The sequence below is a fragment of the Paenibacillus sp. LjRoot153 genome (genome assembly GCF_964253085.1).
Taxonomy (GTDB): Bacteria; Bacillota; Bacilli; order Paenibacillales; family NBRC-103111; genus Paenibacillus_E.
In genome coordinates this window covers 6741424-6798257 of record NZ_CAXUQH020000001.1, presented here as the reverse complement: position 1 = coordinate 6798257, position 56834 = coordinate 6741424, and the positions used below count along the sequence as shown (strand labels likewise).

General features: G+C 46.3%; 59 protein-coding genes and 1 pseudogene (2 of these 60 only partly in view). 39 read left to right on the top strand and 21 right to left on the bottom strand.

The features are described from left to right. The 7 genes from ACSQ8P_RS29355 to ACSQ8P_RS29325 all read left to right on the top strand — a co-directional run. A protein-coding gene (locus ACSQ8P_RS29355) for an O-antigen ligase family protein (RefSeq protein ID WP_436238419.1) crosses the window boundary here: on the top strand, positions 1-1117 show its 3' portion. Its footprint begins 116 nt before the window's first position; the window shows 1117 of its 1233 coding nt (coding positions 117-1233); its start codon lies off the left edge, out of view; it ends in the stop codon at positions 1115-1117. A 78-nt stretch (positions 1118-1195) separates the two neighbouring features. Beyond that, on the top strand, positions 1196-2347 hold the full coding sequence (locus tag ACSQ8P_RS29350; RefSeq protein ID WP_436238418.1) for a glycosyltransferase: 1152 nt from the start codon (positions 1196-1198) through the stop codon (positions 2345-2347). A 16-nt stretch (positions 2348-2363) separates the two neighbouring features. After that, complete coding sequence (locus ACSQ8P_RS29345) at positions 2364-3590, top strand: glycosyltransferase (RefSeq protein WP_436238417.1); 1227 nt, start codon at positions 2364-2366, stop codon at positions 3588-3590. Further along, positions 3590-4669, top strand: a complete 1080-nt coding sequence (locus ACSQ8P_RS29340; RefSeq protein ID WP_436238416.1) for an NAD-dependent epimerase/dehydratase family protein — start codon at positions 3590-3592, stop codon at positions 4667-4669. The genes ACSQ8P_RS29345 and ACSQ8P_RS29340 overlap by 1 nt, the downstream gene beginning before the upstream one ends. Continuing rightward, positions 4666-5472, top strand: a complete 807-nt coding sequence (locus ACSQ8P_RS29335) for a WecB/TagA/CpsF family glycosyltransferase (RefSeq protein ID WP_436238415.1) — start codon at positions 4666-4668, stop codon at positions 5470-5472. The genes ACSQ8P_RS29340 and ACSQ8P_RS29335 overlap by 4 nt, the downstream gene beginning before the upstream one ends. 29 nt (positions 5473-5501) lie before the next feature. After that, on the top strand, positions 5502-6461 hold the full coding sequence (locus tag ACSQ8P_RS29330; protein ID WP_436238414.1) for a UDP-glucuronic acid decarboxylase family protein: 960 nt from the start codon (positions 5502-5504) through the stop codon (positions 6459-6461). Positions 6462-6500: 39 nt separating this feature from the next. Further along, entirely contained in the window at positions 6501-7910 is a 1410-nt protein-coding gene (locus tag ACSQ8P_RS29325) for a UDP-glucose dehydrogenase family protein (RefSeq protein ID WP_436238413.1), read from the top strand. Between the two features lie 129 nt (positions 7911-8039). Here the strand turns inward: ACSQ8P_RS29325 and ACSQ8P_RS29320 are convergent, their stop codons facing one another. Next, the gene (locus tag ACSQ8P_RS29320) at positions 8040-8468 is read right to left on the bottom strand and encodes a DUF2621 family protein (RefSeq protein ID WP_436238412.1); all 429 of its coding nucleotides are present in this window, start codon (positions 8466-8468) and stop codon (positions 8040-8042) included. Between the two features lie 124 nt (positions 8469-8592). On the opposite strand from ACSQ8P_RS29320, the gene ACSQ8P_RS29315 reads away from it, so the two are divergent. The 4 genes from ACSQ8P_RS29315 to ACSQ8P_RS29300 all read left to right on the top strand — a co-directional run bounded on the left by ACSQ8P_RS29315 (position 8593) and on the right by ACSQ8P_RS29300 (position 13261). Then, on the top strand, positions 8593-9720 hold the full coding sequence (locus ACSQ8P_RS29315; RefSeq protein WP_436238411.1) for a deoxyribonuclease IV: 1128 nt from the start codon (positions 8593-8595) through the stop codon (positions 9718-9720). A gap of 35 nt (positions 9721-9755) precedes the next feature. Beyond that, positions 9756-10655, top strand: a complete 900-nt coding sequence (gene purU / locus ACSQ8P_RS29310) for a formyltetrahydrofolate deformylase (RefSeq protein WP_436238410.1) — start codon at positions 9756-9758, stop codon at positions 10653-10655. A gap of 188 nt (positions 10656-10843) precedes the next feature. Next, a complete protein-coding gene (gene tkt / locus ACSQ8P_RS29305; RefSeq protein ID WP_436238409.1) occupies positions 10844-12865 on the top strand; it encodes a transketolase in 2022 nt (673 codons plus the stop codon). 78 nt (positions 12866-12943) lie between these two features. Next, a complete protein-coding gene (locus ACSQ8P_RS29300; protein WP_173113861.1) occupies positions 12944-13261 on the top strand; it encodes a pyrimidine/purine nucleoside phosphorylase in 318 nt (105 codons plus the stop codon). Between the two features lie 80 nt (positions 13262-13341). Here ACSQ8P_RS29300 and ACSQ8P_RS29295 read toward each other — a convergent pair whose 3' ends face one another. Genes ACSQ8P_RS29295 through ACSQ8P_RS29285 form a run of 3 tightly spaced genes read right to left on the bottom strand, consistent with a single transcriptional unit; the run spans position 13342 to position 14830 of the window. Further along, a complete protein-coding gene (locus tag ACSQ8P_RS29295) occupies positions 13342-13659 on the bottom strand; it encodes a hypothetical protein (RefSeq protein WP_436238408.1) in 318 nt (105 codons plus the stop codon). Positions 13660-13690: 31 nt separating this feature from the next. Further along, on the bottom strand, positions 13691-14398 hold the full coding sequence (locus tag ACSQ8P_RS29290; protein ID WP_436238407.1) for an ImmA/IrrE family metallo-endopeptidase: 708 nt from the start codon (positions 14396-14398) through the stop codon (positions 13691-13693). Positions 14399-14425: 27 nt separating this feature from the next. Next, the gene (locus tag ACSQ8P_RS29285; RefSeq protein ID WP_436238406.1) at positions 14426-14830 is read right to left on the bottom strand and encodes a helix-turn-helix domain-containing protein; all 405 of its coding nucleotides are present in this window, start codon (positions 14828-14830) and stop codon (positions 14426-14428) included. Positions 14831-14866: 36 nt separating this feature from the next. On the opposite strand from ACSQ8P_RS29285, the gene ACSQ8P_RS29280 reads away from it, so the two are divergent. The 10 genes and pseudogenes from ACSQ8P_RS29280 to ACSQ8P_RS29235 all read left to right on the top strand — a co-directional run bounded on the left by ACSQ8P_RS29280 (position 14867) and on the right by ACSQ8P_RS29235 (position 27033). Continuing rightward, positions 14867-15412: an ArpU family phage packaging/lysis transcriptional regulator gene (locus ACSQ8P_RS29280; protein ID WP_436238405.1), complete on the top strand. Its 546-nt coding sequence runs from the start codon at positions 14867-14869 to the stop codon at positions 15410-15412. A gap of 204 nt (positions 15413-15616) precedes the next feature. Next, the gene (locus tag ACSQ8P_RS29275) at positions 15617-16015 is read left to right on the top strand and encodes a phage holin family protein (protein WP_436238404.1); all 399 of its coding nucleotides are present in this window, start codon (positions 15617-15619) and stop codon (positions 16013-16015) included. Continuing rightward, complete coding sequence (locus tag ACSQ8P_RS29270; protein WP_436238403.1) at positions 16005-16145, top strand: N-acetylmuramoyl-L-alanine amidase; 141 nt, start codon at positions 16005-16007, stop codon at positions 16143-16145. The genes ACSQ8P_RS29275 and ACSQ8P_RS29270 overlap by 11 nt, the downstream gene beginning before the upstream one ends. A gap of 196 nt (positions 16146-16341) precedes the next feature. Next, positions 16342-17601: pseudogene (locus ACSQ8P_RS29265) on the top strand (glycoside hydrolase family 28 protein); the annotation flags it as partial. A gap of 129 nt (positions 17602-17730) precedes the next feature. Then, the gene (locus tag ACSQ8P_RS29260; RefSeq protein WP_436239629.1) at positions 17731-19287 is read left to right on the top strand and encodes a glycoside hydrolase family 43 protein; all 1557 of its coding nucleotides are present in this window, start codon (positions 17731-17733) and stop codon (positions 19285-19287) included. A 70-nt stretch (positions 19288-19357) separates the two neighbouring features. Then, positions 19358-21676 carry a helix-turn-helix domain-containing protein gene (locus ACSQ8P_RS29255; RefSeq protein WP_436238402.1) on the top strand — a complete coding sequence of 773 codons (2319 nt, stop codon included), beginning with the start codon at positions 19358-19360 and terminating at the stop codon, positions 21674-21676. A 266-nt stretch (positions 21677-21942) separates the two neighbouring features. Further along, the gene (locus tag ACSQ8P_RS29250; protein WP_436238401.1) at positions 21943-22908 is read left to right on the top strand and encodes an ABC transporter permease; all 966 of its coding nucleotides are present in this window, start codon (positions 21943-21945) and stop codon (positions 22906-22908) included. A 30-nt stretch (positions 22909-22938) separates the two neighbouring features. Next, positions 22939-23811, top strand: coding sequence for a carbohydrate ABC transporter permease (locus ACSQ8P_RS29245; protein WP_436238400.1), 873 nt, complete (start codon positions 22939-22941; stop codon positions 23809-23811). Between the two features lie 58 nt (positions 23812-23869). Next, on the top strand, positions 23870-25444 hold the full coding sequence (locus ACSQ8P_RS29240) for a glycoside hydrolase family 43 protein (RefSeq protein WP_436238399.1): 1575 nt from the start codon (positions 23870-23872) through the stop codon (positions 25442-25444). 68 nt (positions 25445-25512) lie between these two features. Next, on the top strand, positions 25513-27033 hold the full coding sequence (locus ACSQ8P_RS29235; RefSeq protein ID WP_436238398.1) for an extracellular solute-binding protein: 1521 nt from the start codon (positions 25513-25515) through the stop codon (positions 27031-27033). Between the two features lie 83 nt (positions 27034-27116). Here the strand turns inward: ACSQ8P_RS29235 and ACSQ8P_RS29230 are convergent, their stop codons facing one another. Beyond that, positions 27117-28400 (bottom strand): NAD(P)-binding domain-containing protein, encoded by a 1284-nt coding sequence (locus ACSQ8P_RS29230; RefSeq protein WP_436238397.1) that lies wholly within the window; start codon positions 28398-28400, stop codon positions 27117-27119. A gap of 124 nt (positions 28401-28524) precedes the next feature. On the opposite strand from ACSQ8P_RS29230, the gene ACSQ8P_RS29225 reads away from it, so the two are divergent. The 4 genes from ACSQ8P_RS29225 to ACSQ8P_RS29210 all read left to right on the top strand — a co-directional run bounded on the left by ACSQ8P_RS29225 (position 28525) and on the right by ACSQ8P_RS29210 (position 31752). After that, positions 28525-29880 carry a glucose-6-phosphate isomerase gene (locus ACSQ8P_RS29225; protein ID WP_436238396.1) on the top strand — a complete coding sequence of 452 codons (1356 nt, stop codon included), beginning with the start codon at positions 28525-28527 and terminating at the stop codon, positions 29878-29880. Positions 29881-30045: 165 nt separating this feature from the next. Beyond that, on the top strand, positions 30046-30687 hold the full coding sequence (locus tag ACSQ8P_RS29220; RefSeq protein ID WP_436238395.1) for a YigZ family protein: 642 nt from the start codon (positions 30046-30048) through the stop codon (positions 30685-30687). Between the two features lie 58 nt (positions 30688-30745). After that, positions 30746-31402, top strand: a complete 657-nt coding sequence (locus ACSQ8P_RS29215) for a TetR/AcrR family transcriptional regulator (protein ID WP_056609034.1) — start codon at positions 30746-30748, stop codon at positions 31400-31402. 116 nt (positions 31403-31518) lie between these two features. Then, on the top strand, positions 31519-31752 hold the full coding sequence (locus ACSQ8P_RS29210) for a DUF1128 domain-containing protein (RefSeq protein WP_420794129.1): 234 nt from the start codon (positions 31519-31521) through the stop codon (positions 31750-31752). A gap of 573 nt (positions 31753-32325) precedes the next feature. Here the strand turns inward: ACSQ8P_RS29210 and ACSQ8P_RS29205 are convergent. Beyond that, a complete protein-coding gene (locus ACSQ8P_RS29205; protein ID WP_436238394.1) occupies positions 32326-32850 on the bottom strand; it encodes a GNAT family N-acetyltransferase in 525 nt (174 codons plus the stop codon). A gap of 161 nt (positions 32851-33011) precedes the next feature. Between ACSQ8P_RS29205 and ACSQ8P_RS29200 the strand changes: the two genes are divergently transcribed. The 4 genes from ACSQ8P_RS29200 to ACSQ8P_RS29185 all read left to right on the top strand — a co-directional run bounded on the left by ACSQ8P_RS29200 (position 33012) and on the right by ACSQ8P_RS29185 (position 35700). Then, positions 33012-34559 carry an FAD-dependent oxidoreductase gene (locus ACSQ8P_RS29200; RefSeq protein WP_436238393.1) on the top strand — a complete coding sequence of 516 codons (1548 nt, stop codon included), beginning with the start codon at positions 33012-33014 and terminating at the stop codon, positions 34557-34559. A 124-nt stretch (positions 34560-34683) separates the two neighbouring features. Continuing rightward, positions 34684-34995, top strand: coding sequence for a hypothetical protein (locus tag ACSQ8P_RS29195; protein ID WP_436238392.1), 312 nt, complete (start codon positions 34684-34686; stop codon positions 34993-34995). Positions 34996-35177: 182 nt separating this feature from the next. Next, the gene (locus tag ACSQ8P_RS29190; RefSeq protein WP_436238391.1) at positions 35178-35420 is read left to right on the top strand and encodes a spore germination protein; all 243 of its coding nucleotides are present in this window, start codon (positions 35178-35180) and stop codon (positions 35418-35420) included. Between the two features lie 19 nt (positions 35421-35439). After that, the gene (locus ACSQ8P_RS29185) at positions 35440-35700 is read left to right on the top strand and encodes a hypothetical protein (RefSeq protein ID WP_436238390.1); all 261 of its coding nucleotides are present in this window, start codon (positions 35440-35442) and stop codon (positions 35698-35700) included. A 23-nt stretch (positions 35701-35723) separates the two neighbouring features. Here ACSQ8P_RS29185 and ACSQ8P_RS29180 read toward each other — a convergent pair whose 3' ends face one another. The 8 genes from ACSQ8P_RS29180 to ACSQ8P_RS29145 all read right to left on the bottom strand — a co-directional run bounded on the left by ACSQ8P_RS29180 (position 35724) and on the right by ACSQ8P_RS29145 (position 39535). Next, complete coding sequence (locus ACSQ8P_RS29180; RefSeq protein ID WP_436238389.1) at positions 35724-36071, bottom strand: hypothetical protein; 348 nt, start codon at positions 36069-36071, stop codon at positions 35724-35726. 29 nt (positions 36072-36100) lie between these two features. After that, entirely contained in the window at positions 36101-36595 is a 495-nt protein-coding gene (locus ACSQ8P_RS29175; RefSeq protein ID WP_436238388.1) for a hypothetical protein, read from the bottom strand. 8 nt (positions 36596-36603) lie between these two features. Beyond that, the gene (locus tag ACSQ8P_RS29170) at positions 36604-36822 is read right to left on the bottom strand and encodes a hypothetical protein (RefSeq protein WP_171631163.1); all 219 of its coding nucleotides are present in this window, start codon (positions 36820-36822) and stop codon (positions 36604-36606) included. A gap of 147 nt (positions 36823-36969) precedes the next feature. Then, the gene (locus ACSQ8P_RS29165) at positions 36970-37413 is read right to left on the bottom strand and encodes an Hsp20/alpha crystallin family protein (RefSeq protein ID WP_436238387.1); all 444 of its coding nucleotides are present in this window, start codon (positions 37411-37413) and stop codon (positions 36970-36972) included. Between the two features lie 109 nt (positions 37414-37522). Beyond that, on the bottom strand, positions 37523-37816 hold the full coding sequence (locus ACSQ8P_RS29160) for a small, acid-soluble spore protein, alpha/beta type (protein ID WP_436238386.1): 294 nt from the start codon (positions 37814-37816) through the stop codon (positions 37523-37525). Between the two features lie 20 nt (positions 37817-37836). Beyond that, complete coding sequence (locus ACSQ8P_RS29155; protein ID WP_436238385.1) at positions 37837-38289, bottom strand: GtrA family protein; 453 nt, start codon at positions 38287-38289, stop codon at positions 37837-37839. 4 nt (positions 38290-38293) lie between these two features. Then, on the bottom strand, positions 38294-39304 hold the full coding sequence (locus ACSQ8P_RS29150; protein ID WP_436238384.1) for a glycosyltransferase family 2 protein: 1011 nt from the start codon (positions 39302-39304) through the stop codon (positions 38294-38296). Between the two features lie 129 nt (positions 39305-39433). Beyond that, positions 39434-39535 (bottom strand): YjcZ family sporulation protein, encoded by a 102-nt coding sequence (locus ACSQ8P_RS29145; protein WP_436238383.1) that lies wholly within the window; start codon positions 39533-39535, stop codon positions 39434-39436. A 189-nt stretch (positions 39536-39724) separates the two neighbouring features. Between ACSQ8P_RS29145 and ACSQ8P_RS29140 the strand changes: the two genes are divergently transcribed. Next, positions 39725-40519 (top strand): AraC family transcriptional regulator, encoded by a 795-nt coding sequence (locus ACSQ8P_RS29140; protein ID WP_436238382.1) that lies wholly within the window; start codon positions 39725-39727, stop codon positions 40517-40519. 510 nt (positions 40520-41029) lie between these two features. On the opposite strand, the gene ACSQ8P_RS29135 is transcribed toward ACSQ8P_RS29140, so the two are convergent. Beyond that, positions 41030-41635 (bottom strand): metalloregulator ArsR/SmtB family transcription factor, encoded by a 606-nt coding sequence (locus ACSQ8P_RS29135; protein WP_436238381.1) that lies wholly within the window; start codon positions 41633-41635, stop codon positions 41030-41032. Positions 41636-41783: 148 nt separating this feature from the next. Here ACSQ8P_RS29135 and ACSQ8P_RS29130 point away from each other — a divergent pair, with 148 nt between their 5' ends. Next, positions 41784-42422, top strand: coding sequence for a futalosine hydrolase (locus ACSQ8P_RS29130; RefSeq protein ID WP_436238380.1), 639 nt, complete (start codon positions 41784-41786; stop codon positions 42420-42422). 1 nt (position 42423) lies between these two features. After that, on the top strand, positions 42424-43263 hold the full coding sequence (locus ACSQ8P_RS29125; protein ID WP_436238379.1) for a 1,4-dihydroxy-6-naphthoate synthase: 840 nt from the start codon (positions 42424-42426) through the stop codon (positions 43261-43263). A 131-nt stretch (positions 43264-43394) separates the two neighbouring features. On the opposite strand, the gene ACSQ8P_RS29120 is transcribed toward ACSQ8P_RS29125, so the two are convergent. Then, positions 43395-44351 carry a D-2-hydroxyacid dehydrogenase gene (locus ACSQ8P_RS29120; protein ID WP_436238378.1) on the bottom strand — a complete coding sequence of 319 codons (957 nt, stop codon included), beginning with the start codon at positions 44349-44351 and terminating at the stop codon, positions 43395-43397. A 13-nt stretch (positions 44352-44364) separates the two neighbouring features. Beyond that, the gene (locus ACSQ8P_RS29115; RefSeq protein WP_436238377.1) at positions 44365-45375 is read right to left on the bottom strand and encodes an RluA family pseudouridine synthase; all 1011 of its coding nucleotides are present in this window, start codon (positions 45373-45375) and stop codon (positions 44365-44367) included. 183 nt (positions 45376-45558) lie between these two features. Here ACSQ8P_RS29115 and ACSQ8P_RS29110 point away from each other — a divergent pair, with 183 nt between their 5' ends. Further along, positions 45559-46167 (top strand): hypothetical protein, encoded by a 609-nt coding sequence (locus tag ACSQ8P_RS29110; protein WP_436238376.1) that lies wholly within the window; start codon positions 45559-45561, stop codon positions 46165-46167. A gap of 12 nt (positions 46168-46179) precedes the next feature. On the opposite strand, the gene ACSQ8P_RS29105 is transcribed toward ACSQ8P_RS29110, so the two are convergent. Beyond that, a complete protein-coding gene (locus tag ACSQ8P_RS29105; RefSeq protein WP_436238375.1) occupies positions 46180-47211 on the bottom strand; it encodes a LacI family DNA-binding transcriptional regulator in 1032 nt (343 codons plus the stop codon). A 134-nt stretch (positions 47212-47345) separates the two neighbouring features. Here ACSQ8P_RS29105 and ACSQ8P_RS29100 point away from each other — a divergent pair, with 134 nt between their 5' ends. The 5 genes from ACSQ8P_RS29100 (at position 47346) to ACSQ8P_RS29080 (ending at position 53562) form a co-directional block, all read left to right on the top strand. After that, positions 47346-48713 carry an FAD-dependent oxidoreductase gene (locus ACSQ8P_RS29100; RefSeq protein WP_436239628.1) on the top strand — a complete coding sequence of 456 codons (1368 nt, stop codon included), beginning with the start codon at positions 47346-47348 and terminating at the stop codon, positions 48711-48713. 281 nt (positions 48714-48994) lie between these two features. Then, positions 48995-49219 (top strand): hypothetical protein, encoded by a 225-nt coding sequence (locus ACSQ8P_RS29095; protein ID WP_056609081.1) that lies wholly within the window; start codon positions 48995-48997, stop codon positions 49217-49219. Between the two features lie 375 nt (positions 49220-49594). Then, positions 49595-51358: a B12-binding domain-containing radical SAM protein gene (locus ACSQ8P_RS29090; protein WP_436238374.1), complete on the top strand. Its 1764-nt coding sequence runs from the start codon at positions 49595-49597 to the stop codon at positions 51356-51358. Positions 51359-51480: 122 nt separating this feature from the next. Then, complete coding sequence (locus ACSQ8P_RS29085) at positions 51481-51906, top strand: pyridoxamine 5'-phosphate oxidase family protein (RefSeq protein ID WP_436238373.1); 426 nt, start codon at positions 51481-51483, stop codon at positions 51904-51906. A 153-nt stretch (positions 51907-52059) separates the two neighbouring features. Next, the gene (locus ACSQ8P_RS29080; protein WP_436238372.1) at positions 52060-53562 is read left to right on the top strand and encodes an IMP dehydrogenase; all 1503 of its coding nucleotides are present in this window, start codon (positions 52060-52062) and stop codon (positions 53560-53562) included. Between the two features lie 83 nt (positions 53563-53645). Here ACSQ8P_RS29080 and ACSQ8P_RS29075 read toward each other — a convergent pair whose 3' ends face one another. The 3 genes from ACSQ8P_RS29075 to ACSQ8P_RS29065 all read right to left on the bottom strand — a co-directional run bounded on the left by ACSQ8P_RS29075 (position 53646) and on the right by ACSQ8P_RS29065 (position 56319). Beyond that, positions 53646-54611 (bottom strand): type I phosphomannose isomerase catalytic subunit, encoded by a 966-nt coding sequence (locus ACSQ8P_RS29075; protein WP_436239627.1) that lies wholly within the window; start codon positions 54609-54611, stop codon positions 53646-53648. A gap of 73 nt (positions 54612-54684) precedes the next feature. After that, the gene (locus ACSQ8P_RS29070) at positions 54685-55257 is read right to left on the bottom strand and encodes a class I SAM-dependent methyltransferase (RefSeq protein WP_436238371.1); all 573 of its coding nucleotides are present in this window, start codon (positions 55255-55257) and stop codon (positions 54685-54687) included. Between the two features lie 75 nt (positions 55258-55332). After that, the gene (locus ACSQ8P_RS29065) at positions 55333-56319 is read right to left on the bottom strand and encodes a TIGR01212 family radical SAM protein (RefSeq protein ID WP_436238370.1); all 987 of its coding nucleotides are present in this window, start codon (positions 56317-56319) and stop codon (positions 55333-55335) included. A gap of 264 nt (positions 56320-56583) precedes the next feature. Here ACSQ8P_RS29065 and ACSQ8P_RS29060 point away from each other — a divergent pair, with 264 nt between their 5' ends. Then, positions 56584-56834, top strand: partial view of a WGxxGxxG family protein gene (locus ACSQ8P_RS29060; RefSeq protein WP_436238369.1) — the 5' portion only. It continues 391 nt past the right edge of the window; 251 of the gene's 642 nt are visible here — the first part of the coding sequence; it begins with the start codon at positions 56584-56586; the stop codon falls past the right edge of the window.

Below are 56834 nucleotides of genomic sequence, written 5' to 3'. Positions count from 1 at the left end.
TTTATTATGGATAACATTTTATGTAATTGCACTCGTTTTGGTTATTAAAAAAACAGATGTATTTGAAACATTGATGAAAAATAAACTTATTCTTATTTTAATGCTTGAAATTAGCCTTTCATCGCTTTGGTCATCTGTACCAGAAACAAGTGTAGTTAAATCCTTGTTTCTTATTGGTACATTAATTGTAGGTTTATTCCTTGCAACATTTTCAAAAAAAGAAATTATTAATTTTTTAATATGGACTTCAAGTCTTTGTGTCATATTAAGCATTTTCTTTATTTTATTTTTTCCACAGTATGCAATTCAACCTGAGGAATTTCATAATAATGCTTGGCGAGGTATTTTTTCCCATAAAAATATTCTTGGGAGAGTTATGGTAATGTCGATTTTATCTTGGTCAGTGTATGGGTATCAGAATAAAAAAATCTTTATCCCATTCATTTTTATTGTATCTTCATTAGCTTTATTAATAAAATCACAGTCTCAGACATCCATATCATTACTGTTAATACTAGCTTTAGTATTTCCGCTGGTTACTTTGTTTAGGAAAGAGAGAATTTTGGCGATTTCAATATTGTTTTTTTTATTGTCCATCGTTACTGCTCTTACATTTTTGTTTTTGCAAAATGCTGGTAAAATAGCAGCCTTATTAGGAAGAGATTTAACATTAACAGGTAGGACTGATTTATGGATCATAATATGGGAAATGATTATGAAAAACCCTATTCTTGGGTATGGTTACTCAGGATTTTGGCAAGGAATGGAAGGCCCATCAAGTGTAGTGTGGGATCAAGTTACATGGCACCCTGTGTTCTCACACAACGGCTATTTAGAAGTACTTTTACAAACAGGTTTCGTTGGAATGTTAATCTTTACAATGTCTTTTCTTAAAAACATTGTTTTAGCTAGAAATGAGCGATTTTATTTTCTATTGCTTTTATTTATTCTTGTCTATAACTGCTTTGAAAGTACTTTGATTTTACCAAATATTTATTATTGGATTCTTTATCTTACAATTACGTACAAAATGAGTAGCCACAATAAAATAGAGGGAATAGCACAACGACGTTATACTTTGCACCCAAATTTAATACTGCAAAATTCAAAAAGATAACCGTGCTAAATAAGAAAATTATAAATTTTAAGGAGTTTAAGATCAAATGAAGCCATAATAAGATAAGGAGCAGAGGCCATGCATGGAAAGAAGAATGTCGTCATTTATAAAGATCATTTGTTATCACCTTCCGAAACCTTTGTTAGAGCACAAGCAGAGGCGTTGCAAAACTTTATTCCCTATTACGTAGGCTCGAGAAAAATAACAGGTATTCCTTTGCCAGATGATCGTGTGATCGTGATAAATGACGAGAGTGTTATCGGGTGGGGCAAAGAATCGATGTATAAACTATGGGGTAAATCTACCGATTTTGTTCATAAAATTGCCAGGATTCAGCCAGCGCTCATTCATGCTCACTTCGGCTTTGGAGGTGCACTTGCTTTACCGCTAGTGAAGTCATTGAATGTGCCCTTAATCGTCACTTTTCATGGGTTTGATGCTACGGTAAAGGATGAATATGCTGATTTTTATAGTCACAAGCTATACATTCGTAAACGCAAAGAATTGCAGCGCAAAGGCACGCTATTTATTGCGGTATCCGATTTTATTAAATGTAAAATGCTGGAGCAAGGTTATCCGGAGGAAAGGATCATAAGGCATTATATTGGTATTGATCTGCATGACTTTACCCCAGATGAGGGGGTAAATCGACGCCCAATTGTCTTATTTGTAGGCAGATTAGTAGAGAAGAAGGGAGCAGAATATTTAATAGAAGCGATGAGGATCGTGCAGGAAAGTTTACCTGATTGTGAGCTTGTCTGCATTGGAGATGGTCCACTGAGGCATCATTTAGAGGAAAAAGCTCGGCGAATACTAAAGAAATCTACCTTTCTTGGCGTACAACCACCTGAGGTCGTTCGAGAGTGGATGAATAAAGCAATGGTATTCTCAGTTCCAAGTGTGGTAGCGGATAATGGTGATGCGGAAGGCTTTGGTATGGTGTTTGCTGAGGCCAATGCGATGGGGCTTCCTGTTGTAAGCTTTGCGACGGGAGGAATTAAAGAAGCAGTTTCACATGGTGAAACAGGATTTCTAGCTTCAGAGAAAGACATCGGGTTGCTTGCTCATTATATCCAAACGCTATTAGCTGAGAAAAGCATTTGGGAACAATTTAGTAGACAGGGTAAGGATAGAGTACAACGATTATTTAATATTAAAAAGCAAAACACCGAGCTTGAAGCTTTATATGAGACTTGCATCGAAAATGATCAACCCATAAAAATTAGTTAGGAAGGGCTTGGTATCAATGAAAATAAAGATTGTCTATTTTCATGTTACTGGCGATTTGTATGGCTCCAGTAGGTCACTCATTTCTGTCATTAAGGGTCTTGAAATGGAAAAGTATGAGCCCATTGTTATTTTGCCTGAAGCAGGTGAACTTGTTAGCGAATTGGAAGGGCTTGGGGCTAAAGTGTTAATTAGGCATGATCTCTTGATATTAAGAAGGAAAACATTCGTGAATTTCGTAAGTTTGCTCATGTTTGTCAACCATTTCTTCCTATCGATACCAAAGTTATATGGGCTGTTAAAGCAAGAAAAAGTCAGTATTATTCATAGTAATTCCGCCATTATCATGTCAGGAGCGATCGTTGCCAAACTACTGAAAGTTCCTCATATCTGGCATATGCGTGAGGTGTTTGACGATTTTCCAAAGTTACTTTGGAACATGTATCGCTATCTCATTTTTCATTTATCTACAAAAATCATTTGCATCTCAACGGATGTTTGTAAGAGGTTTGAGAGTTATCTAGATCGAGAAAAATTCGTTACTATTTTCAACGGGATTGAAGAAGACTACATCTCTGAGTTGGATCAGAGAATGAGTAGGGAAGAAATGCGAGATCGACTACAAATTCCACGTGATGCTGTGGTTATAGGCAATGTCGCAAGAATTAGTAAATGGAAAGGTCAAGATTTGCTGATTAAATCGTTCGCAACTTGCAAGAAACCATTGAACACGTATTTAGTGTTGGCTGGCGATTGTTTCCCTGGTAATGAAAATGTGTTGGATGAACTCAAACTTCTAGTTAAAGACTTGCAACTGGAAGATAGGGTCATATTTGCTGGATTTATATCGGATAGTCGTAACGTATATGTGGCGATTGATGTGTTCGTTCTAGCTTCTACGACACCAGAACCCTTCGGCAGAGTCTTAATTGAGTCCATGTACTGTGGACTACCATCTATTGCTACCAATTGGGGAGGTCCGGTGGATATCATCACGCATGGTGAAGACGGCTTGCTAGTAGGTGCTAACGAGGCAGCGATGAGCGAATGCATAGAACGACTACTCGTTGATGACATCCAGATGAAACAATTAGGCAGGAGCGCAAAAGAAACGATAAGAACCAGGTTTCTAGTTCATACTACGGTTCACTCGATCAAGCAGGAGTATCAAAGTGTGTTAGGTGCTAAGGATGGTCATCAAGGTAAGCGGCAGATCTCAGCCAAATTGAAGGAGAGTGTTGACTAATGTCCATCGTATTGATCACAGGTTCCGCCGGTTTAATTGGTTCCGAGGCAACTGAGTTTTATGCCAGCTTAGGGTACAAGGTTATAGGGATCGATAATAATATGCGGGAACTTTTCTTCGGGCCAGAGGGGTCAACCATTTGGAATCGAAATCGCATGGAGGGAGCACTTGGGAAGAAATACGAGCATCATACGATTGATATTCGGAATGCGGAGCAACTCAATGAGTTATTTCGTCAATATGGCAATGAGATTTCATTAATTATTCATACAGCGGCACAGCCCTCGCATGATTGGGCAGTCAAAGACCCTTTCGTGGATTTCGGAGTAAATGCCAACGGTACCTTAAATCTGCTTGAGGCGATGAGACATCATTGTCCTGAAGCTGTTTTTATTTTTACATCCACGAATAAAGTGTACGGAGATCGCCCCAATACGCTGCCACTCGTTGAAATGGAAACCCGCTGGGAAATAGATCCTCAACATTCATTTGCGAATGGGATATCGGAAGAGATGAGCGTTGACCAAAGCATGCATTCCTTATTCGGAGCATCCAAGCTAGCGGCAGATGTGCTAGTCCAGGAATATGGCCGCTATTTTAACTTCAAAACGGTGTGTTTCCGGGGTGGTGTATTGAGTGGATCTAGGCAATCTGGTGTGCAGCTCCATGGGTTTATTAATTACTTAATGCGATGTGCGATAACGGGAACGCCGTATACGATTTTTGGTTATGGCGGCAAGCAGGTTAGGGATGTTATTCATGCTAGCGATGTTATAGCGGCTTTCCATGCCTTTTATACGAATCCAAGAAGAGGTGGCGAAGTCTATAACTTAGGGGGAGGGAGAGACTCCAATGTATCGATGCTCGAAGCCATTCAACTATCACAAGAGATTACGGGCAGAGAATTCGTTTATACGTATTCCGATGTAGCTCGGGCAGGAGATCATCAATGGTATGTGTCTGATTTAGCCAAGTTTAAGGCACACTTCCCCGAATGGAAGCAGGCGTACAATCATATTGAGCTCATTATGAAAGGCATTTATGAAGAAAATAAGGATCGATGGAGTGTGGCGATATGATGAATAAAGGCAAACACGCCATCTGTGGCGTCCATATTGCAGCTGTTGATTATGAAGCCGCCGTTCAGCAAATTACGAATGCCGCACACCATAACGAACCCTATGCGGTGTCGGCATTAGCCGTTCATGGCGTGATGACGGGGTACTTAGATATAGAGCATCGTCGCCGGTTAAATGGGTTGGATTTAGTTGTTCCTGATGGGCAGCCAGTCAAATGGGGGCTGAACCTGTTACATAAAACAGGACTGAAAGAACGTGTTTATGGTCCTGAATTGACACTCAGAGTGGCGGAAGCCGCTGCGAAGGAGCATTTGCCGATCTATTTATACGGCAGCAAGCTGGAAACGTTAGAGCGATTCGAGAGAAATTTGCGAGAAAGGTTCCAAGGTCTGCAAATCGCTGGTAAAGAAGCCTCTAAATTTAGAAAAGTAACGTCTGATGAGAAAATGGCGATTATAAGCAGAATTAAAGCTAGCGGTGCTCAAATTGTATTCGTTGGACTTGGTTGTCCAAGGCAAGAAGTGTGGGTATTCGAGTATAGGGATTTATTGGCGATGCCGCTTCTTGCTGTTGGAGCAGCCTTTGATTTCCATGCAGGTACACTGAAACAGGCCCCGCCATGGATGCAGCAAAGAGGACTGGAGTGGTTCTATCGCTTCCTTCAGGAGCCTAGACGTCTGTGGAAAAGATATATGGTGTTAAATCCATTGTATGTATTCACACTGTTGGGGGAAATGACAGGTGTTCGAAGAATCCCTGCTCTGCTTCCCACGGGGAGAGAGACTGAGCAATCGTTTGGATAGTGATCTCGATAAATAGGAGGTACATGTCAATGAGCAAAATTATCGTAACGGGTGCAGCGGGTTTCTTAGGTTCACATTTAACGAAGGAATTACTGGGGTTAGGCCACCAAGTTGTTGGTGTTGATAATCTAGTGACAGGAAGACTTTCTAATCTAGAACATGTACGTGCCCATCCGAATTTTTGTTTTATTGCATATGACGTGTCCAACACTGCTGTTATTGATCTCGAAGGCCTACAAGAACCAGATGAGATTTATCATCTTGCCTCACCGGCTTCTCCCAAGCTCTATCAAGCATCATCGATTGAAACGATTTATGTCAATACCATTGGTACTCAAAATATGTTAGAGCTGGCGCGAATGTATAATGCCAAGGTGCTATATGCAAGTACGAGTGAAGCTTATGGCGATCCGGAGGTACACCCACAGCCTGAAGATTATCGAGGTAATGTGAATACATGGGGGCCACGAGCCTGCTACGATGAAGCCAAGCGGCTTGGTGAGGTTTACTGTTACGAATACCATCGCTTATTTCAGGTACAGACCAAAGTTGTACGTCTATTCAATACGTATTCAGCTGGATTACGAAATGATGATGGAAGAGTCATCTCAAATTTTGTCACTCAAGCCCTGATGGGAGAAGATATTACGGTCTATGGGGATGGGAGTCAGACGCGTTCGTTCTGTTATGTCGATGATACGATTAGAGCGCTAATGTTAATGATGGAATGCGATGCGGCGACGGGGTTAATCACGAATATTGGAAATCCAATGGAGTATTCCGTCTTAGAGGTAGCACAATTAGTGAAGGAATTGACGAATACCACAAGTAAAATTACATTTCATGCACTCCCAGAGGATGATCCGAAGGTTAGGAGACCTGTGATAGATCGAGCAACGGCTGTTTTGGGCTGGCAGCCTGAGATTTCGCTACGAGAGGGTCTGAGAAGAACCATTGCGGAGTACCAAGAGAAATTAGCACTGATTTAAAGCAATGAGATAAATGAGAGATACTAGGAGGGAACCTGCATGAATATCGTGTGTATTGGATCAGGGTACGTAGGGAGTGTGACAGGAGCAGCCTTTGCCGTTCTTGGGCACCACACAACGGTGCTGGATATCGACCACAACAAAATAGATCTCATGAACGCGGGGAAGAGTCCCATTTATGAACCTGGCCTGGATCATCTCATTGCGAAGTATATGGGCAGAACCCTGTTTGCAACCACGGATTATCAGGTCATCTATCAAGCGGAAGTTGTATTTATCGGGGTAGGTACGCCTTCCAAAGCCGATGGAACAGCTGATCTGAAATTCATTAGACTGGCAGCTGAAAGTATTGGAAAGCATCTCAATCCGAATAAATTCACGGTAATTATTAATAAATCTACGGTACCAGTAGGAACCGCTGATTTGGTGGCTTCGATTATTGAGGAAGCATCGGGCTTACAAGTGAATAAGCATTTTGCCATGGCTAGCAATCCAGAGTTTCTGCGAGAGGGATATGCGTTAGAGGATGTGTTTTTCCCAGATCGGATTGTGATAGGAACAGAGCATGAAAGATCCAAGAAGGTGATGCAAGCCTTGTATTTTAATTTGTTAAATAGGGTAAACTATGATGAAAAATCGTCGGATTTTAAATTTGCCTATAATTCGCATGCTGCGCTGCCAACCTACTACGAGACAGACATCAAAAGCGCTGAGATGATTAAGTATGCATCTAACGCTTTTTTGGCTGTGAAGGTCAGTTATATTAATGAAATGGCAAGGCTTTGCGAAACGTTAGGAGCGAATATTACCGAAGTTGCTAATGGCATGGGGATGGATTCCAGAATTGGATCGAAGTTTCTTCAAGTATCTAGCGGCTGGAGCGGTAGCTGCTTTCCTAAGGATACGGCTGAATTATTAGCGACAAGTCAAAAGTATAGTTGTGAGCTAACCGTTGTCCAGGCTGCTGTAGATTCCAATCAACAGATGCATGACTATGTGGTTGACAAGATTAAGCGGAAATTAAAGACGTTGACTGGGAAAAATATTGGCATCCTCGGTCTGACCTTTAAGCCAAATACCGATGATGCGCGTAAAACTCAGGCTTCTGTCATAATTAAAGAGCTAATTGATGCCGGCGCTAGAATTAAGGCACATGACCCACATGGGATGGAAATGTTCCAACAATTGAATGCGGCCTTAGACGTGCAGTACGTAACTAGCGCAATTGAAGTTACGAATAACGTTGATGCGGTTGTTTTATTAACACATTGGGATGAATATTTGCTTATTGATTGGTCACAAGTCCTACCTAACATGCGGAGCCCTTACTTGCTGGATACTCGTAATGTATTAAAGCAAAGTCACTTGCAAAAATTAGGCTTTGACTATGAGGGTCTGGGAATTAATTCATCGAAAAACAAAATTGAATTTGAAGTGAAGGGTGCTTGATTCGCTTTACAATCAATGACTTCCCCTTTCTACTTGGTAGATAGGGGAAGTCATTATTTAAAACGAGATAAATGTAAACGGTTACGAACATTGATGAATAGCCCCCTCGTAGAAGGGGGCTAGGCCATGTTAGTTTAATAAATGCTTGAACGCGCTGTAATCAATCTTTTGTTTTTCCAGAAAGCTCGTCAAGCTCCGATAATCTCGCTTAGGCGTTGCAAGTATGTAACCTTCGATACAGTGTTCTCTTGTGACTTCATTTGCATGGGCCTCTAAGGCTACTTGTCCGATGCGCGCGGCGATGGAATGCTTGGCAATATCACGGAACGCTGTCGGTACAGGAGAAACTAATTGGTCGAGAAAAGCTTTGGAATCTGCTGTCCAGAGATGTCGAGACGTGTCCACGTAATGATTTTGCCAATCGAGTTTGGACTTGCCGTCCTCTTTGGGAAGCACCTTAATAAACTTGCGGAACATGAAGTACCCGCCTATGGACATGAATAAAAGCAACACACATACCCAGAAAATGATAAACCACATGAAAAAATCATTCGCCATTTATTTGTCACCTCACTAATTGTCTTCAACAAAGATAGTAAGAATTATACCTTATTTCTAGATTTCTTGCGACAATACGAGTAAAATAGGAGGGTAGCAGCTACTAATAAAGGAGTTATGGACTATGCCGAAAATTGGATCACACGTTTCGTTCTCAGATAAAGGCTTACTAAATGCAGCAGAAGAAGCCGTTTCCTACGGATCATCCACGTTTATGATATACACGGGCGCACCGCAAAATACGCGCCGTAAACCGATTGAAGAGCAATATATTGAAGAAGGCAAGGCTTTGATGGACAAGCATGCGATGAATGAAATCGTTGTTCATGCGCCATACATTATCAACTTAGGTTCCTATAAAGATGATACCTTTGAACTCGCGGTACGTTTTCTTCAAGAAGAAATTCGTCGGACGGATTACATCGGTGTTCGCAATATCGTCCTTCATCCAGGAGCTTACACGGACAAGGATGCAGACTATGGGATTGCCAGAATTGCTGATGGCTTGAATGAAGTGCTTGCTGGGGTTAAAGATACGAACGTTAATATCGCCTTGGAAACCATGGCAGGTAAAGGGACAGAAATCGGCCGCAGCTTTGAAGAAATCGCGGAAATCATGGAGCGCGTGGAGTTCAACAATAAGTTGACTGTATGTATGGATACTTGCCATATTCACGATGCGGGGTATGATATCGTGAATGATTTGGACGGCGTGTTGCACCATTTTGATCGTACGATCGGTCTTGAGAAGCTGGGTGTCATTCATTTGAATGACAGTAAGAATCCGCGCGGAGCGAGCAAGGATCGCCACGCACCACTAGGTTCAGGTTGGATTGGCTTCGAAGCGATGAATAATATTGCTAATCATGAGAAGTTGCAGCATTTGCCGATGATACTAGAGACGCCTTGGATTGGAAAAGAAGACAAAACACAACGTCCGATGTATGAAGCGGAAATTGCGTTGCTATCCGGCAACTTAAGTGGTCGTTTTGGCGGCGAGTTCCTGGATCAAGTGGAGCGAATTGACTTTTTGATGAACAAAAAAGATATTCACTACCGTGATTTCGTTGTTAAAACGTGGGAACTGCTCAAAAATGATGCAAAAGCGAAGAAAGCCGATGGACGCGAGCCGCTGGAACGTTTGTATGATATTCTTCACGAGGAACAACTTTTCGCTGATCTTAGCGAAGAACAAATTAATCAAAGATTGATTGTCTGGCTTGCTGGAAATGACATCTTGAAGAAAGCTTAAACTTCACAGAGACAGAAATCACTAGGGGGATAAAGATGGAAGCGGGAACCACGAACAGCTCAATTCGTCGGGAGAGCGAATTGATGAATAGAGCAAGAATGCTAATTTCTTGCCCGGATCAGCCGGGTATTGTAGCAGCCGTATCACAATTTCTATTTGAATATGGTGCAAATATTGTGCAATCGGATCAGTACACGATGGATCCAGAGGGCGGCATGTTTTTCATCCGAATTGAATTCGATTTAACGGAATTGGCGAGTCGCGTAGAGACATTAAGAGCGGATTTCTCCACCGTTGCTGAGAAGTTCTCGATGGATTGGAGCCTTTCCCTGGCAAGTCAGAAGAAACGGATTGCGATCTTCGTTTCGAAGGAAGACCATGCCTTGCTCGAACTGTTATGGCATTGGCGCGCAGGGGATCTCAACGCGGATATTGCGATGGTGATCTCTAACCATAATGATATGCGTTCCCTGGTAGAGCCCTTCGGGATTCCATTTCATCACATTCCGGTTACCGCGGCAACCAAAGCAGAGGCGGAACAACGCCAGCTTGAGGTTATTGGCGATCGCGTAGATGCGATCGTTCTTGCTCGCTACATGCAGATTGTTTCACCTTCATTTATCCAAAATTACGCAAATCGCATCATCAATATTCACCACTCCTTCTTACCTGCTTTTGTAGGCGGTAAGCCTTATGCGCAAGCGCATAACCGCGGAGTCAAGATTATTGGTGCGACAGCGCATTATGTGACGGACGAGCTAGACGCCGGACCGATTATTGAGCAGGACGTTCAGCGTGTAAGTCACCGGGATAACGTTGAGGATTTGAAAAGAATTGGTCGTCACATCGAACGAATCGTTCTTGCACGTGCAGTAGCTTGGCATGTTGAGGATCGAATTATCGTCCACAATAATAAAACCGTTGTTTTTAACTAGGAGTGAAACAGGTTGTATCCGATTATGGGTACAGCCTATTTACATATAGGAGAGAAGTATAACGTTTTAACGGGTTATTGTGGCAAAGCCTTAAAGCAAATGGTACAATAATGCAAGCGAGTAAAGTCACTTGTATGTACAAGTTAAAAGACTGATGAAAATACAGAAATCATGGAGGGAAATTTCGAATGACTGCATCAAACAAAACAATTGAACAATTAGCCGTCGACACGATCCGTACACTCGGTATCGACGCGGTTGAGAAAGCGAAATCAGGCCACCCAGGTATGGTAATGGGAGCTGCACCAATGGCTTACGTGCTGTGGAAGCAGCATATGAAACACAATCCTTCAAATCCTAAATGGGTAAACCGTGACCGTTTCGTTCTTTCTGCAGGACACGGATCCATGCTTCTATACAGCTTGCTTCACCTATGTGGCTATGATCTGCCAATGGAAGAGATCAAGAACTTCCGCCAATGGGGAAGCAAAACCCCCGGTCACCCAGAGTACGGTCACACAGCTGGTGTTGATGCAACGACAGGTCCACTTGGACAAGGCATTGGTATGGCAGTAGGTATGGCGATGGCTGAAGCTCACTTGAGAGAGACTTACAACAAAGAAAACTTCCCGGTTATCGACCACTACACGTACGCAATTTGCGGCGATGGCGATATGATGGAGGGCGTTTCCTCTGAGGCTGTTTCCCTTGCAGCTCATTTGAAATTGGGCAAATTGATCATGATGTACGATTCCAACGATATCTCGCTTGATGGCGAATTGAATATGGCGTTCTCTGAAAACGTGCAAGCACGTTTCGAAGCATACGGCTGGCAAGTTATTCGCGTTGAAGAGCAGAATGATCTTGCTGCGATCTCCAAAGCGATTGCTGAAGCGAAAGCTGATACTACACGTCCTACATTGATTGAAGTGAAAACAACAATCGGCTTCGGTTCCCCGAACAAAGGCGGTAAAGGCGGTCACGTTGGACCTCACGGTTCACCACTTGGCGGCGACGAAGTGAAATTGACGAAGCAAGCTTACGGCTGGCCGGAAGAACCGGATTTCTACGTTCCGGACGAAGTTCGTGCTCACTATGCTGAGATTCAAAAAGAAGGTTCTGCGGCTGAAGAAGCTTGGAGCAACCTGTTGAATGATTACATCAAAGCTTACCCAGAGCTTGGCAACCAATTCAGCGCTGCTGTGAATGGTGAGCTTCCAGCTGGTTGGGATGCTGATCTTCCTAAATACACGACAGAAGACAAGCCTATGGCTACACGTGTTGCTTCTGGTAATGCGATCAATGCCGTTGCAGGCAAATTGCCGCAATTAATCGGGGGTTCCGCGGATCTAGCGAGCTCGAACAACACGATGATCAAAGGCGAATCCAACTACAGCGCTAGCAACTATGCTGGACGCAACGTATGGTTCGGTGTTCGTGAGTTCGGTATGGGTACAGCAATGAACGGTATGGCTCTTCATGGTGGTGTTAAAGTATACGGAGCAACATTCTTCGTATTCTCCGACTACCTGCGTGCTTCCATCCGTCTTGCAGCACTTATGCAGCTTCCTGTTATTTACGTTCTAACACATGATAGTATCGCTGTTGGTGAAGATGGACCGACGCATGAGCCGATCGAACAACTTCCGGCACTTCGTGTTATTCCAGGCATCACAGTAATCCGTCCTGCTGATGGTAACGAAACGTCCGAAGCTTGGCGTTATGCGATTGCAGAAGCGAAAGGTCCAGTTGCGCTTGTCTTGACTCGTCAAAACTTGCCGATCTTGGAAGGTACGGTTGAGGGAGCAAAAGCGAACCTAAGCAAAGGCGGATACGTGGTATCCGATGCTGCAAATGGTCAACCAGATGCACAAATCCTAGCAACAGGTTCCGAAGTACAACTGGCAGTCGCGGCTCAAAAATTGCTGCAAGCCGAAGGCATCAACGTTCGCGTTGTCAGCTTACCGAGCTTGGAACTATTCGAGAAGCAATCCAAAGAATACAAAGATTCCGTTATCTTACCAGGCGTGAAGAAGCGTCTTGCTGTTGAGATGGCGTACCCACTTGGCTGGGAGCGTTATACAGGCGACGAGGGTTCAATCCTTGGCATCTCCACTTTCGGAGCATCCGCGCCAGGGGATACTGTTCTTAGAGAATACGGCTTCTCACCAGAGAACGTTGCAGCACGCGTGAAAGCTTTGTTAGGTTAATATAATGGCAGGGGCTCAGCTCGTCTGAGCCTCGGCTTGTACTTATTCATAGCCATTTAAGAGGGGGAACTATTCATCATGTCCAGCTTTGAAAATGTTACCGTACTTACGAAAGCCAATGTTTATTTCGATGGCAAAGTAACAAGCCGCACTGTGCAATTCGCAGACGGCACGAAGAAAACACTCGGCATCCTGCTTCCAGGTGAATATGAATTCGGAACAGATGTGAAAGAAATCATGGAAATCCAAGCTGGTGAGCTGAACGTTTTGCTTCCAGGCAGCAGCGAATGGATCACAATTAGCGGTCAAGGTGAGTTCACCGTGCCAGCTAACGCGAAATTCAAGCTCGAAGTGAAAACAGTGAGCGACTACATTTGTTCGTATATTGCTGAGTAATCACGCGGCGAGTCTTAAAGCTTACACGAAGAAACCATACATCTATTTGGACATTATGTTCAATGGATGTATGGTTTTTCTCATTTAGATGACCAGCTATATAGGGATCTGATTTCCATCTGCAGTACTTCTTCGATGTCGGTCATGCGAATCCATAATTGCTGGATCGTAGCAGGGCTTTGGAGTAGAAGGTGGTGTCGTTGCTTGATTCTAGAGAGGCTGATGCCAATAGAAGCAGGACGTGCTGGATTGACGATAAGGTCCTCAAGCAGCACGGTTATTCCGGCTTCTAGCTCGGGGATTTCTTCGATATGAAGTTGCTGAAAAGGAGCACTTATCGGAATGTAAAGGGTGGACTTACTAAAATCAAGTTCGTTAGGACGAAAATGCAAAGCCATAAGGAATGGCTGTATGCGTTCTTCATGAAAGTCATAAAAGACGGCTAGCTTGACGATCTGCCATTCCCCCTTTTCGTTTTAAATGCTCTAGTTTGTTCATGATGGCGCGGGTTGCATCAGACCAGTTGGCTGAATCGTACGTCCTCACTTGACCCTGTGAAAATTGTTGGTATTCATGATCTAGTATCCCTTGCAGGACGCGCCGCTGGATTTGTTCGATCCGTTCATTGGCAAGCCGGTAGGTAACCTGAAATTCTTCAGAAAGAAAAGCAACTATTTCATTCTTGTGTTCAGGCAGCGACAGTTTCTTCAGCATGGACATAGGAATAGCCGCATAGAGCTGAAACGCAGATGCATCCTGCTCTTGCCAATCGACATAGCGATCAGGCATCACCATCTGGTTGCCGGAATGACGAAGCACATGACAAAGCTCATGCAGGAAGTCTTCCCACTGTTCTTTGACGGATAAGCGGCGGTCAACATTGATGCTGAATAGTCCATCTTTTTCGATGGCCATACTGTTCATATCCATACTATAAATCCAAATGTGGAGTTTAGCAGCTAGGTTTGTCATGTTGAGCTGAGCTGGTGATGTGATGCCAAGTTGACTATATAAAGCCTCTACCCATTGCTCAAGAGAGGTCGGTTGGTAATGAGTGAACAGGTTGACACACCTCATTTCAGGAATGTATGTTCGGTTATTTGTGAGAAAGAAAAGCCCATAAGGGCTTGGCTTCATGAATATTGTAGGTAAAAGAACCCTTAGCTACTGCTGGCTGTCAGGTGTTCGGGATTGCTGCTGCTCTTTAATGAAGTTCCAGAAACGGAGCATCTCTTCGCGGCGCTCTTTAGGGGCGTTTTTGAAGTCTTTAAAAAATAGGCTGACCTCAGGGTCATCTACTTCATCCAGACTAGTCCCTGGTAGACCATCTAGTGACTCTTCTTCCGTCGGAGCGAATCCAGCAAGCAGCAGAAGCTCGTCCTTCTCAGCTATGCGAAGCGCATCAGCTAAGGCGATAACCGTTTCCCGTGAGGGATTGAAGCGGTTATTTTCTATGGAGTTAATAAATGAATAACTAACACCGGACCGTTCGCCAAGCTCTCTGAGGGAATAATTGTTCATCTTTCGCAGATCCCGGATTCGGATGCCGAATTGCACCATATCTTTCATCGTTTGATCACCTGTTTCTATTGTAAATGCGGAGAGGTGGAAAATACAAGGGGGGATCACCAAAAAGTTTTGAATTTCAAAACTTTTTGTGTTGAAATTTTAAACAAGACAACGTATGATTTGTTTAGAATTTCAAAACGACAAATTTTAGGAGATGATGGAGAGATGACAGTTGATATTTTTAATATAGAGCAAGCAGAGATTGATCGCCGAGCAACAAGAAAAAGGGTGGAAAGTGTGCTTGAAGCCGTGCGCATGTATCGAGCGATGGGGGATTTAAGAAAAGAAAATGAAGCTATTTCGGCTAGGAATGAATGGTTCAAAGTGGCGGAGCGCACAGCTGCTTACCAGACGGGATCAGATGAACACATGCGAGATATATGTGATGAAGTGGAGCAGGCCATATCTCGGCTTGATGAGCAAGAGCAGGGAATTATCCGGGAACGTTATTTAAAAAGGGACAAGACATTCGATTTCTTGCTGTTTCATGAGCTTAATTTGAGTGAGCGTACCTATCGTCGGATGAAAGCGCGAGCGATTGAAAAGCTTGCCTACATGCTGCGGCTGGAAGTGAAGATATAGGAAAGCTGACCGAAAGTTGGCCGCTTGTTGGCAGTTCGCTTCAAATAGGACATGGTAAGATCGTTGTGTAGCCAAGCAAGGGAGGTGATGTTGCAGAGCAGATGCACAAGAAACCGTTGCGGCAGAGGTGTAAGGAGTGAAGATATGTTTTGAAAAGAAAAAAATGTTTTGAATTTCAAAACACTGAGAAGGAAGGAGCAACATATGAACCAAATCGGATTTAACCTGATTTCAGACACGCTCGGTGCCATTGCGAGGTATACTTTCGGCGGGTGGTGCGAACTTATAGGCCTCTTCATAATGGTAATACTCGTTGATTACGTCACAGGTATTGCTGTCTCAATAAAAGAACAAAAGGGGCTTATCAGTCAAGTTGGCTTTTGGAAACTTGCGCGCAAAGGGCTGATGCTGCTTGTCATTATGCTAGCGCATCGGATGGATATCCTCATGGACATTGACCTGATGATGACAGGGACGATTTATTTTTACTTAGCGAATGAGTTGATATCTATCACTGAAAATTACAGACGTTTGGGTCTGCCACTTCCGCTCATTGTAAAGCAATTGATTCAAATTTTGCGAAGTAAGGGGGATGGGCTATGAGAGCCCGGATGATGCCAATAAAATTATTAACTTTTTATCTGCTGCTTGGACAAGCACGGAGGACCTCGAAGCTAGGGAAGAATTCCACCGCCTATCGAATGAGCTCCGTAAAGTATCAGGGCAGATGTGAACCGCCATATGCAGCATATAACCAATGTGCAGGAGACAACTTCTTTCCTCATCTGAGCTGCACATGAAACCCGAGATCCCTTATACAGCAAGCTATCAGGGTTCATTTGGCAAATTGGTTGTCTGGAGTGCATAGCTGATCAGACACTTTTCCTTAATAATAGGATTAACAATATTAAGTAAGGAGAGCGTACATCATGACAGAGAAAGTCCAATCCGTGAAAGTACCTGATTTTGCGAATAGACACTATGTGATTACTGAGTTTGGAGCCGTGGGGGATGGACTCCACTCCAACACAGAAGCGATCAATAAGGCGATTGGGACTTGTGCAGCATCGGGAGGAGGAACCGTTGTCATCCCGCGCGGGATTTGGTTAACAGGTCCCATTCAACTACAAAGCCGAGTTCGGCTGCATACGGATGAAGGGGCGCTAGTTACGTTCATCCCTAAATGGGAGGAGTATCCCCTCATCCTGAGTAACTACGAGGGCTTGAAAGCGGTGCGAGCCATGCCAGCCCTGTATGGGGAGCAGCTGGAGCAAGTGGCGATCACAGGGACAGGCATTTTCGACGGTTCAGGGGATGCGTGGCGTCCAGTTAGGAAACATGAAATGACCGAGCAGCGATGGAACGATATCGTGCAAACGGGCGGCGTAGTCGATGACAATGACATGTGGTGGCCAACCGAAGAAGCGATGATCGGGAGAAGGCACACGGAAGCGCTTCAAGCTGAAGGGAATTACGTAATTGATCAGTATGAGCCCTATAAGGTTTACTTGCGTCCTGTCCTGCTAGGGTTAACGGCCTGCACAGAGATTCTATTGGATGGACCTACCTTTCAAAATTCAGGCAGTTGGTGTCTGCACCCACGTCTGTGCGAACATGTGACGATTCGCAACGTCAAGGTGCGTAATCCATGGTATTCCGTCAATGGAGACGGGCTGGATTTAGAATCATGCCGATTCGCGAACATTCATGATTGTATGTTTGATGTAGGGGATGATGCGATCTGCCTGAAATCCGGGAAAAATCAACAAGGACGCGAGACTGCCGCGCCTACGGAGTATATCTCCATCCGCAATTGTACCGTGTACCACGGTCATGGTGGATTTACCCTGGGGAGTGAAATGTCAGGCGACATCCGTCATGTTAATGTCTCAGATTGTACGTTCATAGGCACAGACAACGGACTTCGCTTCAAGAGCACAAGAGGTCGCGGCGGCATCGTCGAACATATTCAGATTGCGAATATTCAAATGAAGGATATCATCCACAGTGCGATTGTTTTTGATATGTATTATGAAATCAAGCAGGATGAGGTGGACAGGGTCGAGGTTACAGAAGAAACGCCTTGCTTCCGTCATATCTCGATTAAAGATACGGTTAGTGAGGGCTCGTCCAAGGCGATCTTCATCCGCGGACTGCCTGAAATGCCGATTCACGATCTGCATTTTGAACGAGTAACCGTTGCCGCAAATACAGGTATCGTTTGTATCGATGCTCAAGATATCCTGTTTCAGGATGTAAGTATTACACCTAAATCAGGTGCCGTGTTTACGCAAAGGAATAGTCGGAACATCCGTGTCATCGATCACAAACTGAAACCAGCTTGGTTTGCTGATTTAGGGAACGGTCAATTCCGCAACCCCATCCTTTACGCAGATTACTCGGATCCTGATGTCGTGCGTGTCGGGGAAGATTTCTATATGACGGCTTCAAGCTTTAACAGCTCCCCTGGCTTACCCATTCTGCATTCGAAGGATTTGGTGAACTGGACCGTAATCGCCTATGCAATTGAGCGTCTTCCCGATAGTTATAATGCGGTGCGCCATGGGGAAGGTGTGTGGGCTCCGAGCATTCGGTATCACGACGGCAAGTTTTGGATATTTTTCAGCGCACCGGATGAGGGGATTTATATGACAACCGCCGAGAATGCGGCGGGTCCTTGGTCGCCTTTGCACATGGTCAAAGAGGTGAAAGGCTGGATAGATCCATGTCCATTATGGGATGAAGATGGCAAGGCCTACTTGGTTCATGCTTTTGCTAAGAGTCGTACGGGCATTAAGAGTATGCTGAAAATGTGCCCAATGCGTCCTGATGGAACTGCACTTCTGGGCGATGGTGAGATGATATTTGACGGTACGGAGCATCACCCAACGATTGAAGGCCCTAAGTTATATAAGCGAAATGGCTATTACTATATCTTTGCCCCTGCAGGTGGCGTGCCGATTGGTTGGCAGACGATTCTGCGCTCCAAACAGATTATGGGCCCTTATGAGGATAAGATTGTTCTGCATCAAGGGGATTCTACGACTAACGGTCCACATCAAGGCGGTTATGTTGAACTGGATTCAGGTGAGGCTTGGTTTCTTCATTTTCAAGATCGCGAAGCATATGGAAGAATCGTGCATCTGCAGCCAATGAGCTGGGAGAATGACTGGCCAGTCATGGGTATCGATACGAACGGCGATGGCATCGGCGAGCCTGTTCTTATTCACACGAAGCCTAACGTAGGCAGAGAATATCCATTTGCGGTGCCGGAAACCAGCGACGAGTTCGATGCTCCATCCTTGGGGCTGCAATGGCAGTGGCAAGCGAACTATCGAACGGAATGGTATTCCCTCACAGCGAATCCAGGCAGTCTGCGCCTCTACGCCCAACAGCTCCCTGAGCACGCAACTACGTTATACGAGGTTCCGAATGTGCTCTGTCAGAAGTTGCCTGCGCCAGTATTTACAGCGATAGCCAAAGTTTCCTTCCAGCATATGGCTGAAAAGGAGCTGGCGGGATTGACGGTTTTTGGGCATTCATACCGATACACAGCGTTGCAAAAAACAGATCTAGGGTTTAAGCTAGTTTTTGTTGAAGGTAGCGGAAATAAAGAATCCTCAAGTGAAGAGATGACAGAAAGTGTAGCTGTACCGTATGATGTTCACGAGATTTATTTGCGTGTGGACGTAGAATTAGAGGCATCCTGTACGTTTAGCTATAGTTGGGATGGGTCGAATTACTCGCCAATTGGCGGGGTCTTCGAAGCTGTACCTGGCGGCTGGGTAGGTGCCAAACTTGGATTATTTTGTCTTACCAAAGGTGAAACCGCAAGCCAAGGGTATGTGGATATCGACTGGTTTCATGTGGAGTAACTAAGACTGGTGGAGGCGTCGAGGATTCCGCATGCCGGTCTTCAATACATAGGAAGGGAATCGTGCTGGCATGCAAAAATACTTACTTCGATTACTCGGTTTCACGCTTATCCTCGGTGCGCTTCCAACGGTCATTATTGGTATTGCCTCCTACTATATTGCAACACAAGATATCGAAGAAAAAGTCAATGAGGGTAACCTGCAGCTATTGCAGCAAACGCAAATGCGTGTAGAACAAACCTTAAGATCAATGGAATTGTCAGCCCTTCAGTTCGTCAACTCCTCACTCGTGAAGGGAAGCATGAATGAAGCATTGACGGGGGAAGACTTCATACAAGTTCGAGAGCTCATGACGGGATTATACAATATGCAGTCCAAAGCCGTCGTAAAGCAAGCCTATCTCATGAATATTGAGAAAGATTGGGCGGTTTCCTTGAATGGACTGAAGCTAGCAGACAATATGGACAACAAGAAGGAATTTCTAGCCTATACGAAGCAGCCAGAAAGTATTTTTTGGAATACAAGGGATATAGGGAGTGTAAATACGGTACTTGAGGATGATACGACATCGGAGCTTACTTCTGCCCCTAGTGAAACGATCAGTCTCGTGTATAAGATCCCGCTTACTCCGAAGACGAATACACCTAAGGGACTTCTTGTCGTTCAGATATCAACCTCTGAAATCCATGGCGGGTTGACGGCGAAAAATACACTAGGCAACAATTATGTGCTGGATAAAACGGGAATGGCCTTCCTGTCAACAGCTAGCGACAAAGAAGCAAACAGTGAAATCAATCGTATCATTCAGGATCGCGTGAGCAATCAGCTGCAAAAGCAAGGTTTTTTCAAAGCGAAAATCGGTGATAAGAACATGGGAGTGTCGTTTCTTTCCTCTGGGAACAATAGCTGGACCTTTGTTAATGTCGTTTCGATCGAGGAAATTACGAAGGGAAGCAAGAAAATTGCCTTGTTCACTGCCGGTGTGTGTGGGCTTATCTTACTGCTTGTGCTCATCTTTGCTTTCTATGGAAGCCGCCGCATGTACTCGCCGATCCGCAGCTTGCTTGAATTCATGAAAAAGATGGAAACGGATGCTAATCCAGAACGTTTAGGTACAGATGAATGGAGTTATATTAAAGAAAGTTTGCAATCTTTATTCGTATCAAGAGGGCGTCTGGAGAAGCAAATGCAGGGGCAATCGGCTCATTTGAAGGAATTTTTTGTGCTGAAACTGTTTACGGGCCAAATCTCCGATAGTGATTTCATGTACCGTTCCAGAATGTATGGTTTTCCGACAGAGTGGGATCATCTGGGTGTTCTTACGATACAAATCGATAACCTTCAGGACACACGCTATCAGGAGCAGGATCGAGAGCTGCTGCTTTTCGCTATTAATAACATTGTTGGGGAGCTTCTTCCGCAGCAAGCTAGGTTTAGCCCCATCCTATTGAATGAATCCCAAGTTACGTTGCTTGCGGTGTCTGCGGATCAAGCCCAAGATCTGAAAACATATTTCTACCAAACAGCCGAGCTGATTAAATCGACGGTAGAACAGTACCTTCAACTTCAAGTGAGCATCGGCATTAGCGCTTCGTTCGATAAGCTTTCCTATACGGTTAAAGCCTATGGCGAAAGTCTAACGGCGTTGAAGTCTCGGATTAGTCTGGGGCCAGATATCATTGTTCACTATGAGGACATGGAGCAGAATGGGAATACGGAAACCGCCGTATATGCCCATCTGAAGGTAGTTGAAGATCAATTAATTCAAGCGCTGAAGGATGTTCAGTTAAACAAAGCCGTGGATATCTTCAATCAATACTTATCTTCGATTCTGCATAAGGATGGGTTTCTACATGAGCATCACATTTTATTAATGCAGGTCATGGCTCGTATCTTATTAATTGTGCAAGACCGAGGCGTATCTGTGAAAAAGGTGTTAGACGGAGAGGGAGATATTGAGCGTTTCTTCAAGCTGCAGACGCGCGAGGAGATCTCCTTATGGTTTCAATCACGGTTATTCGCGCCTATCGTTCGCATTCTCACCGAAAAGGCGGATACACAGTTTCTGAATATTGCTGATCGGTTGGTGCGTATGATTCATGAACAGTATGATCAAGAAATGACGTTGGAATCATGTGCATCTGCCCTGAATTTCCATCCCGTCTATTTAAGCCGCGTATTCAAAAAAGAAATAGGCGTGTCGTTCAGCGATTATTTGTCGGAGTACCGCATGAACATGGCGAAAGTGATGCTGGAGACGACGAACCTGAAGATTTCAGAAATAGGGGAGAAATTGCAGTATAAAAATATTAGTGCATTCATCCGAACCTTCCGCAAAACCTTCGGTATGACACCAGGTAGCTATAGGGAGCTGCTGGATCCGAAATAGATATCAAGATCATAAAGACTATCTCTTATCGGTTAGATACCGGTTCATGAGGTAGTCTTTTTCCTTTTCACCCGTGTTACAAGCAAGTTTCTTTCGGCACACGCCAAGTTGTGTGAAAGCTATGCCAGACCGTATTTGACCATTGATCACTGCTTCTTTTCCTATTTTCCAATCAAGTTATCTGTAAGGTATTTCTTTACATAGGGGGATCACACATACTCGAGTCATATCCCATATCGGATGGATGGCAGAAGGAGAGAATGGACATGAAGCTAGATACAGGATTGAAAGCGGCTCCACTCAAAAAGGTGAAAATCAAACAGCGCAAGCATGTTTGGTTGCAAGATCTAATTCGGGACAAATGGCTTTACTATATGTTGTTGCCTGGAGTCGCGTATTTCATTATTTTCAAATACATTCCGATGTATGGCATCCTAATGGCTTTTCAGGATTACAAGCCTCATTTGGGATATATGGGGAGCCCGTGGGTAGGCTTAAAGCATTTTCAGCGTTTCTTTAATGAACCGCAGTTTTGGGGATTATTCCGAAATACCGTATTACTCGCCTTATACAATATTGCTTTCTTTTTTCCCTTACCCATCGTCCTCTCCTTGATGATGAATGAGGTACGCAGGGAGAAGTTCAAACGGTTCGTGCAAACGTTGGTCTATATCCCCCATTTTGTTTCATGGGTCGTGGTCGTTGGTATATTTTACATTTTGTTGACGACAGAGAACGGCATACTCAACGAATTATTGTTTAAGTTGACGGGTGAGAAGATCGCCTTTCTCATGGAGCCGGAATGGTTCCGAACGATGATCGTTTCGCAATCGATTTGGAAGGAAGTTGGATGGGGGACAATCATTTTCTTGGCAGCGCTTGCCGGTGTTGATATGCAGTTATATGAAGCGGCGAGAATGGATGGAGCTTCCCGTTGGCGCCAGGTGTGGCACATTACGCTGCCTGCGATCAGCTCTACGATTGTCATTCTCTTCATCCTTCGTCTGGGCAACTTTCTTGATGCAGGTTTCGAGCATATCTTCTTGATGCTTTCACCGACAAACCGCGAGGTTGGCGAAGTATTTGATACGTACGTGTATATGAAAGGCTTGGAGCAAGGGCAGTTCGGATACAGTGCAGCTGTAGGCCTTTTCAAATCGACAGTTGGTTTAATTCTTGTACTAGGCTCTAATTGGCTCGCCAAACGATTCGGTCAAGAGGGCGTTTACTGATAATGGCTCATAAATGGAGGAATGACTGCAATGTCTTATGATAAAACGCTCGGAAACCGCATCTTTGACGCGATTAACTATACGGTACTGCTCATTGTCGCACTCGTCTGTGTTCTGCCCTTTGTGTATGTTCTCGCCCTTTCATTTACAAGTCCATCCGAGGTGGCTAAGGGCGGCATCATCTTATTTCCCAAGGAATGGTCGCTTTCCGCCTACCAATATATTTTTTCAACGAATACCCTGATTCGCAGCATGCTGGTATCCATTTATATTACAGTCGTCGGAACGTTGATCAACTTATTATTTACTGCCCTCATGGCCTATCCGTTAGCGAAAAAGAAACTAAGAGGACGTCAGACGATTTTACTTGGCGTTCTGATTACCATGTTGTTCAGTGGCGGTATGATTCCAACGTATTTTGTAGTCAAGGACTTGCACCTGACGAACACGTTATGGTCGCTGATGATTCCAAGTGCCATTAGTGCCTTTAATCTTATCGTTTTGAAAAATTTCTTCCAGGAGATTCCGGACGGATTAGAAGATTCGGCCAAAATTGATGGCTGTACGGACCTCGGTGTCTTGTTCAGAATCGTGCTGCCGCTCTCCATGCCTGCGATGGCCACCTTCGGATTATTTTATGCAGTGGCGCACTGGAATCAATTTTTCAACGCGATTATTTACATCAATGATAATGCGAAGTGGCCAATTCAAGTGCTTCTACGGGAGATTGTTATGTTGGCTCAAAGCCGTATTGGCGACACAGGATTCGATGAGGCGGAAATTCAACCGTTGACGATCCGCATGGCGGTCATTGTGTTTGCGACTTTACCGATCTTGATTGTATATCCGTTCTTACAAAAGCATTTCACAAAAGGCGTCATGCTAGGTTCCGTCAAAGGATAGAAGTGTGGTGTGCAAATAAACGACAATTAGCCCTTTCATGAAGAGAAGGAGAGTACACATGTCAACATTTCGTAATCCGATATTACCTGGATTTTATCCTGATCCTTCGATCTGCAGGGTCGGGGAAGATTATTACATGGTGACATCCACGTTTGAGTATTATCCAGGGGTTCCTATATTTCATAGTAAGGACCTTGTCCACTGGCAGCAGTTGGGGCATGTGCTGGATCGTCCCTCCCAGTTGAACTTAGACGGGACGCCTTGCTCCAAGGGGATTTACGCACCAACGATTCGCTATGCGAATGGTGTCTTCTATATGATCACAACATTCGTTGTGAGCGCGACAGGTGAGCGCAGGAATTTCTTCGTTACGGCCGAGAATCCGGCTGGCCCTTGGTCAGATCCATTCTGGCTTCAGGGTGCGCCGGGGATCGATCCATCCTTGTTTTTCCATGAGGATGGCAAAGCGTATTACACTGGTAACCGTATGCCGCCAGCCGGGCAGCAGTACCAGAAGCACATGGAAATATGGCTGCAGGAGCTTGATCTGGAGACGAAACAACTCATCGGTCCAACCTTCAGCTTATGGGATGGTGCATTGAAAGGCATTCATGCGCAGGAAGGGCCCCATTTGTACCGCATCAACGGTTATTATTACTTGATTATTGCAGAGGGGGGAACCGGCCATACGCATTCCGTAACGATTGCTCGCTCGGAGACACTGACGGGACCCTATGAAGTTGGTAAGACAAATCCGATTCTGACGCATCGCCATTTAGGGCAAGCCTACGGCATCGTAAATGTTGGGCATGCGGATATTGTAGAGACGCAAAACGGGGAGTGGTGGATGGTTTGTCTAGCCTCCCGACCGTATGGTGGGCACTACAGGAACATGGGGCGTGAAACGTTCCTAGTTCCGTTTATATGGGAAGAAGGTTGGCCGGTTGTCAATCCAGGCAAAGGCATTGTTGAGTTGGAGCTGCGTCGGCCAGATTTACCGCAGCATCGTTGGTCCTCGAAGCCAGCGTGTGATCATTTCGACGCACCTGAGCTGGATCAGCGGTGGAGCTTCCTGCGAACACCGAGAGGTGATTTCTGGAGCCTCAGGGAGCGACCAGGTCATCTCAGGCTGAGGCTGAAGCCGGATTCCATCACGAAGTATGAGAATCCAAGCTTCGTTGGGCGACGCCAGCAGCACTTCTCATTTGCCGTGCGAACTTCGGTGGCGTTCACTCCGGGAAGCCCTCATGAAGCTGCAGGATTGGTGCTGCTGCAGAATAATGACTTCCAATTCAGGCTGGAGATCACCATGAATGAAATTGGGCAAGCGATCCTGCGGCTCGTGCGAAGGGAGAATGGCATCGAGGCCGTACTGGCTACCTGTAATCTCCATGCCGATCGCGTCTATCTGAAGGTGGAGGCGCTCGAACAAAGCTTGCGCTTTGACTACGCTGAAATAGCAGAAGACTGGGCGTTGTTATGCGATCATGTCGACGCTACCATCTTGAGTGCGGATAAAGCAGGTGGATTTGTCGGTGCTTACATCGGCCTGTTTGCGGAGAGTAATGGCGAGCAGAGCAATAACCATGCGGATTTTGATTATTTTGAGTACGTTGAACTCGATACGAATTGATCTTCAGCCAACCAGTAACGGCTCAAGCTTCATTTAGCGTATAATCATTCATTGGAGGGGTAAAAAGAATGAACAGAAGAAAACAAATTGCGATGCTTGTGGGTACAGCCCTGATGACAGCGACCGTCTTAACAGCTTGTTCGAGTACCGGAGATAAAGGTGCAGCGAGCACGACGAAGGAGCCGGACAATACGCCATTTCCACTCTCCCTTGTGGTGAATCAAGTAGGAGAAGTCCCTTCGAAAGACAGTGAAATGGAGAAAGCGATTAGAGCCTATACGAAAACAGAATTGCAAATTCAATGGATACCTCAGGCTGCCTATGATGAAAAAGTAAATGTCATGATTGCCTCTAATGAGCTGCCCAAGTTGATTAAACTAAACTACAACAATCCGAGTATCATTAGCTCCGTCAAATCGGATTTGTTCTGGGAAATCGGGCCCTATCTCAAAGATTACAAAAACCTGTCTGCGCAGAATCAGCAGTTCTATGACAATATTGCGGTGAACGGCAAGGTGTATGGTGTTCCGTTGTTCCGTGATTTAGGACGGTCTGTTGTTCATTTCCGCAAGGATTGGATGGATGCGCTAGGTCTTAAAGCACCGAAAACGTTAGATGACTGGTATAACGTTGCCAAAGGGATGACCACGGGTGACCCGGATAAAAATGGCAAGAACGATACGTACGGACTCATTTTATCCAAAAGATATAATCAAGACGCGGATTCCCTGTTAACTCGAATTACCGTTTCCCAAGGCGGGCCGAACAAATGGCAAGTCGTGGACGGCAGCTTTACACCAGAATTCGTAACGGAGCCATTCTTCGAAACTATGAAGTTGTTTAAGCGACTGTACGAAGAAAAGTTGATTAACCAGGACTTTGCAGTAGTCGACGTGACGGAAGTTGATAAACAATATCAATCAGGACGCGGAGGCATCACGATTAGCGGAGGCAATGCGCAGTCTTGGTATGATAAACTCATTAAGGTTGTGCCGACAGCGGTTATTGATGCAGGACCTCTAGAGGGCCCGAACGGCATTAAATTGCCGAGTGAGAGTGGGAACAATGGTTTCTTGGCGATTCCGAAGTCATCCGTTAAGACCGAATCTGAGATGAAGAAGGTATTAACCTTTATTGATAAGCTCATGGATCCGACGATGGCAATGCTATTGGTAAAAGGGATTGAAGGAAAGCATTGGGCGGATAAAGGCGAGTTTACCGAGCCGCTTGATCGCGATGCGGATGCCAAGGAAGTGAAGCCTTACCGTGATAATTTGCCTCAACGTAGTGAGGCATACAATATAGCGAAGCCTATGAAACAGCCAGATCTATTCAATAAGAACAAAAAGATTGGCTTAGAAAACGAGAAGTATATCGTGGTAAACCCGGCGCTTACACTAGATTCGGCTACGATCTCAGAGAAAGGTAAAGAGCTTGATCAGATGATTACAGATGCTGAAACGAAATTCATCATGGGTAAAATTGACGAAGCAGGCTGGAAGGCTGAGATTCAGAAGTGGAGAACAGCTGGCGGAGACAAAGTGATTCAAGAATTCAAAGAGTCTTATGCGAAAGCGAAAAAGAAATAACGATTGCAAAAAAAAGAGCTGTCCCCTAGGGCAGCTCTTTTCATGATAGCGCTATTTAGCAAAGTGCAAAATGTTTGAATGTTTTATACCGTACTCGCAATATGATCTTCAATATACTGCTCCAACTTGATCCGCACATACGGCGGCAAGCCTGACAGCATACAACCATAGCGGAAGCTGCGTCCTTCAGTCACGATGCGAATGACGCGACCCGTAATCGGAGGTAATCCAGCTTCCTTAGGGAAGTGGATAACGACGAACATATCCGGAGCAAGCAGCACATTCGTTGTGATCTGAAGCCCGCTTTCCGATAAATCGAAGAGGGTGCCGTCAATATTTTGACCGGAAAAAGAACCTTCTTGCTCCCACTGATAAATGGACAGCTTCAAGTTAATATCCAGCTGAACCCGTGTATTCTTGCGACGTTCGCGACCAGATAGAGGCGAAGCCGGTCTAGGTACTTCCACAACAGGCTCGCTAGGCTTAACAACCTCTTGCCCCATCCATTCCTCGTAGCACTTAATGACAGCGCTAAGATCTTCTTCACCTAAGCCTTTGCTTAAGCCGATTTGGAACAGATTGGTAGCGGATTGCAGCATTGGCGTTGGTAATTGAAACTTCCCTGTAATCTCTTGGGCAAGCAACAAATCTTTCAGCATCAGTTTCAAGGAGAATTGATTGCTGAAATCGCGATCGAGAATTTTCTCGCCTTTGAGCTCGACTTGCTTGCTATTGGCTCCGCCAGAGCGGACGATTTCTAAGAATTGGCTAGGATGAATGCCAGCTTTCGTTGCAATGGACAAGCCTTCGGCAAGTCCTGCAAGGTTAATGCCGACCATTGTATTGTGAGCGAGCTTTGCATAGGAACCAGAACCGCTCGGCCCTAGGTAAAGAGCTTTGCTGCCAAGTACGTGGAACAATTCTTGCTGCTCCTCGAATACTTCTCGGCTGCCGCCAACCATGAACGTAAGCGTACCTGCTTCAGCAGCGGGCTTCGTACCTGTAACAGGCGCGTCGAGGAAGTCGACGAAATGCGCTGCGAGCTCTTCCGCGAGCTTTTGACTTGTTTGGGGAGATACAGTACTGGTGTCAATAATAGTGAGTGCCGGGTGGATACCGCTCAGAATTCCTTGCTCACTGTAAAATGTTTCGAGAAGCGCAGCATCATTGCTGAGCATTGTAAATAGGACATCTGAGCTGCGAGCGACTTCCGCAGGTGTGAGGCCAACCTCAGCCCCCAGTTGCTCAAGCTCGTCCGCTTTTCCAGCAGTACGATTATACACAGTTACCATAAAACCTTTTTGAATAAGGTTAGCAGCCATGGGCCTACCCATTGTGCCAAGTCCAATAAAGCCGATACGTTTCATGTCCTCACCTCTGACTTCATTTTAGCATGGGAATTAATACCTGTGAATTCCTTTCTCGCTTGCTTTTAGACAAGCAAATAAGTATGCTAGGAAAAGGTAAAAAATAGAGATGGAGGCGAACCTATTGAGTAAAAAATTACAATTTGATTACAGCAAGGCATTATCCTTTTTATCCCAGCATGAGGTCGATTACTTGTCGGCTCAAGTGGAGCTAGCCCATGACCAGCTTCATAACAAAACAGGTGCAGGATCCGATTATTTAGGGTGGGTAGATCTTCCTGAGAACTACAATCGTGAAGAGTTTGCCCGCATTCAAGCATCCGCAAAGCAAATTCAATCGGATTCCGACGCGCTTGTCGTGATCGGTATTGGCGGTTCCTATCTAGGTGCACGTGCTGCACTAGAAATGTTGTCTCATTCTTTTTATAACATTTTGCCAAAAGATAAACGTAAAACGCCTGAGATCTATTTCGTAGGAAATAATATCTCTTCGACATATGTCACACACTTGCTTCAATTGCTTGAAGGCAAAGATTTCTCCGTGAATGTGATTTCCAAATCCGGTACGACAACTGAGCCAGCGATTGCTTTCCGTATTTTCCGCGAACTATTGGAGAAGAAATACGGTAAGGAAGCGGCTCGCAAGCGTATCTATGCAACAACGGATCAAGAGAAGGGTGCACTCAAAACACTAGCTACAGCAGAAGGCTACGAGACTTTCGTTATTCCGGATGATGTTGGTGGACGTTACTCCGTTCTGACGGCAGTGGGCTTGCTTCCAATTGCTACAGCAGGCATTGATGTTGAAGCGATTATGAAAGGTGCGGCAGACGCGCAGCAAGAGTTCTCGAATCCGAAGCTCAGCGAAAACCAAGCCTACCAATATGCAGCAGTGCGTAACTCCCTGTATCGTAAAGGGAAAACGATCGAAATCCTCGTGAACTATGAGCCTTCCTTGCATTTCGTTTCGGAGTGGTGGAAGCAATTGTTCGGGGAGAGCGAAGGGAAGGACTACAAAGGGATTTATCCAGCTTCCGTAGACTTCTCAACAGATCTTCACTCCATGGGACAGTTCGTTCAAGACGGCAATCGCATTTTGTTCGAAACGGTTATCCAAGTTGACCAAGTGGCTGATCATATCACGATCGGTACAGATGCAGATGATTTGGATGGTCTGAATTTCCTTAGCGGCAAAACGATGGACTTCGTGAACAAGAAAGCTTTCGAAGGCACGATGCTAGCTCACACAGACGGTCAAGTACCGAACTTGATCGTAACGTTACCAGATATGACGCCTTACACTTTTGGATACATGGTCTACTTCTTTGAAAAAGCTTGCGGCATTAGCGGTTACTTGATGGGTGTGAATCCGTTCGATCAACCTGGTGTTGAAGCGTACAAAAAGAACATGTTTGCTCTATTAGGCAAGCCTGGTTATGAGAAAGAAAAAGCGGAACTTGAAGCTCGTTTGCAGCAATAATTAGCAACTCACAATAAAAACGATCAATCCTATCGGATAGGTCGTTTTTTTGCACCTTTTTTCCCATTATTTATGTGGTAAATTTTCTTTCTATATTGTCGAAGTCCTACGTTGTGTGTAGAATATAGTGAAACAGTTGTTTCCTTCTACCGAGAAAGGTTGGCTATGCTAGCACATTATAAAACAATCCATTCGTATGGTTCGTCTGAGATTATCATCAAGAAGTCACGTTTCATCGGTCATGCTAAGCCCGTAGAGTCAGAAGAAGAAGCAATCCAGTTTATTGAAGCGATCAAGAAAGAACACAGATCGGCGACGCATAATTGCAGTGCGTATGTCATTGGTGAGCGGGATCAAATCCAGAAGCAATCCGATGATGGAGAACCCAGCGGTACCGCAGGGAAGCCGATTCTGGAAGTGATGAAGCATCAAGGGCTCAAGAATACCGTTGTCGTAGTTACTCGTTATTTTGGTGGCATCATGTTAGGTGCTGGCGGACTTATTCGCGCTTATACGGATGGGGCTGTGGCAGGCATAGAAGCAGGAAAGCCGATTTATAAAGTAAATCATCAGCTCGTGCTGATTGAAGTCGATTATACATGGTATGGCAAGCTGGAAAATGAACTGAGAAATCAAGGGATGCTACTAGGGGATATCGGGTTTACGGACAAAGTGACCGTTCCTTGTTATCCTTTGGCAGCTGATGCGGAAGCATTCATGAATTGGGCAACTGATGTTACACAAGGTCAAAGCTTGATCGTCGCGGGTGAGAACGAATACATCGTTCACGAGAGCTTGCCTGAATAGGCAGGCTCCCAGAAGACCCAACAAATTTCATATGAGCTGAGGATGCGGAGGGATAGGAATGGCTAGGAAAGCAGTCGCGCAAGAGCTTAGCAGAGAACGAATTCTTACAGAGGCGCGGGAATTATTCGCTACTTTCGGCTATCGCGCTTTAACGATGCGAAGCATTGCTAAAGCAATGGGGTACAGTCATGGTGCGTTATATTACCATTTTAATGAAAAAGCTGAATTATTTTATGCACTAATTAAAGACGATTTTGCCTTACTGCTGCAGCGTCAGCGGGAAATGATTGTTCGTGAGCATGGGTTTAGCGTGAATTTGCTTCAAAAGTTAATGATGGAATTCGTCTGGTTTGGTTTAAGCAATCCAAATCACTACGAAATGATGTTTATGATTAACGAGCCAGAACTACAGCAGTACTCGCGTACCGAACAAGCGCAGTGCTTGGACATGTTTGCCATTGTGATTCGTGAAGTGATGGCAGATCAGCCAGGAGCTGAGAGTAGGAAGTTTACACTTCCGTGGAATTTGTTTATGTCTTTACATGGCTTTATTTCCTATTGTATTCAGTTTAAGCTATCATACGAGGATGCACGTAAATTGGCTGACGAGCATATTCGCCTTATCTGCGTTAGCCTCGATGTCGATTCAGCTGAATTGCAACGTCCGCTAGTCAAAATGGTTGGGCCGAATGTACTTAAATCAATCGTGATATAGAAGAAATAAGGGAGCGAGACGATCTGTCTTAGCTTCTTTTTTTGCATAAGGAGACAAACTGTATTTTACATTACCCTGTATGTGCTTTAAAATGATGAAAAGACAGCGATGGAAGGATGATTACATTGGATTTGAATATATGGTCGGAAGCAAACGTTGAATTTATGTTTGAAGGTATTACGAGAAAGCTGCGCATGGCAACAGGAGGATCCATTAAAGCCTCCAACGTGAAAGAAGAAAAATACGAGGATTTGAAGGATCTTTATGATATGGTCACGAGCAAGGATCGCTTCAGCATTAGTGAGATTGATGCAATTACAACAGAGCTTGGGAAAATTCGCAAAGCATAATACACGAATACTCACCCCATAAGCATGCCGCTGTTTCTGACCTTGTGTTGGAAGAGCGGTTTTTTGTTGCGATCGGCGTGCAGTATGGTATAACTCGAGGTGGTGGAGCTGGAGCAGAAGCAGAAGCAGACTACTACCACCCAACTAACTATTCACCAATCCTGAACCGCGAACCTGAACCCGAACCTAAACCCGAACCCGAACCCGAACCCGAACCCAAACCCGAACACGAACCCCGAGCTCAACTCCCGAACCCCCTGCTGGCTGCTAGTCATCCAGATCGGGTGATTAACTGGATTTTCTGCATCTAATTCAAGCTAAATCACCAGTGTTTGGAAAATAACTGGATTTTCTCCCGTTAATTTCAGTCGACTATATCAATCTGGTCATTTTGGGCAAAATTAGCTGTACAAATTCCAGTTAAACGCCAACAATGCTAGATTTCTCCGAAATTAGCTGTAGGTAATCCAGTTAATCCCTCGAGGCAGCCCCCGCATGGAACCAGCGCGAGTTCCAACTGAGGCTGGCTTACTTTCAGCGATGCTGGTGACCGCCAAATGCTAGGTATAGCAATTAAATCCCATCAAGCTCCAAGCGCCAATCGTTACATTGCATGAAATGTCCTGGTGGATACTCGAATTCACACTCGCTTATCTGTGTAAAATTAAGCTTGCGACACACGGCATTCGAAGCTGGGTTGTGAATCGAGGGAAAAGCATGCATACACCGAAATTTGGCCTCAGAGCTTGCATGGGAAATAGCTGCCTGCAAGGCCGAACTGGCTAGCCCTCGCCCTTGAAAGCCTGGCAGTACACTCCAACCGACTTCGTAAACGTTTTCCCCATGCCAATGGCTGTCCCAGTACCCAATACTACCCACGACTTCACGAGTAGGCAGCAGTACGATGCTAAACATGTGCCCCTTGCCTTTTTCGCTGATTTCGAGATATCGTTTGTGGCGAATCCGAAGCTGCTCATCTGTTTCCGGGCCACCCAGATGTTCCATCATGTCAGGTGCATTGATGAGTCGAAGAAGTTCGAGGTCCGATTCGGACCAAGGTACGATATTAACCAGTGTGCCGTTCACGTTTTCTGACATTTACTCACTCCTAGCTTATTGTAAATTCATTTTTGGTTCTGATGTTAATTTTATCATATCGGAACATATGTTCCGTGGCAAATTGTAATCATCATCACATACATACAATTCCCCCACCAAGGACAAAATAGGTAGAAATTGGCACATAAGGAGAACAAAAATTGACGCAACATGGAGAGGCTTCTGCCGTTACCTTACCGCAATTCCCCAAGTCATTCTGGCTAGATTCTGTAGATAAGCTCCCTCAGTTCCCCACGCTAACAGCCGATTTGAAGACCGATGTAGTTGTCATTGGCGCAGGTATTACTGGTATCACTACGGCGTATTTACTCGCCAAGCGAGGCGTGAAGGTTGTTGTTCTGAATGCAGGACCTATCCTAGAAGGAACAACTGGGCATACGACGGCTAAAATTACAGTACAGCATGGACTTATTTATCATGAGTTTCTTTCCCATTTTGGAGAGGAGAAGACTCGTCTTTATTATGAGGCTAATCAAGAAGCGCTTACGCTCATCAAACAAACGATTACTGAGCTAGGCATCGAATGTCAGCTTACGGATGAAGACGCTTATCTATATACGAGTGATGAGGCATATTTAAAACAACTACAAGACGAATATATGGCATATGGGCAGCTGCAAATTGGCGGGGATTATCTGGAATCCACTCCTCTGCCTTTTGCGACGAAAGCAGCCATCCGAATAAAGGGGCAAGCTAGATTCAATCCTGTGCCTTACCTGATCAGACTCATCCAGGAGATTTCCCAGCTGGGTGGTCAAATTTATGAAGGAACAACAGTCGTCGGTGCGACCCATGAGCAGCCGTCCATTGTCAAAACAAAGCAAGGGCATCAAGTTACTTGTAATTATGTGGTCACAGCATCCCACTTTCCGTTCAACGACATCAAAGGCGCCTATTTCACTCGTTTGCATGCGGAGAAGTCGTATGTCATTGCAGTGCGCACGGAGAAAGCTTTCCCTGGCGGGATGTACATCAACGTGGAGCAACCAACCCGGTCTCTCAGAGCAGTCACCATTCATGGGGAGCCTGCGGTTCTTATCGGCGGTGAGGGGCATAAGACAGGGCAAGGACTATGTACGCATCAGTATTATGAAAATCTACAGAAGTTCGGCGAGGAGAGATTCGGACTCCGTGAGATTTTGTATCGTTGGTCGGCCCAAGATGTGTTCACGCTGGATAAAATGCCCTATATAGGACAGCAGTTTTCCGATGCTCCTCATCTCCTCATGGCGACAGGCTTTCGCAAATGGGGAATGACGACCAGCATGGCAGCCGCGCTGTTGAATTCGAAAATCATTCTAGGGGAGAAGAGCCCCTACGAAGACGTATTCACACCGCATCGTTTCCATGCCGATCCTAGCATCAAAACATTTGTCATGCAGAATGCTAACGTTGCGAAAGAGTTTGTTGCTGGCAAGTTTGATTTGCTCCATAAGCAACCCGAAGAACTGTCGCCTGATGAAGGGTCTGTCGTCCGCGTGAAGGGGAAGAGAGCTGGTGCTTACCGAGAACCGAATGGAGAACTGCACGTGGTGGATACGACTTGTACCCATTTGGGGTGTGAAGTGGAATGGAACGATGCGGAGCGAACATGGGACTGCCCATGCCATGGCTCTAGATATTCCTTTCAAGGTGATGTGATTGAAGGACCTGCGAAAAAGGCACTAACCAAACTGACAGTAGAGTAACTTACCCCCTCAGGACATGAGCGTATTTTTGCATAAAAATGGACAGCTATCCATGCGATGTTACCCCATAAGCCATACACTGTAGAGCAATGTATCTCTGCTCACGTGAAGGAGGTGGACGTTCGTGGCATCCAGAATTCGTAAAGAAGAAGTTCGTAAATTGATCGGGAAAGACATTTTGGCTGTTAAGAAAGATGGTACACAGGTAACTGGTAAATTGGTGCGGATCAGCGGTAACACGTTGATTGTTGCTCCACAAAATGGCAAAAAAGTGCAAGTTAAAGCGATTATCCCATTGGTACTATTTGATCTGTTGGCGATTGGTACTGCACCTTATGCATATGGTGGATTTGGTGGTTATGGCTTTGGCGGTGGCTTTGGTGGCTATCCGTATGGCGGTGGCTTTGGCTTCGGTGGTCCAGGACTTTGGTTCTGAGAATGACCAAAATGGAAAACTCTTTCCTTCAGGGGAAGAGTTTTTTGTTGCCTTAGAAACAGTATAAAGAGGCCCGCACCAATCTGTATCCCCCTGAATAGGCTAACATACAGGTTTACAGATGATGCCCCGTACATCGGGGGAGAAGCTCTGGAACCAACCGCGTACAGGGAGTGAGCAGCATGCCGAGTTCCATCGTGTTTAACATGATCAATATTAATAATCAGAATACGAATGCAACGATCGGGATCGGAGAGAATGCACAATCCAGCTGGGATTCTCATAGCAAAAATAATTACGGAACCGGTGAATTCATCGGTAATTCTGTCACGTGCAACATTGTGAACTTCATCTATGATAATGATTTTATTGATGCCCCAATTAATGATCAGGACTTTAAACCAGCCATAACGAATCAAGTTTAAATGAAGGGTGGTTGTACCGATGCTGAATTTGCCCGGACCGTTAGACCCGCCATTGATTCAATTTGATTCGATTCATGTCAATTCGATCGCTGATGCTTCTGGCATATTTATTGGTACGAACGCACAAGTAAATTGGTCAACGAGCGGTAAAAGCAATAGTGGCCTTGGTGAAGTGAGTGGTGAACATAATATGGTGTGGAACAATATAAACACCGTTTACGATAACGATATCATTGATGCGCCGTATACCAAGGGTGATTTGATCATTGGCCGTGTTTGAAAAATAAAGCTCCGCGGGCAGCCTTACTCGGCCGTTTGCGGAGCTTTCGTTGTTGCATCTGCTTGAGGTGGAGAGGGTGCAGCTGCTGTGGCTGTGGTGAAGCCCGACGCTTGTGCTTGCACAGTTATCATCTCTTGCAGCCACTCCGGCGTATCGTTATCGCCGACATTGAGCATGTCGAGGAAGTCGGAATCGTTCAGCATAGAACGGGTACCGACCAATTGATTATGATCGCCTTCGACGGCGCCAAAGCCTTGAACCGTTTTTTGATTGCTTTGAAAATCAGTTGGCCAATTATTTCCCATGTTGATGCAGGATGCACTTTCCACGGATCCAATCCGGATCGAACCGATGATAAAGGTTGGGGACATGAATGATGACACAGTCAATCACCTCATCTCTATGCTTTAGTCTGGGGAGGGGTATAGCGATAGCCAGTTGAGGTTCGTTCAGGACCTGAACCATCATGTGCGGGTGCCGAATGCGAGAGACCGTCTGACGATCGCTCTTGTTGCGGTTCTTTGGTTACTTGAGAACGCTGGAATGCCTTATCCATGGCCTCATCCTGCGCTTTCCCATTCGGCTTAGCGCCGAAATTGTTGCCCAAATTCAATGAACCGCTAAGCTCCTTAATATCGAGCTGATCGAGTCGAAACGTTAAGTTTTCGAGAACAGGCTGATGAACGTGAAGGTTATCGATATGAATGCGCGGATGCTTGGCAGAGAGGTCAGCCAACTGTTCTTCCAGTCTTCGCAGCCGCTGTTCCAATAAGTGAACGGTTTGCGCGTGTACGGATGACGGAACTGCCTCTGTTCTCAAAGAGGATGGCGGTTTGGGAATGGCGTTAGAGGGTCCGGTTGGAGGCGGCGACGCTTTCTTTTTTTGAAACCACATAGATTAGGTCAGCTCTTTCGTGTATTCGGCTTAACATCAAATGTATCATTATCCAGGACCGTATGCTTCCCGCCTAACACCACATTACGTTCACCATTTATTGCCCCAAGTCCTTGATTCGTCTTGACAGAATGTCTTCTGCCGCTGATCCGATTGCTGCCTTTGTTAACGCTAGAGTTTTCCGTTATGTCATCAATATGAATGGATTGAAATTGGATCCGAACCATGGTCATTCCCTCCAAATCCTCAATTTCGCAAAGTTCTCCCTTTATTTATATGGGGACAAACGAAGAATCATTTCTTTTTTTGCAAAACAAAAAGATCACCGTGGCTCTCTCATGAAAGGGAGTCGGCAATCTTTCTTCACCGTTGTCTTAAGTAAACTGTATGGGGATAACTTTTTCGCCATCTGGTGGAGCAAGCGGAATACGAATGATAAGCAAACCATTATGATACTGTGCTCGCATCTGATCGGTCAAAGCCCTGCCAGGCAAGCGGATCACTCGCTCAAATGTGCCAAAATAGCGCTCAGACAGCCGCATTTGCTCATCACTGACCTGATAAGGACGAACGAGCATCCCTCGGATTAAGAGGGACTGGTCGCGGAAGGATAGCTGGATGTTCTCAGGGGACGACAGTCCTGGAACCTCAGCGACCACAACGAGCTCCTGCGGCGTTTCATACATATCAACTCTGGGTCCGGTTAGCGGAATAATACTGGCAATGTCCTGCCAGAACTCGGGGCCTAGCACATCGCCGGCTTGCGCCGACAGTCCCTTCCAATCGGGTTTTGACGAACGATTGCCTGGAGGATTCATCTGCCATCATCACCTGACTTCACCATTAAAAGTAGAGCTGCAAGCAGCTTGCTACTAGTTTATGTGGGGATACGTCGGATTATGGCTGACATCTAAACGTGAGAGATGCTTACTGTTGCGGAGGCCGCCCATTCGCTAGCTGCTGCTGCGCCATGCGTACGAGCTCTTTCACCATTGCGCCTCCAATTGGACCGCCGACTTTGCCGGCTTCTTCCGAGCTGAGGTGCCCATTATAGCCTTGCTGCAAGGGTACACCAAGCGTGCGTGCGACCTCGTATTTGACAAGGTCAGGTCGCTGCGGATTAACGGCATACCCTTGATTTTGCATAACGTGAGCTTTGAGCAGCCCTAAGCCATGTTCGGATCCGGGCACCATAGCCCGGTTTCTTCTTCTTCGTGACATCGTCTATCACCTCTTAGGTGTTAGGATGCCCTGCCTCTTTTCGGATCATGAGTACGAAAGGTGAAAAATTTATGCCCGACATAATTGCCAATCGTGTACAAGCCGTTTCCTACTAGTATGGCGCCATTATGGAGCCAGCTCGAACTGGCATTTGGCACATAGGAACTGAGCGCTTCGGCAAGCAGCCAGCTGACCCCGTAGGAGAATCCGTAGCAGATGAGAATGACCATTCCGAATTTCCACCAACTGCTGCCGATGCTGGCATTCGAGCGAAAGGTGAACTTACGGTTAAGCAGATAACTCACTACCGCACCAATCGTATTTCCGCCAAAAGTCGATAACCAATAATTAAGATCTAGTAGGTTAAAAAGAGCAAAACTGGCGGACAAACCCACCAGCGTATTCAACACACCGACGAGTAAGAAACGCGCAAAGCTGCCTGTTAGCAAGGATTTGAGTGAAGTGGTGGTCATCCAATTACCGCCTTGCAGTGGCAGGTTGGCTCGCCTGCGGAGTGAGGGGTTCATGATCCTGAGCCTGCTCTCTTAATTCCTTTTCGATAACGAAAAGCGGGCGCTGCTTCACTTCTTTATAAATTTTACCTATGTATTCCCCGATCAAACCGATGGCAAGGAGCTGTACACCGCCGATGAACCAAACAGATAGAACAAGTGAAGTCCAACCTGTTACGTTTACTCCTAGAAGTTTGCCTACAATCGCATAAATAGCCGCAACTACGCTAAGTGCGAAGAGCAGAAAGCCCATCACCGTGACCAATCGAATGGGTGTTACACTGAATGATGTAATGCCATCGAAGGCAAAAGCGAGCATTTTGCGCAGCGGATATTTGGATTCACCAGCAAATCGTTCCTTGCGGTCATAATAGACTTGTGTGGAGGGAAAACCTAGCAGTGGGACTAAGCCACGGAGGAATAAATTAACCTCTTGAAATTTCTCCAAATTATCGAGAGAACGCTTGCTCATTAAGCGGAAATCCGCATGATTGTAATGAATTTTCACACCTAGAGAAGTCATGAGTTTATAAAAGCCTTGCGCTGTAGCTCGCTTGAAAAAGGTATCGGCTGAGCGATCTTGACGAATGCCATAAACAATATCGAAGCCTTCATGGAATTTAACGAGAAATTCACGAATGACAGAAGTATCATCCTGGAGGTCCGCATCGATGGATACGACGCAGTCAGAATACGCTTTCGCTTTCAGAAGTCCAGCGAGTAAGGCGCTTTGATGACCGGCATTTTTGGCCAGCTTAAGCCCCGTAACGAATGGATTGGAGAGGTGGAATCGCTCAATTAGCGACCATGTTGCATCTTTACTGCCATCATCTACAAATAATACCGTACTATTGGGAGCAACCAATTGATCTGTAATGAGAGAATCTAAGACCTCACTGAGCTGAAACACAGTTTCGGGGAGAACCTCTTCTTCGTTATAACAAGGGACCACAATGGTCAAAATCGGTTTAGACACAGTACCTCGTCTCCGTCCTAAATAGGGAATAGATGAAATTCATGCTTAAGCTTTCATTATAGCAAAAAAGGTCTAGAAAAAGTAAGCGGCCGGAACGGAAATCACCGTCCCAGCCGCTATAGCATTTAATTACCAGCCAAACCCAAACGTACTAAGAACGATAACCAAGAGGACGTATAGAACGAGGACAACAGCAGTGCTAGAACCAGTACCGCAACCACAACTACTCATGTCAATCCCTCCCTTCACAAAATTACTATATGTCATCCAACTATAGGAGGTATGGATGAATGACCCGCATGCGGAATAAATAATTGGGCAACGTGTCCATTTTGTGGGACTTGTAGGGGGATGAGTACCTAAATTGGGAGAGCGTAAGGGGAGCTGCAAACATGATAGTGATGTTCGAGAAAGGAGGTAATGAGACGCATGCGTTACGAGGAACGTCAGCCGGATGAGACATTGCAGCGGTATATTAAGTGTTATTGGTATTTGGAGCGGGATTACAGCGCGGCGGAAGAGGGCGAAACCCTGTGGCCAGATGGCTGCCAAGAGCTGATCTTTCATTATGGAGCCGATTATTCTATTGGTGGGCAAGTTCTGCCAAGAGCATTTTTTATCGGAGCACTTTCACGCTATCATCCGCTTACTGCAGAAGGTCCCATCCGTTTATTCGGCGTGCGATTGCTTCCCTGGGGGTTGCGCGCCTTCAAAGAGATGGATCATCGTTCGTTGATTGATAAGTTTCTTCCGCTCGCTGATTTATTTCCCGTGCATGAACTTGCCGAGCTAGTTCCGCAGCTGGCAGAGGCTGATGTAGACGAGGGTATCTCTTTGCTGACGGCTTATTTGTATCGACATTTCCAACCAGAAACCAAGCATGCCGCGATGATTAATATATTGTCTAAACTATATCGCACACCGATGGAACAGGATGTTCCGATTAGCGTAGCCGAAAGCGGATATTCACAGCGGCATTTTGAGCGGATTTGTTCAGAACTCGCAGGGATGTCACCTAAAAGATTAAACTCCGTGTCTCGTTTTAACCTGGCTCGACTGCAGATTTTCTTCAATCCGACGATTGATATCGCGAGCTGCATGGGCCAGTTCGGCTATCATGATTATGCGCATTTTTCCAAGGAATTTAAGAGATGTCTCGGCGTTACACCGACGGTGTATAAGAAGTGGTTGTTGGGGCTTGGGGAGGTTCGGTGATGGTTGATGAGTTGATTAATAGATACATACCGACACAGCGGACGCAATCAATACAGCAGATATAAGGGGCACAGAGGACAAAAGCGACGTAATCGATACACCAGATAGGGGCACAGCGAACACAAGCGATGTAATCGATTCAGTAGATCAAGTGACACGGCTTCGGAATGGTAGCTATACAACTTTCGCAATCGCCAGATTAGGGCATACCGATAACCCGCCCCCTTCGATCCATCGGAGTTTGCAGAAACGCTTGCCTTCAGGTGGTCTCTTAGGAAAATAACTGGATTTCCTCCATCTAATCTCGGCGAATATGGGCAAATATGTGAAGTAACTGTATTTTCTCCAGTTAATATTGACCATTTCCTTCTACAGGAGAGGAATAGGTGAAATTAACTGGAGTTTTTCCATTTAAATTCCAAAAACATGGAATAGTGTCGAAAATAGCTGGAGTTTTTACAGTTAAAGTTGCAGGGGGAATGGAGTGGAGGGGGAACAGTATGTTACGAATTAAGATAAAGTTTCCCATTTTGCCCACATTTCCCTTGGGTTCAGCTCGTAAACTTCACTTTCCCGAAACATAAACTGGTGCATAATCAACTCTCGGCGCAAGGTAGCGAAATCCGGATGAAAGTTTTTGAGGTAGAGGTTAAGTTCTTTCTCTGCGTAGGAGCGGCCTTTTTCAAGTTCAGTAACTAGGTGCTCGAGGACAATCAGTTTTTTCTTGAGTTGGGCTGGAATATGTTTGAGCTTACCATCCAACGTGAAAAAGTTCCGTAAAACAGACTTCTGAAGATTTGAATTTTTCTCTTCCGTTTCCATGGATGCGGGTACCTCCTTTTTACTTTTGAAAATCAGGTCAGCAGTCGCCTGAGCGTGGCTACGAATGAAGGCGTCGTTCAAGGTGAAATAAATCGTGTTTTTATCACGACGCTCATGAATCAAGTTGGCTTCGCGAAGTTTTGAGGCATGGTGGGTAACGGTCGCGGGAGTTACGCTCAGCTTTTCAGCAAGAGTTTGCCCATTGGATTCGCCGTCCGCTAACAAAATAAGCATACGAATACGCGTAGGATCCGACATTGCTTTGTGATAGGTAATGATTTTATCCAATTGCATACGGAAGCATCTCCTAAGAATCTAATTAAACACTAATCTAATTAGATGATAATTAAATTAGATGAACGTGTCAAGCGTGAAAGTTTCCTTCTGGACAACGGTCATGTAAAATATGAGTATAGAAGTCAAAGTTTAAAGGGGAAGAACAATGCGAATACTCGTCATGACAGCAGTCGCTCCTGAACGAGATGCCATACAGCGCGGTCTAGGTCAGGATAGCAGATTTGAATATGCTTTAGCCGGTGTGGGGCTTGCTGCGGCGGCAGTGAATGGGACCCTTGAGCTTGCCAAGGCCGATTATGACCTATTGCTTATCGCAGGTATTGCAGGCGGTTTCGTGGGTCAAGCGGACGTTGGCTCGCTTGTTGTTGCGAGCGAAATCATCGCCGCCGATCTTGGCGTCGAGCTACTGGATGGCTTCAGCAGCTTGGACGAGCTGGGCTTCGGCTCAACGCGCATCAGCGTTGCGGCCGACTTAGCCCAGCGTGTGACGGCGGCGCTGCAAGCCGCCGGCCTGCAGGCCCAAGCGGCGCCGGTGCTGACGGTGGCCACGGCCACCGGAACTGCGGCAACCGCCGCTGCGCTGGCTGCGCGCGTGCCTGGCGCTGCCGCCGAAGCCATGGAAGGCTTCGGCATAGCGACAGCTGCGCAGCAGCGCGGGGTGCCCGTGCTGGAGATCCGCGCGATCTCCAACGCGGTCGGGCCGCGAGACCGAGACGCTTGGCGGATCGGTGATGCCTTGAAGGCTTTAGAAGCAGCAGGTTCAGTCTTAGCGGAGGTGCTTTAAAATGAAAATAGCGTTCTCACCTTGTCCAAACGATACCTTTGTTTTCCATGCCTGGGCGCATGGCTTAATCCCAGGCGCACCAGAGCTCGATGTCCTCTACGCGGACATTGATATAACGAACCGTCTGGCCGCCGAAGGCGCAGGCCCTGACGTGCTCAAAATCTCCTATGCAGCACTCCCTTGGGTGCTGCAGGATTACGCCCTGCTGCCCTGCGGCGGCGCCTTGGGCAGAGGCTGCGGCCCGCTTGTGCTGACGCAGCCAAGCGAAGGTGCGGCTGACCCGGCTGCCCTTAGCGGACGCCGAGTAGCCGTGCCAAGCGAGCGCTCGACGGCGTACTTACTGTTCCGCCTATGGGCAGAACAGAACGTGCCTGGCGGCGTTGGCGAAATCGTGGTCATGCCGTTTCACGAGATCATGCCCGCCGTGCGGGACGGCCTCATCGATGCCGGCCTCGTCATTCATGAAGCGCGGTTCACTTACCCGTCGTACGGGTTAGCGCTTCTAACAGATTTGGGCAGCTGGTGGGAGCAAGACACCGGGCTGCCAATCCCACTGGGCGCCATCATTGCTCGGCGCACCATGGATTTGAAGGCACTCGCAGGTTGGGCTCGCGCCTCGGTGGAATACGCGTGGGCGCATCCGGAAGCTTCTCGTGACTACGTCATGCAGCATGCGCAGGAGATGGACCCGCAGGTCGCGCAGCAGCACATCGACCTGTACGTCAACGAGTTCACCGCTGATCTCGGCGAGAGCGGCTATGGCGCTGTCTTAACCTTGCTCCAGCGTGCTGCTGAGACAGGTCTTGTGCCGCAGATGGATTATGCGGCATTATTGAAATAGCATTGGAGTATCCAAAATACACCAATATAGTACAAAAGGCTGTCTTCCAGTAGATGAAATCTACTAGGAAGACAGCCTTTTTGTCATCTTTTTTATTTATCATACCCCAGCTTCGGCTTGGGAGAGAGATCCTACCCGATCACATTCACCGGCTGACCCTCTACAAAACTCCGCGCATTACTGCTCGCAACGGACATCAACCTAGCTCTAGCTTCTTTCGTTGCCCAAGCAATATGCGGCGTAATAATCACGTTCTGCGCATGCAGCAAGGGGTTATCTGGCTTTGGCGGTTCAACCGTCAGTACGTCAAGCCCTGCACCAGCGAGGCGGCCTTCGTTCAAAGCTTGCGCAACATCCGCTTCGTTAAGTAATCCACCTCTGGCTGTATTAATCAGAATTGCCGACGATTTCATCAAAGCGATCCGCTCCGCATTGATCAGCTCATTCGTAGCTGGGGTCAGCGGACAGTGCAGACTAATCACATCAGCGCGCTGCAGCAGCTCTTCAAGCGATACCCATTCAATACCATCCACTGGCTGTGGCACACTTCGTCCACTGCCTGTCGCAATGACCTTCATACCCATCGCCTGGGCGATCAGAGCTGTTTGCTTGCCGATCTGACCGAACCCGATCAGTCCCATCGTTTGGCCGTTTAATTCTACGAGCGGGGAGACACTGTAGCTGAAATCAACCGATCCAGCCCAATCTCCTTGAAGCACACTGTCACTATGGCGCTGCACCCGATGGCAGAACGCTAACACCAATGCAAAAACCAACTGAGCCACCGAATACGTGCTGTACGCTGGTACATTTGTAACGAGAATGCCTTTCTCCTTCGCGGCTTGGACATCTACAATATTGTAGCCAGTCGCTAAAACACCGACATATCTCAGTTTAGGCAGCTGCTCCAGTGTTTGTGCGGAGAGAGGCGTTTTGTTCGTCAGCACCATGTCTGCCTGTGCGGCGCGTTCTACAATCTCGGACTCAGACGTACGTTCATAGACCGTCAATTCGCCAAGCGCTTGTAAACCATTCCAGTCCAAATCACCTGGATTTAATGTATACCCATCAAGTACAACAATGTTCATGTTGAGTTCTCCTTTACTTCTTCACACCAGGCTCTTTAAAAGGGTTCAAAAACACCTTCGGAATATGCGTTTCGAAACGCATTAACTTACCTGTCGTCGGGTGCAAAAAGGCTAGCACACGCGCATGAAGACCAAGTCGATTGATCTCCTTCGATTTGGAGCCATACTTTTTATCACCAGCAACGGGATGCCCGATATCCTGCATATGAACGCGAATCTGGTTTTTACGACCCGTCTCCAAATTCACCTCAAGCAGGGAGAAGCTCTTGTTCGCTTGCAGCGTTTTGTAATGCGTGACCGCATGCTGTCCGTCGTTCGGGTACGGTGTGGAGAACATCTTGAGCGATTTCGCGTGCTCCTTGAGCCATGAAGAGATCGTTCCCTCTGGCTTGCGCACCATGCCTTCCACTAGCGCAACGTACGTCCGTTCCTTGACGCTCTCTTGCCACGTGTTTTGCAGGTGCTGCTGCGCCTGTTCGTTTTTGGCAAACATCATTACACCGGATGTGTCCCGATCTAGGCGATGAACGACAAAAATCCGCGCCTTCGGATCATGATTTCGCACATGCGCCGTAAGTTGGCGGTAGGCCGTAATTTGATTTTCTTGTGTATCCGTCGCAATGGATAGCAGTCCTGCATCCTTTTGAATGACAATGACGTCGTTATCTTCGTGCAAAATCGTCATGCCTGCCAGCGGGATATCCTCCACGACTTTATCCTTGTTGATCGTAACTGTCATCTCTGGCTGTAAGGGGTAATTATAAGCCGTTACCGCTTTGCCATTCACGGCCACTTGTCCACGAGCTAGGATAGCTTTGACAGCATTCCGGCCTAGGCTTGATAGCTTTTCCAACAAAAAGGGTAGAAGCTCTATAGGTTCTTTCACCGTATACTGGCGAGTACTCGACTCCTGACCACCCTTAGCTGTTCCTGCTTGCAATGAATGGCTTTGCGCTTTATGCGTACTGAATTTGGGTTTATGGCTGGGGTTAGATTTTGAACGTGAACCTTGTTTCTTTTGCATACATGGAATACCTCCTATTACGATGGCTTACCTTCCGGTCAGATCATTCGACCTCCAATATACCACGTTCATAAAAGCAAATGAAATGATAGGCCTTTAATATTTACACGTGATTTCCCAAGTATTCCCATGTTATGATAAAACGAGCTTTGCATTCACTTTGTTTAAGGGGCGCTATGGTCGATGGTAGAATACGTACTTAAGAAAGAAAAGTTTACTGAAGTGTTGCGAAGGTCAGTTCTAATGTCGATCATCACACTGCTGATTCCGGTTGCCATTTATTATGCACTTACATCAGGAGAAACACTGGCCATGACTGGCTTTTTGAAAGTATTATTTGCCTGTATGTTCCTTTATTATCTCGTAAAAGCGATCAGAAACTTAGGGAAGGTAAGAAAGGACTGGTTCACTTTTCGCATCGTGCTGTCCGAGCAATCATTGATTAAAAAGCAAAATAAAGTGCCGGATATGACATTATATTTGAATGACATCTCCAGGATCGTACAAGTAGCTGGTGGCCTTTCTGTGGAAACTAGAACACCTAGTAACCATGTGTTTATTCCAAGTTATTTGGAAAATTATGAAGGTCTCGTAGAGCGACTGCGGCCCTATTGTGTTATTGAGGAGAGTCCGATCAGTTCAGTAGGTGTGCCATCCGAGTATGCCCTGAAGCAACATATTACGCCGAAGACTATTTGGAAAAAGCTGTTTGTGGGTATTGGCATCGCAGCTGGCATTTTTATCTTGTTCATTCTTGCTATAATAGCCATGATTTACTTCCTATCTAACTAGTCATGCCTTCTGTTAACCTTGCAGCTTCTGAATCGTACTCCCAGTGAAAAAATCCCCCTGCAGCCGAACATGCTCAAAAGGTAAATGCGGATTCGCAATCCGCCATAGCATGCGATCTGCTGCGCGATAGCCGGCCTCTCGAATCGGCAGCTGGGGGCGAGAGCAGAGCGGCAGCGTGTCGCTTTGCTCATTGAGCAGGGCAACCAACGAGCATTGCTGCGGCACGTTAACGCCTAATCGCCGAAGCGTGTGATATACAGGCGCGGCTTCTTCATCAATGCCACAAATGACTGCCGTTGGCTGACGCAGCTGATATTTTTGCTGAAAATCTACCAACCACCTCTCCGAACCATCCCGGTCTATCGCGTGCTCACTAGGATCCACAGTCATGCCAGCCTCTTTCATCGCTTCAGCGAAGGCCTGCCAACGGATGACGAATCCGCGTTGATCCTTCGTATCTCCTACATAAAGAATGTTCCTGTGGCCCATGCGCACCAGTCTTCGCACAGCCTGATATACAGCCTCATACACATCCCAAATGACACTATCAACCTTGGACTCCGGCGGCGGAAAATTCAGCAAAATCCTTGGAAGTTGCAGCTCTAACAGTTTTTGCTCTAACAAATCCCAATTCATCCGTGGTGCTATAAACACCCCCTCGGCATATAACAATCCTTCCTCCTCGGCCCAGTCGTCAAATTGTGACGGCTTCAACTTAGGCGGAATAAGGAGTGGCTGAACCGTATGGCCAAACTCCATGAAGCGTTCATGCAAGCCTTGCAGCAGCAAGCGGTTGAAGTTCAAAGATTGTTTGTTCTGGACGAGCACGAACCTGCGCTGCACGACGGGATACGGTGAAATGAGATCTTGTTGTAAGGTTTGTTTCTGATCTTTGGTCATATAGCCAAGCTCGCGTGCGAGCTTGAATACTTCACTTCGTGTCTGCTCTGACATACCAGGTAGTCCGCGCAGCGCTTTGGATACTGTTTGTATCGTTAAACCGAGCTGAGCGGCCAAATCGTGGAGTGTAATTCGTTTGCGCATACGTCTGAGATGCTCCTTTTCACATGCCTTCTGTATCTCTAATTTTAAACTAAATTTAAACTAAAAAGAAAGTTAATTTTAAACTACACTAAAAGAGAAGCAAGGCATGGAAGAGGCAAGTGAGACACCAAACAATTAAGCTAAGGGAGAGAAGTCAGATGATTAAACAGATAGAAGCAGACGTGGTTGTAGTAGGTGGAGGTCCAGCAGGTGTTAATGCGGCGATTGCAGCAGGGAGAAGCGGGGCTAAAACCGTTTTGATAGAGAAATACGGCTTTATTGGCGGCATGTCGACGGCTGCATTGGTGTATCCTTGGATGACGTTTCATACAACGGATGGCAAACAAGTCATTGCAGGGCTCGCGCAAGAAATTATTGACCGCCTTATGGCGATGAATGCATCCCCGGGACACCTTCGGGATACGGTCGGATTCGTGAATACGATCACACCTTACCACCCAGAAATATATAAAGTTCTTGCCGTCGATATGCTCAAAGAAGCGGGTGTTAAGCTGCTTTTCCATAGCTTTGTCGATCATGTGGAAACAGTGAACAATCGCATTCAATCGGTGCAATTGACGTCCAAATCCGGCCGAATTGATGTAAGTGGCAAAGTATTTATCGATACAACAGGTGACGCTGATCTCGCGTATCTGTCTGGTGCGCCGTGCCTCAAAGGGCGTGATGGGGATAAAGCAACACAGCCAATGACGATGAAATTCAGAATGCGCGGAGTAAATCTGCCTGCCGTGAAACAATACATGATTGACCACCCGGATGAGTTTTATAAAAAGACGCCTTTCTCCGAGCTCGCTGATCTCCCTCTTTCCGGTGTACTCGGCTATTTCAAACACTGGAAGGAAGCGAATCTTCCGATTAATCGCGATCAAGTGCTGTTCTTCACAGGTCCAGAGGACGACGAAGTACTGGTCAATACTACGCGTGTGCAGGGGCTGGATGGCACCAATGTAGAGGACTTGACAGAAGCTGAGGAGCTTGGTCGCAAACAGGTGCTCATGGTCGCTGAATTTATGCGCAATAATTTGCCAGGCTTCGAAAAAGCCTCAATCTCTAACGTTGGCACACAAATTGGTATTCGTGAAACGCGTCGTATCGATGGTCAATATGCGTTGCAGGTGGATGATGTCGTGCAGGGCCGTCACTTTGATGACGTTATCGCACGCAGCGGCTACCCGATCGACATCCACGATCCGTCCGGCAAAGGCGTAACCGCAGCTTGGGTCAAAGGGGACGGCGCCTACGACATCCCATACCGCTGCCTGCTGCCGCAAAAAATCGAAAACCTGCTCACCGCAGGTCGCTGCATCTCGACAACGCATGAAGCGCTGGCAACAACGCGCCTCACGCCAAGCTGCATGGCTACTGGCCAAGCAGCAGGCTCGGCAGCTGGGCTCGCTGTGAAGCACGGCGTGCTGCCAGCGGAGATTAACGTCGCCGAGCTGCAGGCTGTCCTTGAGCAGGACGGCGCATTGTTGAAGTAGATATAGTAGAGACCCCCAGTGCCATGTGACGCTGGGGGTTTTCGATGTGAGTTCCCCCAACCCCCCAACCCACCAACTCACTAACCACAAACTGTCCTCACACCGCTCCTCATTGGATAAATCCAATGTATAGGGCATGGTAAGCTCTCTATTTGTGGGTTTCACTGTATTTATCCAGTGGTGTATGCACAATAACATGCTGCCCCGCCTCGCCAGAATACGCCCCCGCAAATCAGGGAACACTAGCACTTATATATCCTACGTGTGAGAGGCGGTTTCCTATGCTTTTATACCAATTAACGCAATGGTTCGAAGAACGCAGCACCTTACAACAAGCGCTGCAACGTGAACCGGTAGAATCAGCCGGCGAAATCAGTCAGAGAATCCAAGAAGTCGAGCAGCAGCTTTATTCCCACGCTGAACGCTGGAAAAACGCTATCGAAGAAGCCTCCTACCTCCAGTTCCCCTATGAAGTCCCCCATTTGGACGATGACATGGTTCTTTAACGGTCTCCTGTTTGCCTGAATGGGTTCTGTAACAGCTCTCTGTGTGTCCTAACGGGTTTGTTAACTGCCCTCTATTTACCCGAAAGGCTGCCAAAGTCGTCCCGTATGGGAGGGCTTTCCTTTGTATTTCAACCGTTTTCGTGTAGAATTAGTAGAGGTAGTTCAAAAAGTCAACTTTTGATCACGAAGTAGTCCAAGAAGCTTATTCGACATCGAACATTGAATTCAGCCGGAACTTCCGGTGCTCACGTAGCTCTCACTACGCTCCGCTCCTCATTTCCTAGCTTCTTTCAATCTTCTCGGTGCTGAAAACCGGACTTTTTGAACACGAATTAGAAGGCACGATAACCCAGAATAGAACGAGGTTTTTTTCATATGAAAGTACTTGTATCCACACTGAACGCCAAATTCATTCATACCTCCTTGGCTTTGCGCTACTTGAAAGCGTTCTGCGAGAAGGATTTTGATGTTGAGATATCCGAATATACGATTAAAGATCCCGTCATGAATGTCGTCTCTGACATCTATCAGAAGGCGCCGGACGTACTGGGCTTTTCCTGTTACATATGGAACATCGAAGAGACGATTCACATTATCAAAATGATCAAAAAAATCAGACCTGAAATCCTCATCGTCCTTGGTGGACCCGAGGTTTCTTATGATACGGATTACTGGATGGACCGCATACCTGAGGTTGATTTCATCGTCATGGGGGAAGGGGAAGAAACGTTCCATCAGCTGCTTACCGAGATCTCAACAACGCGCAAATACCACTTCGTCTATGGCGTCGCTTACCGCAAAGAGCAAGAAGTGATTCTGATGCCGGGCAGACCGAAGCTGAAGCTGGATGATATTCCGTCGCCGCATCGCTTCAAGGAAGATCTTCCGAGCCTAGCCAATCGTGTCGTATATTTTGAGACCAGCCGTGGCTGTCCATTCTCTTGCCAATTCTGCCTATCGAGTATTGAGGTGGGGGTGCGGTATTTTGATATGGAGCGAACGAAGTCGGATCTGCTGTACCTCATTGATTCGGGCGCGAAGCTGATCAAATTCGTGGATCGGACGTTTAACATTAAGCGGGACTATGCGATGGAAATCTTTGAATTCCTTATCCAAAATCACCGCGGCACTGTGTTCCAATTCGAGATTACGGCTGATATTATGCGGCCAGAAGTTCTTGACTATTTAGCCGAAAATGCCCCTCCGGGCACGTTCCGTTTTGAAATCGGTGTGCAATCGACGAATGACACGACGAATGACCTCGTGCAGCGCAGACAGAATTTCTTCAAGCTGAGCCGTACTGTGTCTAAGGTGAAAAATAGTCTCAAAATCGATCAGCATCTCGATCTCATCGCTGGACTGCCCGAAGAGGATTACAACTCGTTCCGTAAGACGTTTAACGACGTTTTCGAGCTAGGACCGGAAGAGCTGCAACTCGGTTTCCTCAAAATGCTGCGCGGCACAGGCATGCGTAACGATGCCCATAAATATGGCTATATTTATATGGACCATGCCCCTTACGAGATTCTCGGCAACGACATCCTGCCGTTCACCGACTTGATTCGCATCAAGCGCGTAGAGGATGTGCTTGAGAAATATTGGAACGCTCACCGCATGGATCATACGGTGAAGCATTTGATCGCCAATGAGTTCCCATCGGCGTTCGACTTCTTCCAAGAATTCGGCGACTTCTGGGAAGGCCGCGGCTGGCAGAAGATCGGGCATCAGCTCGAGGATCTGTTCACTCGCTTGCGCGAGTTCCTGCTTCATCGCGGAACTACCAACATGCACATCATCGAAGGCTTGATGAAGCTCGATTACTTCCTTGGCCACAAATATAAGCCGCGCAAAATCTGGTGGGACTTCACCTTGGAGAAGTCCGAACAGAATGCATACCTCAAGCTGGTTGCGGAGCAGCCTGAGCTCGTCAGCGGAGACTTCCAGAGTCTCCGCATCAATGAGAAAGACCTCCACAAGCATGCCATGCTTGAGGTATTGCCATTCGCTTTGCAGACGTATTTGCAAAGCGGCCTTATCGACGAAAGCAGCACGGAGCTGCTTGTCGTTCACTTCCCGCCGGACGCGCAGAAGCCGGCGTCCTACTACACAATGCCGCTGCAGCAGCTGGCAACGATCTAACCTTAAATCCCCTTCACGCCTGGCGTGAGGGGGATTTTTTTTCGGATAAAACGATTGAACAAGCGCCCAAATGGGTAATCTAGGGTAGTTAAAGCAGATTGAGACTGAGAGGAGAGCTAACTATGATCGAAACGAAAAACACACAACTCGAAGAACAAATCATTCAAGTGCTGAACGCCAATCAGGTGTGCTCCTTTGCGACGATTGACGGTAACAAGCCTAAAGTTCGCTATATGGCTTTGTTTCACGATGGGTTGGAGATTTATTTAACGACGAGTAAGAAAACAGATAAAGTTGAGGAACTCCAAGAGAATCCTCATGTGCACATTTTAGTGGGGTATGACGGCAAGTCTACGCCGAACATTTTGCAAATACAAGCTACAGCTACAATCTCTTCGGACAATGCCCTTCGCGAGAAGCTGTGGAGCGATGATATGAAGCAATGGTTTGACGGGCCTCATGATCCTAACTATGTCGTGATGGACATTTCCCCCTACTATATTGAATATTCGAGTCGTGGTTCCGAACCACAGATCTGGAAGAAATAACACCGATCCGTTGCCTACTGAACATTTCCCTAAAAAATCCATTGACCATAGGCAAGGTTCAGTGATAAGATTATAAAAATTTACCTATGGATCAATCAAATAAGAGACTTTGAGCTACGCTCAAAGATCCCTATATGAGGAGGAAAATGTAAAGTGGCTACGTATTATATGGAACCGTCTCGTACGTTTAGTGAGTTTTTGTTGATTCCTAATCTAACGACGAAGGATTGTACACCGGCAAATGTTAAGCTGAAGACCCCGCTAGTCAAGTTTAATAAGGGTGAGGAGCCAGCGATCTCACTGAATATCCCGTTTTCTTCTGCTGTCATGCAAGCAGTATCCGATGATGGAATGGCTATTGCATTGGCGCGTAGTGGCGGGATTTCGTTTATTTTCGGCTCTCAGTCGATTGAAGAGCAAGCACTGATGGTGCGTAAGGTAAAAGGGTACAAGGCTGGTTTCGTCGTAAGCCGCTCCAACCTGAAACCTGAGCAATCGCTTAGTGATGTGTTAGCTTTGAAAGAAGAGACAGGGCACTCGACCGTTGCGATCACCGATGATGGCACAGCGAACGGAAAATTGCTGGGGATCGTAACTGGTCGTGACTACCGCAAGAGCCGCGATCCGCTAGATCGTAAAATTTCGGAGTTCATGACACCTTTTGAGAAATTAATTTACGGTAAATCCGGTATTGCACTCTCGGAAGCTAACAACCTAATCTGGGATCATAAGCTAAACTGCTTGCCGATTGTAGATGACAATGGGAATCTGGATACGCTTGTTTTCCGCAAAGATTACGATGAGCACAAAGAGAACCCGATGGAACTGCTTGATAAGAACAAGAGCTACATTGTCGGCGCTGGGATCAACACGAAGGATTATACGGAGAGAGTACCTGCGCTTGTTGAAGCGGGCGTAGACATTCTCGTAATCGATTCCTCTGACGGTTACAGCGAATGGCAGCATGAGACGGTACAGTATGTGAAACAGAATTTTGATGTGAAAATTGGTGCGGGTAATGTTGTTGATCGTGAAGGCTTCCGCTATTTGGTAGAGTCAGGTGCTGACTTTATTAAAGTGGGGATCGGGGGCGGTTCCATCTGTATCACGCGGGAACAAAAAGGTATTGGCCGCGGCCAAGCTTCCTCTGTGATGGAGGTTGTTGAAGCGAGAGATGAATACTTTAGAGAAACCGGTACGTATATTCCGATCTGTTCTGATGGTGGTATCGTACACGACTACCACGTAACGCTTGCTTTGGCGATGGGTGCTGACTTCGTTATGCTAGGCAGATATTTTGCACGTTTCGATGAGAGCCCAACTAGAAAACTTAAAGTGGGTAACAACTTCGTGAAAGAATACTGGGGCGAAGGCTCCAATCGTGCACGTAACTGGCAGCGTTATGACACAGGCGGCAAGAGCAAGCTTTTGTTCGAAGAAGGCGTGGATTCTTACGTTCCTTATGCGGGAAGTTTACAAGAAAACTTGGACAAGACGCTGGGTAAAATCAAATCCACAATGTGTAACTGCGGTTCCTTGACGTTGGACGAGCTGAAAGCTAATGCGAGAATTGCACTAGTTTCCGCGACATCATTAGTTGAAGGCGGAGCGCACGACGTAATCCTCAAAGAAAGCAGCCTTTCGGAAGAAGGTTAGCAGCGATAAATAAAAAGCTCTCTGACAGTGCCCGTTAACCGCGGCTGCTATCAGAGAGCTTTTTTCATTTTAATTACTATTTTTTATGGCAAATAACTGCGAATCACTGTCATGTTACCCTCAAGTGAGTAGCTGCCCAAATCAGCAGGAAGCAAGAAACAGTCACCAGGCTTCGTCGCGATTTGGCCGTCTGCCCATTGCAACGTCCCGTTGCCATCCGCGATGACAAGAATAACGAAGCTATCTGGCGTTGTAGTGAGCTCCCATTGCGGGCCAACCAGGCCTTTTTCCACGGTGAAAAAAGGAGAAGAAGCAAGCGTCAGCCATGTGCCGGCTTCCGTCAAATCAGTCTTCATGCGCGTGGAGCCTGATCCTTCATACGCGATGACATTAAGCGAGTCTTCGATATGCAGCTCACGCATTTTCCCATCCAAGCCTGGACGGTTGTAATCATACAAACGATACGTTGTATCTGAGTTTTGTTGAATTTCTGCTACCAGTACACCTGCACCTAGTGCGTGGACTGTACCAGCAGGTATGTAGAAGGAATCTCCAGCTTCGACAGGAACTTCTTGCAAGCAGTCCATAATGCGATTCTCCGCAATCGCTTCTGCAAGGCTTTCCCGTGTTACGCCTTCTTTCATGCCATATATAATTTTGGCGCCTGGCTTAGCATCGAGAATATACCACATTTCTGTTTTGCCAAGTTCACCTGCCGCGAGGTTCTCGTAGTGATCATTGGGATGAACCTGAACAGATAGATCGTCTTCACAATCTAGCAATTTAATTAATAGTGGAAAACGGCCATTTTTCTCGGAAAATCCTTTGGTGCCGAACAATGTTTTGCCATACTTCTCGCGAATTTCATCCAGACCTAAGCCAGCTAGTTCGCCATTGATAACCTTCGTTGTTCCGTTCGGATGATCGCCGATCATCCAACCTTCACCGATCGCGCCTTCCGGCAATGTAAAGCCAAATCGTTCGAGGGTTCTGCCTCCCCAAACACGTTCTTTCATTTCAGGTTGAAATTGCAATGGGTATGATTTCAAAAACAATCCCTACTTTCCCCTAGTCTATTCTAGCAATCTGTCATTTATTACACTCTAGCATTATATCATGCGACTATCTTTTTTCTAGAGCTAAGAGATACGGCGCAGAGGCGCTGCGATTGGCAAATTGATACCGTAGCACTTGAAACGCTGCGAGCGGCAAGCTCTCTGCCCAGCGTTCTACCGCTGCGGCTTCTTCCGACCCGCCATCGTGGCCGCTATACAGCACGATGGTTACGATTCCGCCTTTGCGCAGCAGGCGGAGCGCAGCTTCAAGAGCAGGAATCGTCGATGCCTGCTCCGTGATAATGGCTGTATCGGCTCCTGGCAGGTAGCCGAGATTGAAGGTGACCGCGGCGACCTTGCCGTGGCGGTCTTGCGGCACCGCCGCTTCCATGAGCGCATGGCTGCATAAGCTCATGTGCACTTGGGCGTCTGGTTGCTCCTTCGCCAGACGCTGCTCGGTTTGATCCAGCGCGGCCTGCTGGATATCGAAGCCGTATACGCTGCCGCGAGTGCCGACGAGCTTCGCCATGTACAAAGCGTCCACGCCTGTGCCGAGCGTGGCGTCAATAACGGTATCACCAGGTTGGACGCGCTGCCCGATTAACTGGTGTACATAACTCAGAACTGAAACGAATCCCATGTGTAGAGTGCCTCCAATGATTGCTTGCTAACGCATGTCTCGCCAATTTCCCAGGAAATACGGAATGTAGTTCCGCTATTCCAGAGATAATCTTGATTCTGGCACGTTTTCTTTCCCTGCCCAATACTTCCCTTGCCACGTATTCCGCTCTGTGAGCAATTTATCAAAAGCGTTCAACACTTCCCACTTCTTGAGACTCCACATCGGGCCGATCAGTAAATCCCGCGGGGCATCACCAGTGAGTCGATGAACGATCATCTCTGGCGGCAAAATTTCCAAAGTATCCACGATCAGCTTCACGTACTCATCTTTCTCCAAGAATTGCAGTAAACCAGCTTCGTACTGCTTAACCATCGGGGTTTTACGCATGAGATGTAAGAGGTGAATCTTGATGCCTTGCACATCCATTTGAGCGACAGCTTTCCCTGTATCCAGCATCATGTCATGGGTTTCTCCAGGCAAGCCATAAATAATGTGCGCACATACGCGAATATTATGTTTGCGCAGTTTAGCTACAGCATCCAGATAACATTGGGTATCATGAGCGCGATTGATCAGCACTGAGGTGGATTCATGCACGGTTTGTAGACCCATTTCCACCCATAAATAGGTGCGCTGATTCAATTCAGCCAGATATTCAATGACATCATCGGGCAAGCAATCGGGCCGCGTAGCGATAGACAAGCCGACGACACCAGGCTGTTTCAAAATCTCTTCATAATATTCCCGCAGCTCTTCAACGGGCGCATAGGTATTCGTATAAGCCTGGAAATAGCCAATATAGTTGGCTTCGGGCCACTTTTGATGCTGTAGATCACGAATCTTGTTGAATTGTGTGACAAGATCGTCGCGGCGACTTCCAGCGAAATCTCCTGATCCACGCGCACTGCAGAAGGTGCACCCGCCTGTTGCAATTTTGCCATCGCGATTAGGACATGTAAAACCAGCATCCAGCATGACTTTGAATACTTTACCGCCTAGATTTTCGCGCATTTCATAATTCCATGTATGGAAACGTTTATCGCCCCAAAGCTGAGGTGATTCCTGGATCATTGTAGACATAGGACAGTATCCTTTCTTTCTGTTGCTCCGCTTCAAATATGAGAATATATTGTTTCACCTAATAATATCGCTATATATTTCTCCATAACGCTTACGTCCTTGGAGAACAGCGTTGTCGTTTATTTTGTTTCAACCTATATTGTAGCGAAATTTACGCATGAAAGCGACCCCTGCCTTTCCAACAAGTCCCCCCAATAAAACCTCTCATAAGCGAGCATGATAACCTTGCACCACAATTTCGAGCTGAGAGGGGAATTCGACTACATGAAAAAGTTTCGTACAATAACTTTGGCGGTAGCATTGACAGCAGCTTTAAGTATGGGGGCAGTGGGTGCTCAAGCTAGAAATATGGATACGGGAAATGCGGTCGGAACGGGATCACCAATTGGGACATTGGGGACAGGGACAACGGGGACTACGACATCAACGGGTTATACAGGCAGCAACTATGATGCCACTTCACCAGGAGTGGGGCTTGGGACGGGCGTCAGTTCACAAAATTTTAGTGGAAATGG

Excerpts from the sequence above, each read along its gene's own strand:
- ACSQ8P_RS29350 (WP_436238418.1), top strand. The coding sequence starts at position 1,196 with ATGCATGGAAAGAAGAATGTCGTCATTTATAAAGATCATTTGTTATCA.
- ACSQ8P_RS29345 (WP_436238417.1), top strand. The coding sequence starts at position 2,364 with ATGAAAATAAAGATTGTCTATTTTCATGTTACTGGCGATTTGTATGGC.
- ACSQ8P_RS29340 (WP_436238416.1), top strand. The coding sequence starts at position 3,590 with ATGTCCATCGTATTGATCACAGGTTCCGCCGGTTTAATTGGTTCCGAG.
- ACSQ8P_RS29335 (WP_436238415.1), top strand. The coding sequence starts at position 4,666 with ATGATGAATAAAGGCAAACACGCCATCTGTGGCGTCCATATTGCAGCT.
- ACSQ8P_RS29330 (WP_436238414.1), top strand. The coding sequence starts at position 5,502 with ATGAGCAAAATTATCGTAACGGGTGCAGCGGGTTTCTTAGGTTCACAT.
- ACSQ8P_RS29325 (WP_436238413.1), top strand. The coding sequence starts at position 6,501 with ATGAATATCGTGTGTATTGGATCAGGGTACGTAGGGAGTGTGACAGGA.
- ACSQ8P_RS29320 (WP_436238412.1), bottom strand. The coding sequence starts at position 8,468 with ATGGCGAATGATTTTTTCATGTGGTTTATCATTTTCTGGGTATGTGTG.
- ACSQ8P_RS29315 (WP_436238411.1), top strand. The coding sequence starts at position 8,593 with ATGCCGAAAATTGGATCACACGTTTCGTTCTCAGATAAAGGCTTACTA.
- purU (WP_436238410.1), top strand. The coding sequence starts at position 9,756 with ATGGAAGCGGGAACCACGAACAGCTCAATTCGTCGGGAGAGCGAATTG.
- tkt (WP_436238409.1), top strand. The coding sequence starts at position 10,844 with ATGACTGCATCAAACAAAACAATTGAACAATTAGCCGTCGACACGATC.
- ACSQ8P_RS29300 (WP_173113861.1), top strand. The coding sequence starts at position 12,944 with ATGTCCAGCTTTGAAAATGTTACCGTACTTACGAAAGCCAATGTTTAT.
- ACSQ8P_RS29295 (WP_436238408.1), bottom strand. The coding sequence starts at position 13,659 with ATGGCTTTGCATTTTCGTCCTAACGAACTTGATTTTAGTAAGTCCACC.
- ACSQ8P_RS29290 (WP_436238407.1), bottom strand. The coding sequence starts at position 14,398 with ATGAAGCCAAGCCCTTATGGGCTTTTCTTTCTCACAAATAACCGAACA.
- ACSQ8P_RS29285 (WP_436238406.1), bottom strand. The coding sequence starts at position 14,830 with ATGAAAGATATGGTGCAATTCGGCATCCGAATCCGGGATCTGCGAAAG.
- ACSQ8P_RS29275 (WP_436238404.1), top strand. The coding sequence starts at position 15,617 with ATGAACCAAATCGGATTTAACCTGATTTCAGACACGCTCGGTGCCATT.
- ACSQ8P_RS29270 (WP_436238403.1), top strand. The coding sequence starts at position 16,005 with ATGGGCTATGAGAGCCCGGATGATGCCAATAAAATTATTAACTTTTTA.
- ACSQ8P_RS29255 (WP_436238402.1), top strand. The coding sequence starts at position 19,358 with ATGCAAAAATACTTACTTCGATTACTCGGTTTCACGCTTATCCTCGGT.
- ACSQ8P_RS29250 (WP_436238401.1), top strand. The coding sequence starts at position 21,943 with ATGAAGCTAGATACAGGATTGAAAGCGGCTCCACTCAAAAAGGTGAAA.
- ACSQ8P_RS29245 (WP_436238400.1), top strand. The coding sequence starts at position 22,939 with ATGTCTTATGATAAAACGCTCGGAAACCGCATCTTTGACGCGATTAAC.
- ACSQ8P_RS29240 (WP_436238399.1), top strand. The coding sequence starts at position 23,870 with ATGTCAACATTTCGTAATCCGATATTACCTGGATTTTATCCTGATCCT.
- ACSQ8P_RS29235 (WP_436238398.1), top strand. The coding sequence starts at position 25,513 with ATGAACAGAAGAAAACAAATTGCGATGCTTGTGGGTACAGCCCTGATG.
- ACSQ8P_RS29230 (WP_436238397.1), bottom strand. The coding sequence starts at position 28,400 with ATGAAACGTATCGGCTTTATTGGACTTGGCACAATGGGTAGGCCCATG.
- ACSQ8P_RS29220 (WP_436238395.1), top strand. The coding sequence starts at position 30,046 with ATGCTAGCACATTATAAAACAATCCATTCGTATGGTTCGTCTGAGATT.
- ACSQ8P_RS29215 (WP_056609034.1), top strand. The coding sequence starts at position 30,746 with ATGGCTAGGAAAGCAGTCGCGCAAGAGCTTAGCAGAGAACGAATTCTT.
- ACSQ8P_RS29210 (WP_420794129.1), top strand. The coding sequence starts at position 31,519 with ATGATTACATTGGATTTGAATATATGGTCGGAAGCAAACGTTGAATTT.
- ACSQ8P_RS29205 (WP_436238394.1), bottom strand. The coding sequence starts at position 32,850 with ATGTCAGAAAACGTGAACGGCACACTGGTTAATATCGTACCTTGGTCC.
- ACSQ8P_RS29190 (WP_436238391.1), top strand. The coding sequence starts at position 35,178 with ATGCCGAGTTCCATCGTGTTTAACATGATCAATATTAATAATCAGAAT.
- ACSQ8P_RS29185 (WP_436238390.1), top strand. The coding sequence starts at position 35,440 with ATGCTGAATTTGCCCGGACCGTTAGACCCGCCATTGATTCAATTTGAT.
- ACSQ8P_RS29180 (WP_436238389.1), bottom strand. The coding sequence starts at position 36,071 with ATGTCCCCAACCTTTATCATCGGTTCGATCCGGATTGGATCCGTGGAA.
- ACSQ8P_RS29175 (WP_436238388.1), bottom strand. The coding sequence starts at position 36,595 with ATGTGGTTTCAAAAAAAGAAAGCGTCGCCGCCTCCAACCGGACCCTCT.
- ACSQ8P_RS29170 (WP_171631163.1), bottom strand. The coding sequence starts at position 36,822 with ATGGTTCGGATCCAATTTCAATCCATTCATATTGATGACATAACGGAA.
- ACSQ8P_RS29165 (WP_436238387.1), bottom strand. The coding sequence starts at position 37,413 with ATGAATCCTCCAGGCAATCGTTCGTCAAAACCCGATTGGAAGGGACTG.
- ACSQ8P_RS29160 (WP_436238386.1), bottom strand. The coding sequence starts at position 37,816 with ATGTCACGAAGAAGAAGAAACCGGGCTATGGTGCCCGGATCCGAACAT.
- ACSQ8P_RS29155 (WP_436238385.1), bottom strand. The coding sequence starts at position 38,289 with ATGACCACCACTTCACTCAAATCCTTGCTAACAGGCAGCTTTGCGCGT.
- ACSQ8P_RS29145 (WP_436238383.1), bottom strand. The coding sequence starts at position 39,535 with ATGAGTAGTTGTGGTTGCGGTACTGGTTCTAGCACTGCTGTTGTCCTC.
- ACSQ8P_RS29140 (WP_436238382.1), top strand. The coding sequence starts at position 39,725 with ATGAGACGCATGCGTTACGAGGAACGTCAGCCGGATGAGACATTGCAG.
- ACSQ8P_RS29135 (WP_436238381.1), bottom strand. The coding sequence starts at position 41,635 with ATGCAATTGGATAAAATCATTACCTATCACAAAGCAATGTCGGATCCT.
- ACSQ8P_RS29130 (WP_436238380.1), top strand. The coding sequence starts at position 41,784 with ATGCGAATACTCGTCATGACAGCAGTCGCTCCTGAACGAGATGCCATA.
- ACSQ8P_RS29125 (WP_436238379.1), top strand. The coding sequence starts at position 42,424 with ATGAAAATAGCGTTCTCACCTTGTCCAAACGATACCTTTGTTTTCCAT.
- ACSQ8P_RS29120 (WP_436238378.1), bottom strand. The coding sequence starts at position 44,351 with ATGAACATTGTTGTACTTGATGGGTATACATTAAATCCAGGTGATTTG.
- ACSQ8P_RS29115 (WP_436238377.1), bottom strand. The coding sequence starts at position 45,375 with ATGCAAAAGAAACAAGGTTCACGTTCAAAATCTAACCCCAGCCATAAA.
- ACSQ8P_RS29110 (WP_436238376.1), top strand. The coding sequence starts at position 45,559 with ATGGTAGAATACGTACTTAAGAAAGAAAAGTTTACTGAAGTGTTGCGA.
- ACSQ8P_RS29105 (WP_436238375.1), bottom strand. The coding sequence starts at position 47,211 with ATGCGCAAACGAATTACACTCCACGATTTGGCCGCTCAGCTCGGTTTA.
- ACSQ8P_RS29095 (WP_056609081.1), top strand. The coding sequence starts at position 48,995 with ATGCTTTTATACCAATTAACGCAATGGTTCGAAGAACGCAGCACCTTA.
- ACSQ8P_RS29090 (WP_436238374.1), top strand. The coding sequence starts at position 49,595 with ATGAAAGTACTTGTATCCACACTGAACGCCAAATTCATTCATACCTCC.
- ACSQ8P_RS29085 (WP_436238373.1), top strand. The coding sequence starts at position 51,481 with ATGATCGAAACGAAAAACACACAACTCGAAGAACAAATCATTCAAGTG.
- ACSQ8P_RS29070 (WP_436238371.1), bottom strand. The coding sequence starts at position 55,257 with ATGGGATTCGTTTCAGTTCTGAGTTATGTACACCAGTTAATCGGGCAG.
- ACSQ8P_RS29065 (WP_436238370.1), bottom strand. The coding sequence starts at position 56,319 with ATGTCTACAATGATCCAGGAATCACCTCAGCTTTGGGGCGATAAACGT.